Origin of the sequence: Parasphingomonas puruogangriensis (assembly GCF_036663635.1) — a bacterium.
Taxonomy (GTDB): Bacteria; Pseudomonadota; Alphaproteobacteria; order Sphingomonadales; family Sphingomonadaceae; genus Sphingomonas.
On record NZ_JAXOJI010000002.1, the window covers coordinates 57,672 to 114,697 of the forward strand.

The window sequence follows — 57,026 nt, forward strand, 5'->3', positions numbered from 1 at the left end:
ATCTCCTCGTCCTATTGCTTACTCATCAAGGGAAGATCGTCAGCAAGTCGGCAATCATGAAACACGTGTGGCCGACCACCACTGTCGATGAAAGCAATCTGCGGTTCCAGATAACCTGCCTCCGCAGAGCGCTCGGAGAGGAGCGCGATCGCATCAAGACGGTCACGGGCAGGGGTTATCTGTTCGATCCCCAAGATACCAAGACAGCGTTGGAAGGACCACACTACCGCGCAGCGCGCACTCCCAACATCGACTATCTGGACCGTATGCCAGCCATAGTGATAATCGATGAGGACCCGGACAATCGGGCGGCCCTGCACCGCCTGCTGCAACCGATCCACGCATACGTCCTGTCCTTCGGTTCGGTCGAAGCTTTCCATGACAGTCAAGCGGGCGGCGGGGGCGGACCAACCTCACACTAGCGCCGCTTTTGAGCCGACGCCCAGTCGCCCCATAAACCGGCCCTCCAGGAGCGAAGTTGCCAATCGTCAGGCCGGTCGGGGTAGACCGATCCGCATGCGCCGTCCGCCCGAACCCCCGCCAGCCCTTTTCGCTGCTTCGGCTCGTCGCCCGAAGTGATCCGCCTGGTGGCGATGTCGTACGTGCGGTTTCGCCATCGCAGCATCATCGAGCCGCTGTTGGCTGTATCGACATTCGCCGTGAGACGGTTCGGATGTGATGGAACAACTCGCCCGACGTTCGCCAGTGACATCCTCCGGCAACGTATCTCGCCATACGCGGCTTCGCCACCAGCGCTGCCACCTCGGCGAGATGTCCGTGAAACCCAACGGCGAGACGGTCTCCCGTTGGCCAGCGGTGGGTCCCGAGGCGACTTACCGAACGGCTACATCATCCGGCCCACGACCATGAGCCTGCGCACGCGAAGGCCGGCGCGATCACGGTACAGTGACCGGCGGCACACGCGATATCGCTAAGGCAGCTTGGATTGGCTCGCTAACAATGGACACGAACAGCGTCCTTGCCGCTAGCCTCGACAAGGCTAGCGGCGCTGGCACATCGCCGTCGCCTGCTACTGCGCGTAAACAAGCGAGGGGGGCGGCACGTACGGATCACTATGCCACGCTGAAGCGTGCTTGAAGGCGCGTAACACCGCTTAACAACGCATAACTTTGGGAACGGGGCCGTCGGCCGCAGAGTAGGGCCGCCGTGATCCAGATTGGTAGCTGCAACCGCAGCAGGTGAACCCCTTCCGAACTGGGCCAAGGATACGATAACTCGTAGGAGGTCGACATGTACAATGGCACGTTTCAGCCTATGAAATTCCACCTCAGCCCAACCCCGCCGGAAAGCGAGCTCCCTGATGGCGGGGCTTCGATGGCGTTCGGTGGATACCTCGCCCTTCCCAGCGCTCGGACGCTGCTTCTCAACGGAAATGCCGTAAACCTCGGAGCGCGTGCCTTCGACCTTCTCATCCTCCTTCTAGCATCGAAAGGGACGATCGTCAGCAAAGAGGCGATCATGCAATACGTCTGGCCGACCACCACGGTGGACGAGAGCAATCTGCGCTTCCAGATCACAAGCCTGCGCCGCGCGCTCGGCGAGGAACGCGACCGGATCAAGACCATAACAGGCAGGGGCTACCTTTTCGTTCCCGACGACGCCCAAGTTGAGGCGGCGGCAGGACCTTCCGAGCGGACCGGTCACATGCTCGACATCCCTTGCGCCACCCGGAAGCCCGCCATCGTCATCATCGACGAGAATCCAGAGAACCGGGAGGCGCTTCGTCGTCTGCTAAAGCCATTCAACGCCGACGTCACGTCCTTCGTCTCGATAGAGGCGTTCCGCAACAGCCGGTCGTGCTCCGGGCCTCGCGGGGTGACCCGATCCTCGAAAGATCGATGATCGGCGCCAACTGGCGCAAGCCTACCAGCGGCGACATGAACGCGGGAGCCTGCGGTCGCTTAGAACCAGATCCTCACGCCAGCGGCGAAGCTGAAACCGCCAGTGTCGCCGCCACGTGACCTCGTGAAGCGAGCGGTGTCGCCGAATTGCCGCTCCCATGAAACGCCGATGTAAGGCGCAAACTCGCGGGACCTCTCATATCGCAGCCTCAGCCCGAGTTCGAGGTCGGTGAGACCCGACCCGATGCCGTCCCGTCGCACGTCCTGGGCGGCGAAATTGGCTTCCACCCTAGGCTGGAGCACGAAGAACTGCGTCACCCGTTCGTCGTACCAAGCCTCGGCTCGACCGAGAACGTCACCTTGGTCGGAGAGGAACACCGCACCTTCGACATCGAACCAATAGGGAGCGAGGCCCTCGATCCCGATCGTCGCGTAGGTGCGCGACGGGTTCGGCTTGAAATCGTAGCGGACACCCGCCTGAAGATTCCAGTACGGGTCGATCGCTCGGCTATAGAGTGCCTGCACCTCGGCTGCCTCGAGCGGCTCGCCGAATGTGCCTTCGCCCTCGCTCTTCAGGGTGAGGCGGTTGACGTCGCCCCCGATCCAGGCCTCGCCATCCCACCGATAGCCATCCCCGCCGCTACGCGCCTGATATTCCGCGAGGTTGAAGAGGATTTGGTAGTAGGTCATTCCGCCATGCTCGCGGCGCAGGTTCCGGTTGGCTTCGTTCGTGGCCGCTTCGCCATAATAGCGGGACGCGGCGAGCGCTGTGGAAGGGGCAGGCGCGGGAGCGTCGCCCGGCTGCAGGTCGGTGCCGGCAGGCGCCGTCGCCATCCCCGGCATCGACGACATGTCATGCTGCACGCCCTGGCCGGGTGCCATCTCCATGCCGGGCATCGCCGACATGTCATTCCCGGCGCGCTCGCCTGTTGCGGTAGCGGGAGTGGAGGCGGAGTTCATGTCCGGCATTTGCGGCATGTCGTCGCCGGCGTGAGGATCGAGCGCGTTCGCACCGCTCATGTCCATGCCGGGCACCGCGTTTCCGGCGTGCGCATCGGCGGCAGGCCCGGTGACTCGCTCCGCTGGCGCTTTTCCGGGAACCGCCTTCGGGACCGACGCCTTCTTGGTAGCGGGTCTCGATCTCGCGACCGGTTTCTTCGCCGGCATCTTCATGCTCGGCATGCTCATTCCCGGCATCATCGAATGGTCCATCTGGGCCGTCGCCGGCGCCGCGGAGACCAGAGCGCCGATCCCGGCGAGAAGCAGCGCCTTCATGCCGCGTTTCCCTTCGCCGAACGAACCTGGACGACCTGCATCATGCCGGCATGCATGTGATAGAGCAGGTGGCAGTGGAACGCCCAGTCGCCCTCGTTGGCGGTCACGTCCCAACTGACCTTGCCGCCCGGCTGCACCATGACGGTGTGCTTCCTCGGGCTGTAAGCGCCATGCCCCGTAACCAAATCGAAGAAATGGCCGTGCAGGTGGATGGGGTGACCCATCATCGTATCGTTGACCAGCGTGACGCGGACGCGTTCTCCAGCGATGAACGGGATCGGTGCCTTCACCTCGGACAGCTTCTCGCCGTCGAGCGCCCACATGTAGCGTTCCATGTTGCCGGTGAGGTGGATCTCCACCTCGCGCGACGGCGCTCGCAGATCGGGATTGGGATCGACCGCGACCAGATCGCGGTAGGTCAGCACGCGGTGCCCGACGTTTTCCAACCCTTGGCCGGGCTCGCCCGTGCGATCCATCGGCATCGGCGAGATGGTCTGGACCCCTGGCCCCCTCTTCACGCCCGGCGCATGTGAGAAGTCGCGCATGTTCATGTCCATGCCGGCCATGCCGGCCGCCGCCATACCGCCTGCGGCATCCGAAGCCCCCGCCATTCCCGGCATGGCAGCCGCCGACTGCATCGCGCCGTGATCCATGCCGGCCATTGCGCCGGCACCGGCGGCACCATGAGCCATCTGCGAGTGATCCATCGCAGCGGCTGGCTTTCCGGCCGTAGCCATCGATCCATGATCCATCCCGGGCATGGTGCTGTGGTCCATGCCCTGCATCGTACCGCCGCCCGACATGTCCATCTCCATCCCCATGTCCTTCATGGTGGCGATGGGGCGCTTGCGCAGCGGGGGGACTTCCGCGGCCATGCCTGCGCGGGGGCTAAGCGTCGCGCGCGCCATGCCGGATCTGTCGACGCTCTCGCCGACCAGCGTGTACGCGCGCTCGTCCGCTGGGGCGACGATCACGTCGTAGGTCTCGGCCACGCCGATCTGGAACTCGTCGACCTCGACGGGGCGGACATTGACGCCGTCCGCCTGGACGACGCTGAGCTTCAAGCCCGGAATTCGGACGTTGAAGGTGGTCATCGCGGACGCGTTGATGACGCGCAGGCGCACCCGCTCGCCGGGGCTGAACAGCCCAGTCCAATTGTCTTGCGGACCGTGTCCGTTGACGAGATAGGTATAGGTCGACCCCGTCACGTCAGCGACGTCGGTCGGGTCCATGCGCATCTTGCCCCAATCGAGGCGATCCTCGAGCGGCTGATCCTCGCCCTTGACCAGCCCGGCAAGCGTCTGCTGCTGCCGGTTGAAGTAGCCGGCCTGCTTCTTGAGCTTCATGAAGATGCGGTGCGGGTTCAGTTGGCTGTGGTCGGACAGCACGATGACGTGCTCCCGATCCGCCTGGATGCGGTCGACGCCCTTGGGGTCGATCACGATCGGGCCGTAAAGCCCCGTCTGCTCCTGCAACCCGGAGTGGCTGTGATACCAATAGGTGCCGGCCTGCACGATCGGGAACTCATAGGTGAAGGTCGTGCGCTTCTCGATCCCGGGGAAGGAAACGCCGGGCACGCCGTCCATCTGGAACGGCACGATCAGGCCATGCCAGTGTAAGGACGTCTGCTCATCGAGACCGTTCTCGACATGCAACCGAACGGTCTGACCTTCACGCAGCCGGATCAGCGGGGCCGGCACGGTGCCGTTGATGCCGATGGCATGGCTCTGCCGCCCGTCGACCGTCATCATCTGGTGTGCGACGCGAAGCCGGATGTCCTCGCCCGACACGGTGGGGAGAGCCTTTCCGATACCGGCGGACACGGGCTGCGCCCATGCCGGCATATACGCCGACAGCGCGACGCCGCCTCCCGCAAGAGTGGCGCCGCGCAGCAATTGGCGGCGATCTAGAACCCGCGACATGGAAGCTCCTTGCGACTGGACCGCTGCCGGCCCATTTCACTCTTCACGCACCTATGCGATCCGGCGTCGTCATGTTCGTTAGACGTTGCGAGGTCCTGATTGCCGGCGTGACCACAAATGGCCACGCGATACTAAAAGAGACCGTCCTGCTCGTAAAATTCCACGACAGCCGGTCCGGCACGGGACGCAGAGCTGGCGGTGCTCCCCATCCCCGAAGGTCGACCTCGCCCCTCCCCACGCCGCACCGACCGGAAGCCACGATGAAGTCCGGAGCGGCACAAACGCCGCCGTTCGCCAATGGCGACCCGACAGCGGCGTCGGTGCGAAGATGCGCCCGAAGCGGGTCCGTGTTGCGAGAGCAACCGTCCGACCTTGTTGGTCGCGGGCACGATGCACGTGGGCAGACGCGAGACGCCTAGCTCTGCGGCGTCGAGACCGAGACCGAGACCGAGACCGAGACCGACGATGGAGCGCTCACGATCGACGCTCGCGACAACTAACGAACCCTCCGTCGTCCTCACAAGCCCGCTGCAGGAATCCCCGTATCCTGCCCAAGAAGGATCAGCGCTAGGACAGCGCGCCGACCGAAGGAGTGGCAAGATGACTGATACGATACTGATCACTGGTGCCTCTTCCGGCATTGGCCGGTCGGCGGCGCGCAAGTTCGAAAGCGAAGGCTGGAACGTCGTCGCGACGATGCCCGACCTTTCGGCGCCGCATGGCGTGTCCGAGTCCGAAAAGCTGATCATCTTGCCGCTCGACGTGCGCGACCCAGCGCAATGTGCGCAGGCCGTTTCCACCGCCGCCGCACGGTTCGGCCAAGTGGACGCACTGCTCTCAAATGCGGGATACGGCCAATATGGCGCGTTCGAAGCGATCACCCCTGAGCAGATACAGAACCAGTTCGACGTCAACGTGTTCGGGGCGATGAACATTCTGCGCGCGGTGCTCCCGGAGTTCCGATCGCGGCGGAAGGGACTGGTGCTGTCACCAGTTCCGCCGGCGCAAAGGCCGGCCTTCCTACATCCGAGCTCTATATCTCGAGCAAATTCGCGCTTGAGGGCTTCTTCGAATCCATATGGTATGAACTGCGGGCCGTCGGCGTGCAGGTGAAGCTGATCGAGCCCGGCGGCGTCGATACCGGCTTCCACGAAGTCGCCGACCAACGATCCGCCGCAGGAGGCGGCATCGACGCCTACGAGCAAATCTATCGAAAGATCGCCGCGAACCGTGATCGGATAATCGGGTCAGGCGAGCTCGTCAGTCCCGAGGAGGTCGCTGACGCCATCTTCGGGGCCGCCAGCGATGACACCCCCCGACTCCGCTATGTGGTGGGCAAGGACGCCGAAGCCCTCGTCGCCGCCGTTCGCGAAAAGCCGGAGGCCGAAGTCCTTGGAATGATAGCGAGCCAATATGGCCTTTCCGAACTCGCTCCCGCCCAAGCCGGAACTTAGGCTCCGGAACTCATCGACCACCAACTAACCGGTCCGACGAGCGCCTCGATGCCGATCCCGCACCAGAACGTATGCGGACGACTGCAATAGCGGTCGCGATCTGGCCGCGTCGCGAGTTTCTCCGATGCTCGAAAACGTCTTCCACGTCTCGGTCGTCGCACGGTCCTGAACCACTCACCCCCATCAACGCGAGAAGGTGACGATCGGTGGAAGTCTCCCAAGCGGCGCCCGGACACGTCGAGCGCGAACTCGCCCGCCCAGGCGCATGGGCTCTGATCTCGGCCTTTTCCTGCTTGGGCATGGGCCTCATTCTGACAGCGGCCGGAACTTCGCTCGTTACGCTCGGTGGATCGATCTATTACCTGATCACCGGCCTCGCGCTGGTGGTGAACGGCTTGCTGCTATGGAGCGGGCACCGCCTCGCTTATCCCGTTTATGCGGCGATCGTGCTCGGCACGATGGCGTGGGCGCTTTTCGAGGTTGGCCTCGACTTCTGGCTGCTGGCGCCACGTGGCGACATCCTCGTTCCGTTCGGCTTCTGGCTCCTGTCACCGTGGGTGGTCAGATCGTTCCCAGACCGGGAGCGGCCATGGCGGACGCCGCTCGTCGGCGTCCTCGTCGCCTCGCTGGCGGTCGTCGGCATAGCGGTCGCCAACACGACCGACGACCTCGCCGGAAGCCTGCCCACCACCATCGTAGGCGCACCGCCCCAGACCGACGCCGTCGTGGTGCCGGACGACGAATGGCATGCCTACGGCCGGACGGGCGCCGGCGATCACTTCTCGCCGTTGAAACAGATCACGCCGGCGAACGTCGCGAAGCTCCGGGTCGCCTGGACGTTCCGGACGGGCGACACCAGGGGCCCGAACGACTCCATCGAGACCACGGATGAGGTTACGCCGCTGAAGGTTGGCGACAGCGTCTATCTGTGTTCGCCTCATCAGAAGGTGTTCGCGCTGGATGCTGCGACGGGCAAACCCAAGTGGGTGTTCGACCCACAGGTGAAGGACGACCCGACCTTCCAGCACCTCACCTGCCGAGGCGTCTCCTATCATGCGACGATGGCGGGCGCCCGAACCACGGAGGGCACGCCCGCGCCGGCCGAATGCCCGCGGCGGATCATCCTGCCGACGAACGACGGGCGGATGTTCGCGTTGGATGCCGCGACCGGCAAGCCGTGCGAAGCCTTCGGCCAACGTGGTCAGATCGACCTGAAGGACGGCATGACCGTCAAGCACAAAGGCTTCTACGAAGGGACTTCGCCCCCGGTCGTCACCCGGTCGATGGTCATCATGGCCGGCGCCGTGGTCGACAACTACTCGACCAACGAGCCTTCGGGCGTGGTTCGGGGCTTCGACGTCCACACAGGCAAGCTGGTCTGGGCCTGGGACTCCGGCGCGGAGGACGAGAACGCCTTGCCGTCGCCCACCCATCAATACACGCCGAATTCGCCGAACAGCTGGTCCATAGCCGCCGCCGACGAGAAGCTGGGTCTCGTATATCTGCCGATGGCGAACCAGACGCCCGACATCTGGGGCGGCAACCGAACGCCGGTGATGGAGCGCTATTCGAGCTCCTTGGTCGCGCTCGACATAGCGACCGGGAAGCGTGTCTGGTCGTATCAGACCGTCCACCACGACCTATGGGACATGGACCTGCCGTCGCAGCCCAGTCTGCTCGATCTGCGCACGCCGAAGGGCATCATCCCGGCGATCTACGTGCCGACCAAATCGGGAAACATCTTCGTCCTCGACCGGCGCACGGGAAAGCTGATCGTCCCCGCCCCTGAGCGACCTGTGCCGCAGGGCCCTGCCCCCGGCGATCGCCTGTCTCGCACGCAACCCTTCTCCGACTTGACCTTCCAGCCGCAGAAGAAGTTGACCGACGCCGACATGTGGGGCGCTACGATGTTCGACCAGCTCGTCTGTCGCATCCAGTTCAAACGCCTACGCTACGAGGGCCCGTTCACCCCGCCGAGCCTGCAGGGGACGCTGGTCTTTCCGGGCGACGTCGGCATGTTCGAATGGGGCGGAATAGCGGTGGACCCGAACCGCCAGGTGGCCATCGCCAACCCGATCGTCTTTCCGTTCGTCTCCAAACTGATCCCGCGGGGACCGAACAATCCCGCCGCACCCAACGCCACCCATCCCCCCGGCAGCGAAACCGGCGTCCAGCCGATGTATGGAGCGCCCTTCGGCGTGCAGCTCCACCCCTTCCTGTCGCCGCTTGGCTTCCCCTGCATGGCGCCACCCTGGGGCTACATGGCTGGGATCGATCTCAACACCAACAAGATCATCTGGAAGCACAAGGTCGGCACGACACGCGATTCAGTCGTGCCCTTGCCGCTCAAACTCGGCATGCCGATGCTCGGCGGAACGATGGCCACCGCAGGAGGCGTCACGTTCCTCACCGCGACGATGGACAACTACATCCGCGCCTTCGACGTCACCACCGGCAGGATGCTCTGGCAGTCACGCCTGCCGGCGGGAGGACAGTCGACGCCCATGAGCTACGCGCACGACGGCAGGCAGTACGTGGTCACGGCAGCCGGCGGCCACGGCTCGTTCGGAACCAAACTCGGTGACTACGTGATCGCCTACGCCCTGCCCTGAGTGGCCGTACTTTCGAGGAGGCGATGAATGCCGCACGGAACAATGCGCGCTCTCACCGTGATATGGATCTCGGCTTTGGAGCCGTCGCTCGTGCTCCCGGCTTTCGCACAGAGCGGACCTGCTGCCCGGATGGAGGAAAGACCCATCCATCACCAGCACGGCATGGATGCATCCGGGAACCTCTTGGGCGAGTTGGGCGGGCTGCGGCCCCGCCTGCGCGAAGAGGGCGTCGACCTCGCCGCGGGATACGTCTCGGAGTCGGCGTGGAACGTGCGGGGCGGCGAGCGTGAACGCGTTCGGGAGACGGGGCAGTTCGCGGTCTCGGCCACCATCGACACGGAGAAGATCGCCGGGCTCGCCGGCGGCACGTTTCGGGCGACGGTCACATATCGCCGCGGCGTGGACCTCGGGGCCGCCGCGGGGCTGAAGGTCCTTCAGCAGGTGCAGGAGGTCTACGGACGCGGTCAAACCTGGCGGCTGACCCAGTTCTGGTATCAGCATCGCTTCGCCGGGGGACATGCCGACCTCAAGGTTGGGAGGCTCACCCAAGGGGAGGACTTCGCCGCCTTCTCCTGTGATCTCCAAAACCTGAGCTTCTGCGGGTCCCCGCCGGGCAACGTGGCTGGAGACTATTGGTACAACTGGCCCGTAAGCCAGTGGGGCGCGCGCCTTCGGGTGAGGAACGATCGCTTCTACGCGATGGCGGGCGCCTACGAGGTGAACCCGCGCAACCTCGATAACACGTTCACGATCGGGTACCTTCACGGCGCCAAGGGCGTTCTCGTGCCCCTGGAGGTCGGCCATACGCCACGGCATGGCCCAAAGGGCCTTCCCGGCAGCTACCGAATCGGAGCCTGGTATAACACAGCCACCGCCGACGACGTGGGACTGGACGTCAACGCCCAACCGCGCGGCGTCACCGGGCTCGCACCGTTGAGGCGGAAAGGTCGGTATGGAGTATACGCACAATTCCAGCAGCAGCTGACCGGCAGCGTGAACGATGGGACCGATGGGCCCAGGACGAAGCGCGGGCTCTCGGCGTTCCTCAACGTCACCCAGACCGACCGTCGGACGACAGTGACCGACAATCAGGTCGCCGCGGGGGCGACCTATAAAGGCGCCCTCGAGCTACGCCCCGATGATGAGGTCACGATCGCGATCGCGCGAACGAATGTGAACGCAAACGCGCTCGCGAGCCTCGCGCCCGGTTCGCCCAGACCAGACGCTGAATACGCTGCCGAGCTCGCCTATTGCCTACACCTCGTTGATTGGCTGACCGTGCGGCCAAACCTTCAATACGTCGCCAATCCGGGCGGATTCAAGGAGGCTCGGGATGTGGTGATCTTCGGACTAAAGGCGTCGCTGACGCTCTGATTGCAGATCGTCGGATGGCTTTACGGGATGGAAGGTCGCTGTGGGCGACGACGTTCGCCAACGCCGCCGCCCGGGGTTCGCCTCCAAGTGCAGGCAAGTAGCGTATCGGCCGTTTCGGAGCCTCGTGCAGTCGGTGGCCGCCGAACCGGAAGCAGCGCCCGACAGAGGCTCGGCGTCGGTCATCATTCCGAAATCTGTGTCTGCAGCCGTCGATGGCCGTTGCAGCTAAATGGCGAGATCGATCGCCCCCTCGGCACCTCCGATTCCATGCCGGGGCGCCGAAGGGCCGATCCCCCGAGCTCCGGCGGCACCGGCGAAATGCTCGATGTCCTTCTGCATGAGGATTGGAGATGTGCGGCCGCCGTTGCATCGATCTGGGTGCCGATCGCTCGCAGGATAGCTCGATCCGCGGCCGGCTCCGATCACATCCTGAAGCATCGGAAGGTCCATCCCGAGCTGGCTCGCGATATTTAAGACGTGGGTCTCGGGGGGCGGGGAATGTCGTGGGAACCGTTGCACTGCCGCTGGGTCGGCACATCGGCCAAAGCGCCGGGCGCTGCCGCCGCACTCGCGGTGGCCGCCCGCGCCGCCGCCCGGTATCCGGCCATTCCCGGGAGATAGCTTAAGTCGCCACGTTTCGTGACGACGCCGCCCCGCCCGCCTTCCCGCTCTATTTCCCCCGTCTGCCCGACATGTGAAACGGCCGGCCGGGCACCCGACCGGCCGTTTCAAACCGCAAATCGAGGTCTCAGGCGATCTGCTTGGCCGCCACTTCAGCGATGCGCTGGCCCTGGTAGCGGGCACCGTCCAATTCGCTCGCGCTCGGCTGCCGGCTGCCATCGCCATCGGCGATCGTGGTCGCGCCGTAAGGCGAGCCACCCTTGACCACATCGACGCCCATTTGCGCCTGAAAACCATAATCCAGCCCGACGATCGTCATGCCGAAATGCAGCAGGTTGGTGATGATCGAGAACAGCGTCGTCTCCTGACCACCATGCTGGCCAGCGGTCGAGGTGAACGCGCCGCCGACCTTGCCGTTGAGCGCGCCGCGGAACCACAGGCCGCCGGCCTGATCCAGGAACGACGCCATCTGGCTAGGCATGCGCCCGAAGCGGGTCGGCGCGCCGATGATGATAGCGTCATAATCGGCCAGCGCCTCGACGCTTTCGATCTCGGGATGCGCGGTATCCGTCTTGAACCCGGCAGCAGCGACGGCGGCGGCAGGCGCCGTCTCGGCCACGCGGCGGATATCGACCTCGGCGCCACCGGCGCGCGCACCTTCGGCAACCGCATCAGCCATCTGCTCGATATGGCCGTAAGACGAATAATAGAGAACGAGTACCTTGGTCATGAGATGTTCCTTTGTTGAATGACGCACGTCGCCCGGGTCATCGCGGGGTGCCCTCGCGGGGCGGGCCGTGTCGCCGAATGGGCGCTGCCCCGGCATGACCATGGAGGTCACGAGCGGCTCCGACATCTGTGTTTGCAAGCGTCTATGACCGTTCCAGCTTGGTGGCCAGATCGACCACCTCCCCGGCACCGCCGATCCCCCTGTCGCGAAGCTCCGACGGGTCTATCCCACGGCCTCGGACGGCATCGGCGAAATGCTCGATGTCCTTCCGCATGAGGGACTGGAGATGCGCGGCTGCCGTCGCGTCGATGTGAGTGCCGATCGCTTGCAGGATGGCGCTCGATCCGCTGCTCACGGCGATCACATCCTGAAGGAGACGAAGGTCGATGCCAAGCCGGCTCGCGACGCCAAAAACATCGGCCGCGTTCTTCAGGTTGGTCATCGTCAGCGCGTTGTTGAGCAGCTTCGTGAGCTGTCCGCTCCCGACCGGGCCCATGTGGGCGACCTTGCGGGAGAAACTGTCGAACACCGGCCGGCAGCGTTCGAACGCGCCATGGTCGCCGCCGACCATCGTCGTAAGCGTGCGTCCGATCGCACCGGGCCGCCCGCCGCTGACCGGAGCGTCGAGGAAGGTGACGTCCTGGACCGCGAACGCCACCGCGAAGCGCTCGTTCTCCGTAGGATCTCCCGTCCCGTGGTTCACGACGGTGCTGCCTCGCCGAAGCGCGTTGAGCAAGCCATGCTGATCCATGAGATCGTCGATGTCCTGATCGTCCCGCAAGCACAGCGCCAACAAGTCTACGCTCCCAGCAAGGGAAGCCAGATCGCCGTGCCGCTCGAACTTGACGCCGGACAGGGCCTCGTAGGACTGCGGCCGCCTCGCCCAGACATGAAGCGGGAAACCCGCTTCCGCAATCGCAACGGCCATCGGACCGCCCTGATCGCCCAATCCGACGAATCCGACGCGTTGGGTATGGTCGGGGCTCATCTGCCCGCAGCCTCGATGAGCCGCAGCGAAACGTCCCACAGCCGGGCGGCATTGTCGGGATCGAGCGCGTAGGCGGCATAGCCACCCGTGAAGTCCGTAGGACGCCTGGCGACCTGTTCCGCTTCGTTGCAGTCCTCGAAATAGCGGCCGCTCACGCCTTCCAGCAGAGGTGACGCCGCAAGCAGGACGGTCGTCGCAGCGCCCTGCTCTGGCGTCTTCCTGCGCTCAACGGGGGTCTTCAGGCCGCCGGTGTGCTTCTGGAGCCCCGTCGCGATCGCGCCCGGATTGAGCGCGTTGGACAGGATGCCATCGTCGGCCCATCGTTGGGTGATGCCAACTGAAAGCAGCGCGGTCGCGGACTTCGATTGCCCATAGGCACCGATGGGCGTGTAGGGAATGAAGTCGAACCCCAGGTCGTCGAAGATGACGGGAGAGAAGAAGTGCCCGCTTGAGCTGACCGATACGACGCGGGCGCCGTTCGCCGCGGCGAGGGAGCGGTGCAGCCCCAGCGCCAGGGCGAAGTGACCGAGGTAATTGGTGCCGAATTGAAGCTCGCACCCCTGCGGCGTCCGCTCGAGTTCCGGCACGGCCATGACGCCGGCGTTGTTGATCAGGACGTGGAGCGGACCGGACCAGGAGTCCACGAACGATTGAACCGAACGCAGGTCCGCCACGTCAAGCGGCCGCACCTCGATCCCCTCGTTGCCGGTGGAACTGCGGAGCTCCTCGACCACCGGACGCACCGCTTCCGGACGCCGAACGGCCAGGGTGATCTCGGCGCCCGCACCGGCCAGAACGCGTGCGGTCTCCAAACCGATACCGGCCGCGCCGCCGGTGACGACGATCCGCTTGCCAGTGAGATCAATGCCGCCCGCGACTTCCGCGGCCGTAGAATGGAATCCGAAGGGGGTGATCAGACGCTGCATGATTTCCTCGTGCGTAGATATGCGGTGGGGCAGGATCCCGAGGGGCATCCCATTCACGGAGCCGCGGCGGCCCGTTCGATCATGGCGGCGACCTCATCGGGGTGGGAGATCATGACCACGTGCGAGGCGCCTTTGACCTCGACCGCCTCCTTTGCCCCGGCGCGTTTCGCCATGAAGGCGTGAAGCGTGTGCGGGATGTTCCGGTCCGCCGATCCCCAGATGAACCAGGATGGGAGCTTCTTCCAGGCGCCCGGTCCAGCGGGCTCGCCCAAGGCGCCCACGGTGATCGGCCGCTGCGTCGCCGCCATCTGGACCGCGTTCGCCGCCGGAACGTCCGCCGCGAACTGCTTCCAATACTTCTCCTGCGCGATGTAGACGTCCTTGGAGCCGTCAGCCTGGGGGATCGGCGGGGTGAGCGTCTGCCCCAGCGTCCCGGTCGGGAATTGGTTGCCGAGCGATACGGCGCTTTCGCCGGCCTCCGGCGCGAATCCAGCGACGAAGACGAGGCCCTTCACGTTGTCGCTGCCCTCGGCGGCCATCGAGATCACCCCGCCACCGTAGGAATGCCCGACGAGGAGCACTCGTCCACGCACGTCGCGCACGATGCGCGCGACGTAGTCGGCGTCGGTCTTGAGCCCGCGGAGCGGATTGGCGGCCGCGATCACCGGATATCCGTCCCGCGCAAGCTTGGCGATGACCGAATTCCAGCTCGACGAGCCGGCGAAGGCGCCATGAACCAGGACGATGGTGGTCGACTTCCGGGCGCTCGAGGCGTCTCCCGGTGGGGCCGCGCCTGCCGTGCCAACGATGCTGATCGCCGCGATGATAGTCATCAATCCGCGCATCTCCAATTCCTTCTTTCCACGAGGTTGCCAAGGCGCCCGCACGGCGGAGCCAAACGGCCCATCCTCGGCGGTGCGGCCAACATGCAGCTCCCGCCCGCCGCCGTCGCGTTAGACGTTGCGAGATTCCGATTGCCTGACCGGGCGCCGATAAACGTGCGATTCTGAAAGCGGTCGATCGTGCGCCGGTGTCAAAACGCCTCTTATGAACGGAGAGCGTCGATGGACACTGGAACTGAGGAAGAGCCCAACTTCGCGGGCATCGTCCTGGCGGACGGGGAAGCACCGATCTTCGGGCCGGGCGACCGGGTGCGGGTCCTCGATCGGCGCCCCGTCGGCCATTACCGTGTTCCGACCTACCTGCGGGGCAAGACGGCGTCGGTCGAATCAGTGATTGAGCCCCCCGGCCTGAACAACGAGGAGGAGGGGTTCGGCCGGAACGCCGGACGGAAGCGTCACTATTACCGCCTCTCGCTGCCCATGGTGGAGGTCTGGCCGGCATATGCGGCGTCACCCCACGACACGCTGAAGATCGAGGTCTTCGAGACCTGGCTGGAAGGGATCCGCAAATGAACCCACACGACCATCCGCACGAACATCCGACCGACGAGGACGATCAGCCTCCCGGCTATTACGAGATCATGGAAATCGCCGTCCGCGAACTGCTGGCGGAGAAGGGCCTCATCCAACCCGCGGAGATCCGCCGGCAGATCGAGGTCCTGGACTCGCGCACCCCGGCGCTTGGCGCCAAGGTCGTCGCACGCGCCTGGGTCGACGACGCCTTCCGCGAAAGGCTGCTCGCCGACGGCCGTGCCGCCTGCGAGGAGCTGGGCATCAGCTTCTACGACGACACCGGGCTGATCGTGCTCGAGAACACGGCGGAGGTGCACAACCTGATCGTCTGCACCCTGTGCTCCTGCTATCCCCGGCCGGTCCTCGGTCTACCGCCCGACTGGTATAAGCAGAAGCCGTATCGGGCTCGAGCCATCTCCGAACCGCGCGCCGTGCTCGCCGAGTTCGGCACCATCATCTCCGATGACGTCGAAGTCCGGGTCAGCGATTCGACGTCCATGGTCCGCTTCCTCGTGCTGCCCCGCCGACCACCCGGCACCGAGGAGTTGAGCGAGGAGCGCCTCGCCGCACTCGTCACCCGCGACGCGATGATCGGCGTCGTTCCTGTCTATGCCGAACTCGAAAAGGTGCTGTCATGAGTGAGGAGTTGCTGACCCGTCTCCCCAACGACGTCGGCGGAAGCCCCGCCGGTGCCGTCGACCGACGCGACCACGAGCTGGCGCCTTGGGAGAAGCGGTGCCACGCCCTGGCCGACGTGCTCGACTTCCACAAGATCATCAACACCGAGGAGAAGCGGCGCGGCGTCGAGTCCCTCGGCAGCGAGATGATCGGCAAGCTGAGCTATTACGAGCGGTGGATCGCAGCGTTCGCCAACATCCTCTTCCAGAAGTGCGTGTTGTCGCCGGAGGAGCTGGCCTTGCGGATGCAGGAGGTCGAGCGGCGCTCGGTCGGGTCGACGCCGGACGCACGGCGATGATCGAAGGTCTGAACACGCGCGCAAGTGGTCACGGATGGGTGGAAACGGTCCGGCGCGTCCTGCTGGCGCTCGACAGGAGAGGGCTGCACGTCTTCGCGCGCATCGATCATCGAGCCGCCGCTGAGGCGGCCGGCTTGACGCTTCCGCCAACTGAGGTGGTGGTCTTCGGGGATCCCCGCGCCGGGACCCCGCTGATGGGCCTCGCCCGCACGATGGCGATCGACCTGCCGCTGCGCATTTTGGTGTGGGAGGACCACGAAGGAGCCACGTGGCTCTCCTGCGACGAGCCGAGCTGGCTCGGACGGCGCCATGGTCTGGAAGTGGACGCCGCCGAGGTGTTGGAGCGTATGGATCAATCCGTCGCGGCCATCGTCGCTGAGGCGGCCGAAACCGGTCCGCGGTGAGGAGGTGTTTGAAGCTACAAGTCCTTCGGGCGGCGGCGCCGTTCCCGAGACGCACCCCCGCGGGGCAGGATTGCGGCAGCGGCTGCTGACGATCTACGCGGTCCTCGCCATCGTCAACGGTGGCGCCTGGATCTGGGCGTTCCTCGCTTTCGCAGAGAAGCCGTTGATGATGGGCGTCGCCGTCGTGGCCTACGGGCTTGGGCTCCGACATGCTATGGATGCCGACCACATCGCCGCGATCGACAACGTCACCCGGAAACTCATGCGGGACGGGCGGCGGCCGGTGTCGGTCGGCTTCTTCTTCGCGCTCGGCCATTCGAGCGTCGTCGGCCTGATGACCATCCTGGTGGCCAGCCTGGCAGTCGCACTCGGAAGTTTCGAACAGTATGGGAAAGTGGGCGGAAGGCTGAGCGCCGCGACGTCGATGGTGTTCTTCGTATTCGTGGTGGCCATGAACCTCGGCATACTCAGAGCGCTTCATGCCGATTACCGGCGCGTCCGCGCAGGCCGTGTCGCCGGGCACGGCTCCGGCGACGTGCTCGCCCACCAAGGACTGCTGGCGCGCCTGCTCCGACCGGCTTTCCGTCTGATCACACGCAGTTGGCACATGTTCCCGCTCGGCGCGCTCTTCGGACTGGGATTCGAGACCGCCACCGAAGTCACCATCTTCGGAGTGTCCGCGGCCCAGGCGGCGAACGGTCTACCCCTCAGCGCCGTCCTCGTCCTCCCCGCCCTGTTCGCAGCCGGCATGATGCTGATGGACACCACGGACGGGGTTCTGATGCTTGGGGTCTATGACTGGGCGTCCCAGAAGCCGATGCGCAGGATCTACTACAACATGACCATCACGCTGGTCTCGGTGGCCGTCGCCCTGCTGATCGGGGCCGTTCAGCTCGCTAACCTCCTACGTGACAGGATGGACGGAGATGGCGCCGCATCGCATCTGGCCCAACTATTGGAGGGCAACATGAACACCCTGGGAATCGCGGTCGTCGTGATCCTGCTGGCGAGCTGGCTGCTTTCCTGGACGGTCCATCGCTTTCGAAAGCCCGGCTGAGCACTCCACGCGACGCGGCGGTGGCACGATCAGGGCCTATAGCCAGGGACTTCAGCGGGGAGGCGGATGATGATGAGTGTTCCGCGCCCAGGCCGGCTCTGCACCTCGACGGAACCGCCCACCGAGCGCACGAACTCCCGCACCATCATGAGGCCGAGGCCCGTCCCGGATCCGGTCGATCTCGTCGTGACGAAGGGATCGAACACGCGCGATGCGACTTCCGGCGACATGCCGCATCCAGTGTCTGCGATGCGCAGGACAGCGCAGGGCAAACCGTCGTCGGTCAGCCCCGCCTCCTGCGACACCGCGATCCGCAGACGGCCGCCGGCCGGCATCGCGTGCCGGGCGTTGACGACCAAATTGAGGACTGCGTTCTCCAACGCGCAGGGATCGCACAGGACGGGCGGAACACCGTCGTCGAGCAGGAACTCGACCGTGATGGCTGGCCCCGCTGCGAGGATGATCACGTCCTGGACCTCCGCAAGCCTCTGACAGATCGATGTCGGGGTAGTGGCGGCCGCCCTCGATCCACGGACATCGAAGATCTCGCGACTGAGATCGCAGGCGCGCTCGACCGACACGTGCGCCGCCCGGATGATCGGGCTGAGCGTATCCCGCAGTTCCGCGTCCAACGCCCGATCTATCAGCCTCACGGCGCTGCCGAGCACCTGCAGCAGATTCGAAAGGTCGTGCGCCGAGCCTGCGGACATGAGGCCGAGCTTCACGAGTCGGATGAGTTCCGGATCCTGCAAGCCCCCTAGCGTCTCGGTCTCGGGCATTCCCGAAGCCCTGTGTAGGACGTCACCAACCTGCGATCGATGGACGTGCCTGGTGCGGTCTCCAGGTGGTTGCATGTGTTCGGTCCTCATTGAATGCCCGACGGGGCGCAATGGAGCGATGCGATGCTCGCTCTGCGCACCGGAAATCACCGAAACCGAGGGATCGGTCTTTTCAAATCAAACGATATACCCGCACCATCGCCGGGCGGAGGCGCAAACGATTGAATTTTAATGCCTTTCTGGGCCGCCCTCACGTCATCTCACGCCGCCCGCCATCTCCTTACGCTCCTATCCCGCCCCGCCGCGCTAGGCCCTTGGACCACAGCGACCCGCTTGAAGCGCAAGCCGGGCGCCTGAATCCAGGAGGACGGAATGCAGCCCGTGACACATGATCCGCACGGCCCCCCGCTGCCGACGACGCGTTCCCCCCAGGCGATCGAGCCCGGACCGTCCAGGATCAAACCGCTGCCCAAATGGCGGTTGCGGCGGGTTGAGGAGTTCGTCGACAGCAGGATCGACGAGCCTTTGACCCTCAGCCAGCTGGCTGCCGCAGCGGGCCTGTCGCGGATGCATTTCGCCGCACAGTTCCGCGCGGCGATCGGTGCCAGACCGCACGACTATCTGCTCCGCCGACGCGTGGAGCGATCGATCTCCCTGATGTCCGACCCCAAGGTGTCGCTCGCCGAAGTGGCCCTATCGTCCGGATTCCAAAGCCAGAGCCACTTCTCGACCGTGTTCCGACGTTTCCAGGGCACCTCCCCTGCGGTTTGGCGGGGGCAGCGCAGTTGCGGAGTGCGCCGGTAGCGGACGCGGCTCGTGTGATCGAAGTCCAGATGATCGCGCCAGCCGGAAGGAGAGCGAAATGAGGAAAAGGACGGCCATCCCGGGGGCAGCGGCGATCGCGCTATCGACTGCCGCATATGCCCAGCCCGAAGGTTTCGCGTCGGCGATGGATACGGCGATGGCGCGAATGCATGGCGCGATGATGATCTCCCATAGCGGTGATCCCGACCGCGACTTCGCCCGCATGATGATCCCGCACCATCAGGGCGCGATCGACATGGCCGTGATCGAACTTCGATACGGCAAAGACGAACGCCTGCGGCGTCTTGCGCAGGGCATAGTCGTCGAACAACGACAGGAGATTGCTGTGATGCGGGAAACCCTGACCGATCGGCCAGCGTCACCGTCGAGGAACAAGCCGGACCCGTTCCCCAAGCGCGGTGTTCACGGAGACCACCAATGAGACGGGTCCTACTGACCGTCGTCGCGTCAATCGCCATCGCCACCCCCGCGAGCGCGCAGCAGGTTCCCTACGCTGCGACCGACATTCCGGTCAGCGCGCAGGATCGGTTCTACACGTCCGATCAGTTCTCGAATACGGTGTCGGTCATCGACCCGTCCACCAATACGCTGCTCGGCGTCATCAAGCTCGGCGACGACACTCCCGCGAACCTGAGCCCCCTGTATAGGGGGCAGATGCTGGTTCACGGCATGGGCTTCTCTCCCGACCGTAAGACCCTGGCCGTCGTGTCGGTAGGCTCTAACTCGATCACCTTCATAGACACCGCCACGAACGCGGTGAGGCACACGACCTATGTCGGCCGGTCGCCGCACGAAGCCTTCTTCCGACCGGACGGGCGTGAGGTCTGGGTGACGGTGCGAGGCGAAGACTATGTCCAAGTGCTCGACGGCAGGACGTTCGAGCCGACGATGAGGATAGCGGTCCCGAACGGGCCGGGCATGACGATCTTCTCGCCGAACGGCAGATACGCATACGTCTGTTCCAGCTTCACGCCGGAGACGGTCGTCATCGACACGTCCACCAAACGGATAGTTGGACGGGTGAAGCAGGAGAGCCCGTTCTGCCCCGACATCTCTGCGACGCCGGACGGCAAACAGGTCTGGCTGACGCTCAAGGACGTCGGCAAGGTCATGGTCTTCGGCGCAACGCCGCCGTTCGGGGTGCTCAAGACCATCGACACCGGTGCGATCACCAACCACGTCAACATCGTCCGCAACGCGGGCGGGCAGTTCGCCTATGTGACGGTGGGCACCGAGAACGTCGTCAAGGTCTTCCGCACGACGGACTTCGTGCAGGTCGCCACGATCCAGGTCGGGGCGCTTCCGCATGGCCTTTGGCCATCGGGTGACGGGAAGCGCATCTATGTCGGCCTCGAGAACGCCGATGCGGTCGCCGCGATAGACACGCTGACCAACAACGTCATCGCCACGATCCCCATCGGCCAAGGTCCACAGGGCGTCGCCTATGTTCCAGGCGCCGTCCCCACCGGTGACGGCCGGGCGAACCTGGCTCCCCTCGCACAAGCCGGGATGAAGGTGCAGCTGACGCTCGCCGGAATGGGACGGAGCCAAGTGACGTTATTCGATCAGGGGCAGGTGCAGATCCTCCAGGCCGCGGTCGCCGGCTTGGCCCCAAACATGCCCTATGTCCTCGGCCTCTCCCCTCGCGCCGATGGCCGCGGCGCGATCCAGGCTCTCGCCGAGTTCACGACGAACCCGGCGGGCGCCGCGATCGTGATCACGGTGGGACCTCTCCGCGAAATCGTCAACGAAGCGAAGACCGACGACCGCCGGTATCTCGTCATCGCGCATGGTGGCGGCATGACGGACGGCTCGATAGTTCAGGTCCAGCAGTGACGTGGAGCTGCGCAGCATCCTGTCAGCAACGCGGAAAATGACGGCTTGCCCGACGGTGAAGCTAGCGTCCCCGCTGTGGGCCTCGAGCATCCGGCGCCATGCGCCTGCCCGCTCGTCCCACGACGGCGTCGCCACCGATCATAAGCGCCACAACGCTCGCTGACAGATCCGCGATGTCGCATCCTCGCTCTTCCGGCCATCGGTGAACGCCTGCTCAGTGCGCCAGCTCGGGTCAGGCGGGGCAGCCGCAGATCCTTGCGCAGGTCTCGCGGACGCACGACCGCCGCAATCCCAGCGGCGATTGACGTTCGGATGCCCGAATGGTCATCAGCCGGCGCGCCAACTCGTCCCTACGGCCACGATGGGTGGTCAGGACGCGAGCGACTTCTCATCGAACACCTAAAACAATGGCTTGCCATCGGCGCTCGGCAGCGAAACGCCAAGCAGCTTCGCGATGGTCGGCGCGATGTCGCGCTGGTCGATGCTGCCGATCGAGCCCCGGCGGGGCACGCCGGGTCCAGCGATGAAAAAGCTGGCCCACATCTCGGGATGGGTCGGAAAGTATCCGTGAGTTCCCTTCAGCGAGTATGGCTGGATCAATGGCCCGCGCGTGCTGCCGCTGTTGCTGAAGCCGAGCTTGAAATCCATCCAGAAGCTTGCCGCCGCCGTCCCGCCCATCGCCACCACCTCGTTGTGGTCGATGATCTTGCCGATCCCATTGGCGGGATCGGCTGCCAGCCGATCCAGCAGCGCGCGCGTCTTCCGGGCCGTGGCCGCGTCGCCCGGATCAGCGAGCGTGACCGCCGCCGACCCGCGGCCCCACGGAACGGCCTTCCAGTTCAGCACTTTGCCGGTCGCCGGATCAAGCGTCAGCAGCCCCGCCTCGGCGAAGGCGCGCGTGAGATTGACAGCCGTGTGGACCGGCGCGAAGCCGTGATCCGATACGACCGCGACGATCAGATCGGGCTCGACGGCTCGCGCCTTCGCGATGAGTTCGCCGATCGCCGCATCGATCGCCTGGAGCGCATCGATCGCCTCGGCCGACCCGGGGCCGTGGTCGTGCTCGGCTTCATCGAGGCTGATGAAGTGAAGCGTGAAGAAGTATGGCCGCTTCAAGGCGTATATGGTCTCCGCCAGCCTTGCCCGGGCTTGGTCGGAAGCGACATCTCCGCCAATGGCAGGCGCCAACGGCGCTCCGTTCTTCTCTAGCGCGGTCAGCAGCCCCGGCGTGGACAGCGCCCGCACCAGCTTCACGTCCTCCGGCGTGCGCGCACGCCAGTAATCGGGAATGTTGTAGTCGATCGCCGCCATGCCCACCGTCGCCGGCCAGCTGATCGACGCCGTCGAGCGGCTCGCGGCGTGCGCCGCGTCCCACAAGGTGGGCACCTTGATGTCCTCGGCATACCAATGCCAGCCGTCCAGGTTCGCACCGGTAGGGTCGAAGACCTGGTTGTTTTCGATTCCGTGCCTCACCGGCCAAACGCCGGTGACCATGCTCGTGTGATTAGGATAGGTGGCGGTTGGAAGGCTGTTCCGCACGCCGCTGGCGTGAGTGCCGCTCGCCATCAGCCGCCGAAGGTTGGGGACTCGAAAGCCACGCTTGTCAGCCGCGATCACATCGAGCGGCTGCATGCCATCCACGGAGATCAGCAGCACCGGAGCCGCCTGCGCCAGGGGTGTGATGAATAGCATGCCCAGAAGGGCTACGATCGCACGTGTCGATATCATATGAATACCTTCTGCGGCCGCACCCGGTGGCGATACCGGTCCGAAGTGAGAGGGGAAGCGGGGAAGCAACTTAGAAACGGTATTTCGCATCGATGAAAAAACGTCGCCCGTATATGTCGAAGCGGCCGCGGTATTCGTTTCTGACTTCGGGCAGTTTATCGAAGACGTTCTTGACGCCCAAACCTATATTGACTGAACTGTTGATAGGGGCAGTCAGATACGTATCGTGGTAGACTAGCGATGAAACCACGTATGCCTCTGCATAATCGTCAGCCGAGGTGTTCGACAACTTGGTGCCGTCGATATACCTCGCCGTCCAGTTCGCTTCGGTCGCCCCGAGCTTACCTGACAGCGTGACGTTCGCCACGATCTGCGGAATGTCGAACTGGCCGAGCAACTTGGTGACCTGCTCGGGCTTCGACGGGTCCGATACGAGCTCGTTCTTCGTCGTGTAGGATCCCTGGGCGACCAAGCCCACGGCGAAGCGCCTACCCCACAACGATCCAGCTTCGGTCCGATAGCGCAGAGTGACGTCGACACCCTCAGCCGCAAGCTGGCTGAAGTTGACGGGCTGGACGTAGACGCTGTCGATCGAACCGCCGGATTGGCGCTGGATCTGACTGCACAGGAGCGCGTCGAGCGAAGCCTTGTCCACGCAACCGTTCAAGATGTTGACCAGCGACAGACTCGCCACCGCCCCATCGATCTTGATGTCGTAATAATCGACCGAGAGGCTGAGGTTGGGTATCGCCCTCGGCTGGACGACCACGCCGAGGGTGAGACTGTTCGACGTCTCAGGCCGCAGTTGATCGTTTCCGGTGGTGATGATGGTGCGGTTGACGGAGTATAGCGGATCGTTCCAACCGGCGGGGATGCCGAGCGCTGCGCAGTTCTTCGCGCGGTTCGGGTTCGCGTTGACATACAGGCTGTGGCACGGGTCGAAGATATAGGCGTTGCCTCGCGATCCGGGGCTGAACAACTCGATGAGATTGGGCGCCCTCACGCTCCTGGAACGGGTGACCCTGAACCGGACGTCAGGGATCGGAGCGTAGACCGCGCCGGCCTTCCAAGTCACCGTGCCCCCGGACGTGGAATAGTGCGAGTAGCGCGCGGCTCCATTCAACTCCAGATAATCCGCGAACGGTTGGTCCTTCAGCAGTGGAACGGAAACCTCGCCGAATGCTTCGGAGGCTGAGATCGAGCCATCGCGCTTCGTCCCGGAGTATAGATAGAGCTGATTCGCCGCTGCAAGGGCGTCGGGCCGCGACTCGATCGTGTCTTCTCGATACTCGACGCCCGTTGCGAAGTTCAGTGGCCCTGCCGGCAGATCGATGAGACTGCCGGTCAGTTGCGCGCCGGCGACCTTCTGCTCGTTGATCGTCACCCAGGTTGCGTCGTGGCTGAAATAGCCGACCGCGCCCGGAGTGGCTGCGTATGGACCGAACAGGTTGAGCGGCTGGCAGCCGGCCGCGCGCGCAGCCGCGCTGGCGCATTGCGGACCGTCGGGACCGGCCACAACGTCGATCGCCTCTCTGAACCGGGAGGTTATCTGGGTGTTGCTGATGGTGTCCTCGGCGCGGAACCGACCATATTGGCCGAACACGCGCCAGTTGAGTTTTGGCCCGATAGCCCCGTCGAGGCTGAGGATGCCGGTGTAGCTGGTCCTCGTCACGTCCCGCGTGACGGGACCGCTGTCCTTGTTCGAACGAGTGACCGAGAGGGTGGTCAGACCTTTGGCGTCCATCAGCGCGCGCACGTCGGCTGGGATGAGCGGGTTGTCATGGCCGGGCTGGTGAAAGATCGTATAGGAGCCAGCGCCGCTGTTGCTCGGCGGCAAGCCGTCCTTCGTAGTGGTTTCAGAAAAGTCGAACTGGGATGAGAGTTTGATGCTGTCCGTGACGTCGTAGCTGGCCGTGGCGAGTAAAGCGCCGGTCGTGATTTCGGGGATCAGGTAACCGAACTCAGCGTTGTTCAGCCCGTCGCCACCGCCATAACCATACACCCCGTCATAGGCGAGGCCGCCGTTGACAGCGGGCCGCAAGGACTGGTCATAGGTATATCGCGTGCCGGCTACCGTGAACGTTCCGCCGTATGACAAGAGGGGCTGGCGGTAACCAGGCAATGAGAAGAAGTCATAGATCCCGTCATTGGGACCGGTGTTCGCCGGGTTCGGAACCGAAAGGTAGGCCGACCGGGAAAACGGCCTGTCGGCCTTCTTGAGCGGCTGGTCGTGATTGAACGATCCGCCGATCGTGAAGCGGCCCCTTTCGCCCAAGGCGCCACCGACGAGGGCGCCGATGGACGACGACGCGGCGTCGCCGCGACTGCTCAGGCCTTGCCGGACGTCGAGCTCCACTCCGCTCACCTGCTTCTTGAGCAGAATGTTGACCACGCCGCTCACGGCATCTGCACCGTAGACCGCAGCCGCGCCGCCCGTGACGATCTCGACCCGTTCGACCAGGTTGGAGGGAATGGTCGAGAGGTCCAGGGCCGATGACGTCGTCGAGCCGGAGACGCGGCGATGGCCGTCCACCAGAACGAGCGTTCGGCCCACACCAAGTCCGCGCAGGTTGACGAACTGACCACCGAGATCGCCCTGCGCCCTATTGGTGTTGATCGGCCCCTGACCGATTCCGAGCTGCGGCAGCTCATTGAGGACGTCGTATATCCGGCTCTCCCCGGTCCGCCTGATATCGGCTTCCCGGGTCACCGCCGTCGGTGCGGAAGCCTCGAACTCCCTCCGCCCGATCCTGGATCCGGTCACCACGATCTCATCCTTCTTGGCGTCCCCCGACTTGTCGTCCTGGATGCCCAAGCCTCCGATCTCCGCCGGAACTCCCGCTGCCGCCTTGCGAAGGATGATTATGTTTCCCTGGTCAGACGCGATCTCCAGCCCCGTGCCCGCGATCATCGAACGCAGTGCGGCTCGCGCGTTCAGAGGGCCTGACACCGCTTGGCTGATCACCGAAGCCGGCAGGTCTGCCGGCGCGATGACCTGAAGACCCGACTGCTGGGCGAACGCGGCCACGGCGGCGGGGACGCTTTGGGCCGGGATGTCGAATTGCGCGTTCTGGGCATTTGCGGGCGCTGAAATAGCCGCAGCGCCGCCGAGCATTCCACAGACAAGAGCCGTTCTCGAAAACATAAATTCCCCCGCACCGTTACCAAGGCTCTCAAGCCATTGGCCTTAGGATGCAGATGGGAGACCTTCCCGCCATTCGGCCTGAAAAAAAATTCAGCTTTTGTAGATGATGACCTCGTTGCCCCTTCGAACGCTCTTGAGCCCCAGGCTCAACGCAACGTTCCTGGCGAATCCCGCGGGATCGTTCGTCGCATAGACACCCGTAATGTGGAGATGGACGATCGACGGATCCTCCACTCTGATTTTGAGATCGGAATAGCGGCCGAATTCCTCTGCGGCCTGCGCCAGAGTGAGGCCCTGCAGATCGAGCCGGCCATGTCGCCACGCAAGGGCATTGCTGAGCCGGGCAGCGTCCAAGGTGGTGATGTCGGGGGTCGCCGCCGGGTCCACCGCGAATTGGATGCCGGCGTGGACCTGACCAAGCACCTCCCTTCCCCGACCTACCTCGACGACACCCTCTGAAACGAGCAACCGGATCGCGTCCGGACCGATCAGTCGCACCGAGAAGCTCGTACCGATCGCACGGACGCTGAGATCGCCCGCATAGACGACAAACGGGCGCGCGGGATCCTTCGCGACCTGGAACAGCGCTTCACCGTAGACGAGATCGATCCGGCGCAACCCGCTCGTCAGCACGGGCCTGATCTGCGTCAGCGTGTTGAGCGTGATATGAGAGCCTTCATGAAGCGCGACTAAGCGAACCGCCCCTTTGGCGGTCTCGATCGATCGTGCGCCGAGGCCCGGATTGCGACGGGAGAAGGTGAAAATTCCGCCGCTGACCGCAGTTGCAGCCACCACGCTGGCGGCCATCGCCATCACCCGACGGCGCGCCACCGGCTCAGATGGCTCCACGGGCTGGGCGGGAAAACCTTCCCCCAATGCGACCGCTCGATCAAGGTGGACGTTGATCGCCATGGCACGCGCGTAGGCCCCTGCCCGCCTTGGGTCAGCGGCAGCCCATCGCTCGAGCTCTTCTCCATCTTCAGCGGAAAGTCGACCGCGATCGCCAAGCGCGACCCACGCTGCGGCGGCCTGATCGATCTCAGCGGCTGTCTCTCGTGGCCCATTCTGTTTGTTCGACGGCGGGTGGCTCATACCTGTTAGATGCCGATTTGCGATGACTTCCGCCATGTCCAATTATGCTGCCGAGCAATCCGAGCGCTTTTCCGATGTGCTTCTCGATGGTGTTCTCGGAAACGCCCATGGCGATGGCGACCTCACGTTGGCTGAGGCCGCGCACCTTCCGCAGCACGAACGCCTCCCGGCATTTCGGGGGCAATTCGTCGATCAATCTGGCCAGAAGCCCCAACTCCTGCCGACCTGCGGCGACCATTTCCGGGGACGGGGTGTCGTCGGGAATGAGGAGGGCGTCGAAATCGGCCAAAGCGCTGAATGCAATGACCCGCGACTGTCGGAATGATCGAAGGATGACGGACTTCGCCACCTCGAAAAAGTAGATACGTGGACGATAAATGTGGTCAACCGCCTCTAGGCCGGCAAGGATCGCGTAGCTCTCCTGAACGATGTCGTCGACATCGAGGCCTGGCACGCTTCGGCGGTTGAGCCACGAGCGCAGCTCCGGCTCATGCACCAGAATGTGCTGTGTGAGCCATAAGGCTCTTTCGGGCGTCGCGACTGGCACCGGACGCCTATCCAAGCTGGACGTTACAATCCGGCGACACCGAACCCTTTAATTAACCGTATTCGAAACGGTCGGTGCACCGACGAGACCGCTCGTCCGCTGTCATGCGGGCGAATCTCCTCGGCGTTCTCATCCACAGGAATCGGAGCATTGGCCTTTGTCGCTGCGACACGCATCCCCGGCGGGGAACAATCGTGTCGACAGAGTAACTCGAAGTGATTGGCATGGTGCGACCGGCCAAACCTCACTGCACCGCCAGCCCGCCCCTTCCCAGCTTCTCACGTCGACTAACGGCAACTGGCTGGGCCCGCCGCCGGTAGGGGTCCACAACATCATGCATCTGATCCGACCGCGCTGGCCGGAGATAGGAAGGAACATGCTGGTGACACGACTGGTCCCGTCCGCAAGCCGCCGGTCGGTCGTCGCGGCCGCCACGTTTGGTCTCACCCTGTCCGCCCTTGGATTGCCAGCGCTGGCCGGAGGAAGACGGCAACATCAACCTCGCAAGACCGAACCGAAGGGCATGAACATGGGCACGATCAAGACCGCCGACGGCGCCGACATCTTCTTCAAGGATTGGGGCGAGGGTCCCGTCGTCATGTTCTCGCACGGGTGGCCGCTCAACGCCGACGCCTGGGAGGACCAGATGTTCGTGCTCGCCTCCAACGGCTACCGCGCCATCGCGCACGACAGGCGTGGTCATGGCCGCTCCAGCCAGACCTGGGGCGGCAACGACATGGACACCTATGCGGACGATCTCGCGGCCGTCGTCCGCGCGCTCGACCTCAAGGACGTCACCCACGTCGGTCATTCGACCGGCGGCGGCGAAGTCGCCCGCTACATCGGCCGGCACGGAACGTCCCGGGTAAAGGCGGCGGTGCTGGTGGCGGCGATCCCGCCCACGATGCTTAAGACGGCCGACAATCCCGATGGCTCCCCGATGGAGGTGTTCGACGCCATCCGCGAGGGCGTCGCGAAGGATCGGGCGCAGTTCTATCGTGATCTCGCCGAGCCGTTCTACGGTGCGAACCGCGCGGGATCGAAGGTCTCGCAGGGCATCAAGGATGCGTTCTGGAGCCAGTCGATGATGGCCGGCCTGAAGGGCGCATACGACTGCATCGCGCAGTTCTCCGAACAAGTATTCGTCGACGACCTGAAGAAGTTCGACGTACCGACCCTGATCATCCACGGCGATGATGATCAGATCGTCCCGTTTGCCGACGCTGCCCCGAAGACGGCACGGCTCGTGAACGGCGCCACGCTCAAGGTCTACCCCGGAGCTCCCCACGGACTACCCGTGACGCATCGGGAGGAGTTCAACGGCGATCTGCTCGCCTTCCTGAAGACCTGACGCGGCGCCGGCGCCGCACCGGAGCTCCCCCGCCCCCCCGCCCGGTGCGGCGCCACCCATCTCCACCCCATCGGCGAACTCCCCCTCCATCAGGATGAGCAAGATGCCTTCTTCCAATCGACTGATGCACATCGCTGTGGGCCTCGGCGTGGCGCTTGCCGCCGCACCGCTGCTCGCCAGCCCCTATTCCGACATCAACAAGGCCGCGGCAGCGGGGCCGATCAAAGTGGATCGCCTGCGCGGCGGGGTGCGTATGCTTTCGGGGTCCGGTGGCAACATCGGGGTCCTGCCGGGACCAAACGGCCTGTTGATGGTCGATGCGGGCATCGCCGTCTCGCAGAAGATGATCCAGGCGGCGCTGCGAAAGATAAGCCCGGGTCGGATCCGTCTCCTGATCAACACCCATTGGCACTGGGACCACACTGACGGCAACGGGTGGGTCCGACGCACCGGCGCGACGATCGTCGCCGACCGGCTGGCGCTGCGCCGGCTGACCCAGACGAACCGCGTCGTCGAGTGGGAGCACACCTTCACGCCGATCAACAAACCCTATCTGCCGAACTCGGTGCTGACGGGCGACAAGACCATCGGCTTTGCCGGCGAGACGCTGCGGATACGCCATTACGGGGCGGGACACACCGATGGCGACATGTCGGTCTACTTCAAGAAAGCCGACATCCTGCAGACCGGCGACACGTTCTGGAACGGGCAGTATCCGTTCATCGACTACGTGACGGGCGGCAGCATCGACGGCGCGATACGGGCGGCGAACGCAAACCTGGCCATGGCCGGTCCCAACACGCAGATCATCCCCGGGCACGGACCGGTCGGCAATCGGGTCCAACTGCTCGCCTTCCGCAACATGCTGGTCGCGATCCGCGCGAGGGTCGCCGCGCTCAAGGTGGAGGGCAAGTCGATCGACCAGGCGGTCGCCGCCAGACCGACGGCCAACTTCGACGCGAAATGGGGACGTTCGGTCATCAGCGGCGCCCTGTTCACGCGCCTCGTCTACCGCGGGGTCTAGGAGGACGACATGGGCGACTACATCACCATATCCACCGATGCTGGCGAATTCCAAGCCTACCGGGCCCGTCCCGACCTGCCCGTAGCCCCCGCAGTCGTGGTCCTCCACGAGGTCTTCGGCGTGAACGCGGACCTTCGCCAGACCTGCGACGAGTTGGCGCGGCAGGGCTTCATCGCGGTATGTCCCGACCTGTTCTGGAGACAGCAGCCGGGCACCGACCTCAGCGTCACGTCGGAGCAGGACTGGAACAAGGGTCTCGCACTCTACGGCGCGTACGACCGGGATCTTGGCGTGCGCGACGTCGTGGAGACGATCCGACACTCAGCCTCACTCGAAGGCGCTTCAGGCAAGGTCGCCGTGCTCGGCTACTGCCTGGGTGCCCTGATGGTCTTCCTCACCGCCGCCAGATCGGACGTCGACGCGGCCGTCGCCTTCCATGGAGCGGACACGGAGAAGTATCTGGACGAGGCGAAGTCGATCACGGCGCCGATGCTGATGCACCTAGGCGAAGCCGACGAGTTCGTCTCGCCGGCCGCACAGAGCGCGATCAAGGCCGCCTGCGCCGATCGACCGAACATCCGGATCTTCAGCTACCCGGGTTGCCATCACGCCTTCTCCCGCCACGGCGGCGCGCACTACGATGCTGGGGCGGCGGCGAAGGCCAACACGCGCACCTGGGCCTTCCTCCACGGCGAGCTCGCCTGAACGATCTACCAAGGAACGTAAGCCATGACGAACAGGCCGCCGCTGCCACCTTTCACCTTCGCCTCAGCAACCGAAAAGGTCCGTCTCGCGGAGGATGCCTGGAACAGCCGAGATCCAGGAAAGGTCGTCCTCGGTTATTCGCTGAACACGCAATGGCGCAACCGCGCCGAGTTCGCCCGCTCCCGCGTCGACGCCGAGCGGCTGTTGCAACGAAAGTGGGCGAGGGAACTCGACTATAGGCTGATCAAGGAGTTGTGGGCCTTCGGGGGAGCGCGGATCGCAGTGCGCTTCGCCTACGAATACCGTGACGACAGCGGCAACTGGTATCGGGCCTACGGAAACGAGAACTGGCAGTACGACGACGCCGGACTGATGACGCACCGCCACGCCAGCATCAACGAACACCCGATCCAGGAGGCGGACCGCATGTTCCTCTGGCTGCTTGGACGCCGCCCCGACGACTACCCCCCGCTCAGCCATTTCGGCTTCTGATCCCATCCCGCGGAAAACATCCGCCTACTGGAGAACGACGATGCACATGCTCGATTGGAATGGATACCGTCAGCAGATCTCCGCTGGCGTGTCGACGCTCGGAAAGCTCAGCCCGGACACGGTCAGGGGCTACGTCACCATGAACGCAGCCGGACAGAAGACCGGCCACTTCGACGAGAAGATGCGCGAGCTGATCGCTGTCGCGGTCGCTATCAGCCTCCGTTGCGACGGCTGCATCACCGTCCACACCGAGGCGGCCCGTAGGCTCGGCGCGAGCAAAGGGGAGATCGCGGAGGCGATGGGCGTCGCGATCGGCGTGAACGCCGGCGCGGCGATCATCTACGCAACCCGGACGCTCGATGCTTTCGACGCCGCGGAGGAGGCTGCCGAATAGGACGGCAAGCCGTCACGCGACTTTCGAATTCGACCAACAAATGCCACCCTTGAAGGACCAATAGATGACGAGCGAAAAGAACCGGGCGATCGCCGAGGAGCTGCTGACGGCGATCGGGACGGGTTGCTCCCCGGAAGCCATCTCAGAGCTGTTCCACCCGGACGTGGATTTCGAGATACCCGGCGACGTGGGTGCGCTGCCCTGGATCGGGCGAAAGACCGGCCGCGGCGCGGTCGTCGACTTCATCGAGGCGAACCGCCGCCTGTTGCAGCCGGTCGGCTTCGACGTTCAGGGGATCCTCGCCAGCGATGACACCGCAGTGGTCGTCGGCAAGCTCGCCAGTCTCGTCACCGCCACGGACCGCCTGATCGGCACCAGCTTCGCAATGGTTCTGACTATCAAGGATGGCAGCATCGTGCGCTTTCTGATGCTCGAGGACAGCTTCCACGTCTCGACCGCGGCGAGGCCCTGACATTAGCAGCCATCGGTGCGCGTCGCACACGCGGCGCTCGTTTCGAATTCAGGATTCCCACGAAAGTGACGCCGTAGACCCGTCGGCTCCACACACGCTAATCTCCAGGCAGAGCCATGACGAGCCTCAGCGCCGCCAGCGCCCCCGCGACGTCGCCTTGACTGGAGGGGACCGCCTTCCGGAGCGTCGCGAAAGCATGGATGTTGCCGGCCGCTTCGCGGAAGACCGTCGGCACGCCGGCCGCGATGAGAGCGGCAGCGTACGCGCGCCCCTGGTCCCGGATGGGATCGAGGCTCGACGTCACGATCACAGCGGGCGGCATCCCCGTAAGCTCGCCCAACATCGGGGAAGCCCGCACGTGGGTGACATCGGCGCCATACGCGTCAGCGCCCCACTCCAGGCCAGCCCGCGTCAACAGGAAGCCATCGCTAAAGCTTTCGAGCGAAGGGTAGATCCGGCCCATGTCCGCCAAGGGATAAAAGCAGAGCTGCGCCAACACCGGAACGACGGCAGGCGAGTCACGCAAGGCCATCGCCGTCACGATTGCCAATGCGCCGCCGGCACTATCGCCCGCCACAACGAGACCGGTCACCTGGCGTCCAAGCGCGTCTCCGCTGGCCGCAATCCAGCGAGCCGCCGCCTCGCAGTCGTCCGGAGCCGCCGGCCAGCGGTGTTCTGGCGCAAGTCGATAGCCGACCGAAACGACCGGAACGTCGAGGGTCTGCGCCATTTCAACGCACAATGCCGCGTGGGTGTCGTGGTCCCCAATCACGAAGTTACCACCGTGAAGGAATACGAGCACGGGGCCCGGTGGTCGGCTGGACCTCGCATCGAACAGCCGCAGGGACAGGCGGCCGGAAGGGCCGGGAATTTCAATATCCGCCACCACCGCGAGCTCGTTAGGCGGCACGTCGACGATACCCTTCGTGACGTCGTACTGCGCCCTCGCATCCGGCGCCGTCAGCTCCGTCGAGTTGGGCCGCGAAGCGTTGTTGACGGAGGCGAGGAAGGCACGGACATCCGCTCGCATGAATGGTTCGGTCATGCTGCACTCCTCCTGCCGTCAAATGCCCCGCCGGGCGCCGGCCCCAAACTCATTACATCGCAAAAAGATGATCACGCTATCCCGCAGATCGAGGTGGCAGGATTGGTAGAGCCCTCATTGCCAGTTCTCGGTCTCCATGTTTCGGGATTGCCATCCGTTTGCCTTTTGAGTCCACGACGTTTCTGCAATTTGCTCTATGTAAGAGAGCGTCCAGTTTGACTGCGGTATTGTCGCTTGGGGCAAAGCGGGGAGGCGGGCGTGATTACGGAGCATCATCGTAGACTTCTGACCGCCAGCGGCCTGGTGGGTGGGGCATTCTACGCCCTGCCAGCGGCAGCGCAGTCCCCGGTGCAGCAGCTCACGCCAGCCATCTCAGACAGCAGGCCACCCCGTGCGGACGCAGCACCCGCCGAGGCGCGACGTGCCCGACCCTCCGTGACCGACGAGGACAGCTGGTCTGAAACCGACATCATCGTCACCGCACAGAAGCGTGACGAACGCATCCAGGACGTCCCCATAGCGATAAGCGTCGTGGGCGCGCATGCGCTTACCCGCAGCGGGGCTAAGAATCTGATCGAACTCCAGGGGGCGGTGCCCGGAGTCTTCTTCTCGGGGAACGCGATCGGCGGAAGCGCGCCGATCGCCATACGCGGGGTGTCTGGCGTCAACACCTATCTGCTTGACGATCCCGTAGCGCTCTACGTCAACGGCGTGTATCAGTCATCGGGACAATTCGGCAGTTCGGGCTTCCTCGACATTGGATCGATCGAGGTGGTGCGGGGTCCACAGGGAACGCTGCAAGGGCGAAACGCGACCGCGGGCGCCGTCCTCATCAAGACCGCCGACACGACGTCCAAATTAAGCGGCTACGCCAGGGCGTCCATAGCGGATCCGCTCGAATACCGTGGAGAAGGAGCGATAAGCGGACCGCTGGGGCCGACCCTCCAGCTGCGTCTCGCCGCCAACTTCTATCGCGAGCGTGGATGGGGCGACAACGTCTTCGACGGTAGCCACATCGGCGGCGGTCACGGCTACTCGTTCCGAGGAACCCTACGGTGGCAGCCGGCCGAGGCGGTGGTGGTCCGCCTGATCGCGGGAAGGAACCACACCTACTCGGAGCCGGCTTTGGCTCGATACGCCGCTACAAGCGAACCCACCTCGTCCGATGGGCCGTTGCAACCCCCTGGAACGCTGACGCCGACCACTCCGCTGAGCAAAGCACAGCGAGGAGTGATCGAGGACGACCTTCAATTCGCGTTGAACCGGCATACCTTCTCGCGGATCGTGAACGACAGCCTGGCGCTGGACGCGACCTATGACCTCGGCGGTGCGGAGCTGGCATCAGTCACGGGATACGACCGCATCGAGAACACGAGTTTCACCGACATCGACTCCTTCGCTCGCACCGACCGGGAGGGCTTCGTCATAGGCGACGTGCCCACGCGCAACTTCAGCGAGGAATTGCGCCTGCAGTCAACCGGCTCACCCCGGCTCTCATACATTATTGGGCTGTACTACGCCCATTCCGATCAGGACCTGGATTCCACCAGTTTCAATCTACGGCTCACGAGCTCGGTGCCAACGGCCGCTCGCTTCATCGCAAGTCAGAGGGTTGCATCCTACGCCGGCTTTGCAGACGCGACGCTTCGCCTCACCGACACGGTCTCGGCGACGGCAGGCATCCGCCACACCCGCGAAACGAAATCCTTCGACCTCCTCAGGATCTTGTCGAACGCCGAAACCGGGCAACCGCTCGCCAGCCCCGCCGACTACCGTCCCCCAAGAGCCGAATTTGCTAACACGTCGATCCGCGCGAAGCTAATCTACAGGCCGACCAGTCACCTGCTGGCGTATGCGAGCTTCAGCACGGGCTTCAAGTCGGGGGGATTCAACGCATTCGGCACCGATCCGGCGTTCCGTCCGGAGACGCTCAAGTCGCTCGAAGGCGGGGTCAAGGCGTCCCTATTAAAGCAACGCGTTACCTTTGCGTTCGCCGCCTACGCCAACCACTTCGACGACATGCAGGTTCGCTACGGGTTGCCCATAGCCGGATTGGGCATCGCCAACGCGGCCAATTCCAAGATCAAGGGGTTCGAGCTTGAAGGCACCGCACATGTCCTCCGCGACCTAACCCTTGCGGGATCGCTAGCCTACACGAACGGCCGGTTCAGGAGATTCGACAACGCCCTGGACCTCCTCAGCCGCCCCGTCGACGCATCGGGCAATCGATTACCAAGAACTCCTTCGTGGCAGTATTCCCTCCATGGAAGTTACGCGCCACGCCTCGCAGCGGACATGCTCGGCGTCATCGACGTCTCCTGGAAGCATCGCGGCTTGGTCTATCTCTACCAGACGGACCAAAACTCTCCGACCGTTCAGGGCCAGGCGGTTGGCGAGCTCGGCATGCGCGCTGGCATCACGTTCGAGCGAGAACAGCTCTCCGCCACCATCTTCGCCAACAACCTGAACAACGGCCGATCGGCAAACGGCCTCAACGTCGCATTTTCCTATCCTAGCGTGACCTTCAACAAGCCGCGAAGCGTTGGGCTTCAGTTCGAGAAGAAGTTCTGATCCATGCCATACGCTAGAGACGCGCAATATATTCAGGATATGAAATAAGTCGGCAGAGTCCTCAGCACATCCTACGATACGCATTCACAACTTCGGCGACCTCAACGAAAATAAGGGTGTTGGTTGGCGTAGGTAGGTGCAGCAGCTTACGTATCGTGCTGAACTTCGAAGGGCAGATCATGGAATCCACACGAGAAGGCAAGGCCCAGCCGCAAGTCGCCCTGGATGAGGCGGAAGAGGTGCTCTTATTCGACGCCTTTCGGATGTTTCCGGCGCGGAGGCTGCTCCTCGTTGGGGATGAGCCGGTGCTGTTGGGGGGGCGGGCGTTCGACATCCTAGTGACGCTCGTCCGTGCCGCTGGGAGCGTGGTCAGCAAGGAAGACCTTCTTGCCCGGGCATGGCCGGGGGTTTTCGTCCAAGACGGCAGCCTACGGGTGCAGATCGCCGGACTCCGCAAGTTGCTGCGCGACGGACAGGACGGACGCCGTCTGATCCTCAACAACGCCGGACGCGGCTACAGTTTCGCTGCGCCCGTCTCATTGCAGGTCCAGAGCGGCAAGCAGATCAGCGGCGGGTCGCAGCACGCCCCGGTCTACGAACTGCCTATCGTCCTCACGAAGGTCTTCGGCCGTGAGACGTCCATCGACCATCTGACCGCTGCGCTGCCCGCGCATAGGTTCGTCACGATCGTCGGTCCCGGCGGGATCGGAAAGACGACCGTAGCTCTGATGGCAGCCGCAGCGGTGCAAGGAGCCTGCCGGGCCGGAGCCATATTCGTGGATTTCGCGCCGATCAACGACCCTGCGCTGGTGCCCAGTGCTCTAGCCTCGGCACTCGGTCTGCCCGTCAAATCGGGGAATCCCGTCCCGGACCTCGTCGCCGCGTTGAGGGACAAGCAGCTACTGGTTCTTATGGACAACTGCGAGCACGTTATCGAAGCCGCCGCAGCCCTTGCGGAGGAGATACTGTCGCGGGCCTCGCAGATCCAGATCCTCGCTACGAGCAGGGAACCCCTCAGGGCGAAAGGAGAACGCGTCCATCGGCTCGGCACACTGGAAAGTCCTCCGGCCAACTCGAACCTCACCGCGGAGGAAGCGATGGTATTCCCAGCGGTCCAGCTTTTCGTAGAGCGCACCAACGCTGCCCTCGGGGGCTTCCAGTTGCGCGATGCGGACGCTTCCGAAGTGGGGGAGATCTGTCGCCGTCTGGACGGCATCGCTTTGGCGATCGAACTCGCCACGGCCCAGGTCGGAACACTCGGCATATCCGGCGTCGCGGCTGCGCTTCATGACCGCTTCGCGCTTCTCAACAAGGGCCTGCGCACCGCAACGCCGCGCCACCGCACGCTCAGCGCCGCGTTCGATTGGAGCTACGACATGCTTTCGCCAGAGACGCAGGGAGCTTTCAGACGTCTGAGCGTCTTTAAAGGCGGCTTCACACAGGAGGCCGCACATGCCGTGGCGGCGGACGGCGCCAAGTCGGAGACCGAAACCGCCAGATTGATAGGTGCGCTGATAGCGACCTCGCTAGTGACAGCTGAGGTGACAGGTGCCTCCCCTTCCTATCGGCTACTGGAGTCCGCCCGCGCATACGGCAGCGAGCGACTGCGTGATGAGGGCGAGCAAGAGGAGGTTGCCCGGCGGCACGCGGAATTCTTCCTCGATTACTTTCAAAGCGCGAGCGTCCGATCGACTGGCTGGTCGAGCATGCAATGGGTCGGCGCCTACAAGGCGCAGCTCGACAATCTCCGCGCGGCCCTGGACTGGTCCTCCTCCGCGAGCGAATGGCGACTTCGAGACGCGCTCACAGCCGCCGCCGTCCCACTCCTGACGCACCTGTCCCTGACTGAAGAGTGTCGGATCCGGGTCGAGGCTGCGCTGACGGATCGTCCCGACGGGTTTGCACCGGAGGAGCATTGCGAGATGCAGCTTCTTGCCGGTCTTGGAATGTCCCTCCTGTATACACGGGGCGCCGGTCCCGACGCGAACAACGCTTGGCTCGCCTGCCTCGCGGCCGCAGAACGGAACGGCGACACCGACTATCAGCTGCGCGCACTTGCGGGGCTCTGGAGCGCCTCTTTCAACGAAGGAAAGATGGAAGCCGTCCGGCGGCTGCGTAGCCGCTTCGAGAATGTAGTCGGCGATCCCCCCTCGATCGAAAACGCTTTGCACGGCCAGCGTATGCGCGGCATGGAAATGTTCTACCAAGGGCGTTTCGTCGAGGCAGGCGTAGACCTTCAGAGGGTCTACGAAGGATACTCGAACGAGGTCGGCAGCATGGACGTCCTCCGCTTTCGGACAGATCAGATGGTGCTAGCCTGCGTCAACTATTCGAAGACTTTGTGGCTGCAGGGATTTCCAGACAAATCCAGAAATATTGCTGCGCAAAGCGTAGAGGCGGCGAAGGTCATAAACCACGACATCTCCCTCACTTATGCCCTTGCTCTGGCAGCTTGCCGGATATCGATCATCACCGGCGATTACATAAATGCCGAAAATTACATCGATCAACTGTTCCGACGCGCGACAATGGATCGGACGGGGCCGTGGAAGTATTTCGCGCAGTGCTGGAAGGGCACGCTGCTGAGCCGGCAAGGGAGCGCACCAGAGGCCGTGGAAATGCTTTCCGACGCGTTGCTCGGAGTTCCGGAAGGGTCGTTCGGGATGCACCAGACGAGGTTCTTGGGTGAGCTGGCATACGCGACGGCGCAGGTCGGGGAGGTAAACTGCGGATTGGCGAAAATAAGACGGGCGATCGAGATCTGCGACCGGCTGGAAGAACGGTGGTTCCTGGCCGAGCTGCTACGCCTGGAGGGTGAGATCCTGCTGATCCAAGGCACCCCTTCCTACGCCCTCGCCGAAAAGTGCTTCAGCAACGCGATGGAATTGGCAAAACGGCAGGGCGCGCTGTCGTTCGAACTTCGCATCGCGTCGAGCCTCGTCCGCCTCGGGATCGCGGACGGCAGTGGGAAAGGCCGTGATGTCCTGACCCAGGTCCATGGACGTTTCGTCGAAGGCTTCGGAACAATCGACCTCGTCGAGGCTAAACGCCTGCTCGACGGCTTTCGATGATTGGTGTCCCGTTCGGATATCCATCGGGGTGGACGACGGCGTCCCCATTCCTAACGTGCGGCCACGGCCCGGGCGAGACGGCTCCGGAGATCCTCGATCTCGTCGCGGAGCGGCGCGATGCGCGCCTCCAACTGCGCTGACGAATAGCGCGGCTCTATGTGTTGTGGGCAGTTCCAGTCGAACGCCTCTACCTCGACCATGATAGCGTGCTCGATCCGAGCGCCGTAACCGGCGATCTCAAGCTCCGCCCTGAGATCCGGTCGATCACCGATCTCGGTCGTCGTCATGCGTCCGAGCAACTTCAGTCGTCGTCGGCGCGGGTAATCCATGAGGAACAGCGCGACCCGGTCGTTGCCGACGCCGTTGCCGATCGAAACATACTGCCGATTGCCGGAAAAGTCGGCCCAGCCGATCGTCTTGGCGCCCAATACCCGCACGAAACCCGGCGGACCGCCGCGATGCTGGACGTGCGGCCAGCCGGTCTCGGACACTGTTCCCAGATAGAAGCTGTCGCGAGACGTGATGAAATCGACCTCGTCCGGCCCAAGTGCCTCGTCGGACTCGGCCCGCCCCCCTGCCGCGACCATTGCGGCATAAGCCCCGCGCGAACCGTGCCGTTCCTGTTCGGCCTGGACCCCGTCTGTGAATGCCAAGTCGAAAAAGCGCTTGCGCATGCTGACCTCTCGCCTCTCCAGGCGCAGATGCGCCCCGCCCAGATGTTATATCTGCGCCGCGCCGCCGTCCACGAACAGCTCGCTGCCGTTCACGTAGCTGCTCTCGTCGGACGCGAGGAAGAGGGCCGCGGCCGCGATCTCGGTCGAGTCCGCGAGCCGACCCAGCGGCGTCGCCTCCCTCGTAAGGCGCTGCATCAGCGCATCCTCCTCCTCTGATGCGGCGAGGGCATGCCAACCTTCCGTCGAGGTCGATCCGGGCACCAGCACGTTGACGCGGATCGAGCGCGGTGCGAGCTCGAGGATCCAGTTTCGAGCGAAGCTGCGGATGGCCGCCTTGCTCGCACCGTAGACGCTGAACGCCGGCGTCCCGGTGGTTGCGGCGGTCGATCCCGTCAGGATGACCGACGCGCCGTCCCGCAGCAGAGGCAACGCCTTCTGAACAGTGAATAGCGTGCCCTTCACGTTCGCAGCGAAGGTCCGGTCGAAATGCTCCTCGGTGACGTCCGCCAGCGGGCGGAACTCACCGCCGCCGGCGTTCGCAAAGAGCACGTCGATCACGCCGGCCTTTTCCCTCACCACATCGTAGAGATGGTCGAGGTCGGCGGCCTTGGCGATGTCGCCGCGGACGCCGACGGCGCCACGGCCCACCGAGCGCACCGCATCGTCGAGTTGGGCCTGCCGGCGCCCCGTCATGAAGACCTTCGCGCCCTCGTTCGCGAAGCGCAGGGCGCTCGCGAGCCCTATGCCGCTGTTTGCCCCCGTTATGACCGCCACTTTCCCCTGAAGCTTACCCATTATCGCGCTCCCGATGACGAAAAAGCGAACTCACTTCCGACCGATGGTTCGGTCCAGAAAGTCATGGATCAGCGGCTCCGCGATCTCGAACTGGTCCTCGAGCACGAAGTGGCCGCTGTCGAGCAGATGGAACTCCGCCTTCGGCAGATCGCGCTTGTATGGATAGGCGCCGTCGGCCGGGAAGATCTTGTCGTTCTTGCCCCAAACGATGATCGTGGGCGGCTGGTATTTACGGAAGAAATCCTGGAAGGCCGGATAGAGCGGGACATTGGTCCCGTAGTCTAGGAACAGGTCGAGCTGGATGTCGCGGTTCCCCGGGCGGTCGAGCAACGGTTGATCGTGGCCGACATTGTCCGGATCGATACGACTGACGTCCGAGACGCCATCGGTGTATTGGAAGTTCGTCGTCTTGCGAGTGACCAAAGAGCCGATGGCCTCCCGGTTAGCGTCGGTCGGGTTAGCCCAATAGGCCTTGATCGGGTCCCAGAACGCCTTGAGGCCCTCCTCGTAGGCGTTGCCGTTCTGGATGATGAGCGCCGACACCCGTTGCGGGTGCTTGAGCGCGAGCCGGTAGCCCACCGGTGCGCCGTAATCCATGAGGTAGAGCGCGTAGCGGTCGGCCCGCAACTTGACCATCAGCGCGTCCATCAGGTCCGCGTAATGTCCGAAACCGTATTTGAAGCTCTTGTGGTCGGGCGCCGCGCTCTCACCGAAGCCGGGATAATCCGGAGCGATCACCCGGTAGCGATCGGCGAGCGCTGGGAGGAGGCGGCGGAACATGTGCGACGACGTCGGAAATCCGTGGAGCAGGAGCACCACCGGCCCATCGGCGGGACCCGCTTCACGATAGAAGATGTCCACGCCGTCGATGTTGACGGTGCGATGATGGATGACAGGCGGCTTCGCCTGCATGCCATGGGCGACCGGCGCGGCGGCGGTGGCCTGTCCGGGTATTGTCGTCGTCAGGATTCCTGCCCCGAGAAGCAGGGCGGCGCGAAGCATCGGATTGTAGGACATGACGTTCTCCCCAGGCTGTTGCGGGTAATGCCGGCCGGGGCGTATGCCTTCAGCCTACCTCGCCATCACAATGCCTCAAGCCCGCGCTGCGCCGTAGTGAGTTGACGTGAGCGGGCGCGAGCCCGTGTTTGCATACTACGGGCGTGTCGAGTTGAGAAAGCGTGCCGTCCTGGCCGCTGCCGGGTCGTCTACGAGCTACCGACATCAGAACGCGGGCCTACTATCCCAGCACCGCGCATCTTCGTGCCAGCCAAGCGATGCATGGAGGCCTGGATGCTGTCAGACGCCGCGTCCATCAGCGAAGGGTGCCCGCCAGCATCCCGCCGGCGGCGAAGATCCCGACGTGAGCTGCAAATGCAGGCACCCCGTCCTTCGGACTCCGCGCCGCCACCCCCTGCCCGGCTCGGCGAGGTCGCCGGCAAAGGCGGCAGCGCTCGAAACCTGCCCGCAGTCTGCTGCCGCAACGCCGAAGTTCAGAACGACGGACATGGTCGCGGCCGGGGGATTTTCGCGAACGGATCGCACGGACCGCGCACATCCCTATGGCGCGGCCGCGGCCATCGAAAGGTCTTCCGGGCGGGCGTCAAGCGCTCAGCCGGCCGCCGACCCACCTCCCAATCGCCCGCCACCCAATCCGGGCTTCAGATCGGACGCCTGAAGATCAAGCTGTCCCGGTCAGGAAACTGGTAATCCCGCGGAAGCGTGCTCCGCGAGCACTCCACGAAGCCGACGCGTCGGTAGAACGCGTGCGACCGGCTCGCCACTGATGGCGTATCCAGGAACAAGTCGTGATGACCGCGGGCGCGCGCCGCGTTCAACACCGCGGTGAATAGCTGCATGGCGGGGCCGCCCGGCCCTCGGTGTTCGGGCGCAACGAAGAACTTCTTCAATGCTCCCCGCCCGCCATGGTTCAGAAGCCCGATGGTGCCGACGATACTCCCGTCATGCTGCGCGATCCAAAACCCGCCATCGCGGTACGAAGCGGCGACATCCAGCAGGTCGGGTTGATCCGCGACGGTCAGGTTTAGTCCCGCCTCGTCGTTCTGGATGGACAGTATCAGTGCCGCGACCTCATCGTCGCGTCCCCCGTGATATCGATCGACTTCATAGTCCATGGCAAGCCTCGTCTCCGCAACAGTTCCGCGTTGAAACAACCCCTCGTTGGCCGGCGGTCTGGCCCCTGAGGTGAGAACTTGCTCAGCTAGTTGCATACTGGTTGGCGGAGGCAATCTGCCATCACAAGATATCACGATAATTCACTTCCGCAGCCAGCGCGATCGGAGACAGTATGCCTACCCCAACGCCCCGGAGGATGTGAACTTCCCAGCTGAACGCTGAAGGACCGTGCCGAGGACTCATGACCAAAGATCACGATAGCCGCAGAACCCATCCCAACGCTTTCTCGGCACATCTGCCGCCGGAGCGTGACCCACAACTCGTGATGGCGGCCAATCGGACGATGCTCGCCATCGAGCGAACGTATGCGGCCTGGGTCCGGACCGGCCTTGCCGCCCTGGCGTCCGGGGTCGCCACTTGCGAGTTCGTCGACGAGGCGGTGCCCGCCTCCATCGCCGACGCGATGGCTTCGCTCCTCATAGTGTTCAGCGCGTTCTGCTTCATCGCCGCCGTCTGGCGGGAGCTCGGCGGGTTCGGTGGCACCGCATGGACCGACTTGAGAGGCGTTGCTCCCGCAGTCCTCATCGCCGCGAACTCGGTGATGCTGCTCATCAGCGTGACGGCGCTCGTAGGCATCTGGATCGCTGACAATTGAGTGGTGACACCGATCGCACACGGGAAGGCGCCCGGCGGGCGCGAGGCCGCTTGCGCCATTAAGGCAGCGGCCCGTCTGCCGGAGCTCGTGACCCGAGCGGGAGGACTGCAGTCTCTCGAAACACAAGCAAATCTCACCACTTTCCGACTGCCCGGCACATTCGGTATCCGTCAGCGCTCGCAGGCAGGTAAACGCCGTTCCCGCCGCTGCCTGGCCTACTTGCCGACCCTTGAGCCATCGCTGGCCCCCTCGCCCTCCGCGTGCTGGCGAAGAGCACGGCGGGTTCGGACAGTTTGATGACAGCCGGCGGTCACTCAGAATTACGGACGACGACACACGTCTTCGCCTTGGATCTAGCTGTCAGGTCACAGGCGGAATGGGATCGAGGAATGTGTATAGGGCCGCTATCCTGTCGGCGCTCACGACGACGACATCCAGCCCAGTGATCCTACGCGGGTCGCCGTCCGGTCCGAACGCCCATGCGAGGCGACCGCTGTCCTCAAGGACGTCCGCAGCTCCGATCGTCGAGAATACATAATCCGGAAACTGGGACTGCAGATCGCCGATGGCCCGATCCAGTTGGCGACGCCCAACGTGTCGACCGCGAGGATCGGAAAAGATGCAATCGGGATGGAACAGCTCCTCGATGACAGCGGTGCGCCGTTCCGCATCGTGCTCCGCGAAGACATCGCGGAGGTTGCGAATGAGCAATGACTCGACGGTATTGGACATAAACGACTTTCCGATTCAGTCGGGCTATCCCGATGGAGTCAGGCCTTCAGGGCTCAGGTCGTTCAAGGAGTCGCCTGGCCAGGACCGCAGCGACTGGATGGTCGACGATTAGCCAGTCGTGCTCGCACGAAACTGCTCCCGACGGCTCCGTTCAGCGAACGAGTTTGCGTGAGCGAATATGAGACTTTGTGGGCCGGCGCGAAGCTGTGCGAGCAACCGGGCAGACGCTTGACCAACCCATCCGGGGAGTTGCGTCCACGCTAATTCGCCCTGATCAGCCAACGGGAGCGAGAGCCTGGCCCGGACTAACAGCGGACACGCACGGCATCTCTCGACCTCTCACGCGGACTTACTCGCGCACGGGACGCGTCCCCTCCACAATCCCCAGATCGTTCACCAGTCCAGCCGATTGGTGGATCGTGGCCCGTCCCCGTCGGAGAACCATAATGCGCGCGCAGCTGCTGATGACGATCGCCACCGCATGGGTTCTTGCGGGGCTGGGCGTTCGTGGCGCGGACGCGCGACCGCAGTCGGGCGGCGAAGCCTATGAGAACATGCCGGCGATCGCGCCGATCGGCGTCCGGCCGGGCAGATACCTCGACGTCCCCGATGGGGCGAAGGGGCCACCGATCGATCCCGCCAAGGGATACCGCGTCCAGGATCTCGGGCAAGGTCTCCATATGATCACCGACAACGCCTACCAGTCGATGTTCCTCGTCTACGAGGATGGGGTCGTGGTGGTGGACGCGCCGCCCACCTACGCACCGCACATCATGCAGGCGATCAGGGAGATCACCGGAAAGCCGATGACCCATCTGATCTACAGCCACGCGCACGCCGATCACATCGGCGGCGCCGCCGCCCTCGGGAGCCATCCGATCATCATCGCGCACGAGGAGACGAAGCGGCTTCTCGCGCGGACGAACGACCCACATCGGCCTCTGCCGTCGGTGACGTTCAAGGATCGATACACCCTGAAGGTCGGAAGCAAGGTGCTCGAACTGAGCTACCGCGGCGTCGCGCATGAGCCGGGCAACATCTTCATTTACGCGCCTGCGCAGCGGACCTTGATGGTGGTCGACGTCGTCCTGCCCGGATGGATGCCATTCAAACGGTTCTCCTACGCCCAGGACATACCCGGCTACTTCGCCCAGGTCGCGGAGATCGAGGCGCTACCTTGGACCACGCTGGTCGGCGGGCACGTGGCGCGGACGGGCACGCACGCCGATGTCCAGACCCAGCTCGAATTCATGAGCGACCTGAAGGCCGAGGTGCAAAAGGCGCTGGCCAGCATCAAGCCCGCAGGCCAGCTCGACCCGCTGGATGCCGGAAACCCGTGGGCATACGCAGGCAACTACATAGACCGGATCGCGATCCAGTGCGTCAACGGCCTGCAGGACAAGTGGTCGAAGCGGCTTGGCGGCTACGACGCCTTCATCTGGGATCAGTGCTACGCGATGGAGCAAAGCCTGACGATGGACTAGGCCCATCCGAAGCCCCGGCCGGTCGAAAGCGACGACGTGCGTCGCCCGACGAACGAGATCACACACAACAGGCGCGGCCCGTGCGCCGGCAGCTCTCACTGGTCGAAGTCGCTGCCCTCCGGGTCCGTTCCGTGCAGCTGGGCCCAAAGGGCCTTCGTTCCCGCCTCCTGCGCCCTGTTCACGAACTGGGAGGCGACGAGCCACCCCTTGATCGGCCGCAATGGCAGCAAGGTGCCGAGCGCCATGATCGGAAAGGATGTCACGAGGTGCACCCAATAGGGAGGGTCGAAGGTCACCTGCAGCCACACGACGAAGAATATCAGCGGCAGGGCGATGATGCATAGCGAGAAGAAGGCTGGGCCATCGTCGGGAGCCGCGAAGCGGTAGTTCAGTCCGCAATGCTCGCAGCGATCCGTTATCTTTAGCCAAGATCGGAACATGCGGCCGATGCCGCACCTGGGACACAGGCCCTTCCACCCGCACCTCAGTATCCAACGGAACTCCTCTCCTTCGGCAAAGGCCCTCGGCGGCGCGGCTTCGTGCTCGTTTCGCATGACTTGCCTATGAGGCCACCGGCAACGCGACGCGATCGGACCGCATGTCCGGGACGCGCGGCCGCGCATCTGACCCGCCGTGCAGATCTGCGGGCTGCCCGCCCGCCCCGGAGGGGCTCACTTGAGGATCCCGGACTGGGGACCGCCGAAGGAATTCGTGGATCGCGGCCGTCACCGTCGCCCCTTCGCCGATCGCCGCCCCTACGCGCTTGGTCGAGCCCGCCCGCACGTCGCCGATGGCGAACACCCCGGGAACACTCGTCTCGAGGGTCGAACGCGCCGGGTCGCCGCCCGTCACAACGAAGCCGTGGTGATCGACCTCGACCCCCGACTGCTCGAGCCACGTCGTATTGGGATCGGCGCCCGTGAACAGGAACAGGTGGTGGATCGGTGTCATCCATGATTCCCCGGGCGCGCGGTTGACGACCGCTCCCGTCAGACGCCCGTCCGCGTCGCCTTGCAGGGAGGTCAATGTGCATCGGCGGTGAAGCTCGACGTTCCGCAAGCTGGCAATGCGCTCGACGAGGTATTGGGACATCGAGGCTCCCAATCCCTCCCCCCTGACGAGAAGATGCAGGCGATCGACCTTGGCCGCGAGGAAGACCACCGCCTGTCCGGCCGAATTCCCGCCGCCGACCAGGGCGACCGGCCGCCCCTCGCACAGCTTCGCCTCCAGGGGGGTCGCCCAGTAGCTCACCCCGGAGGCTTCGAATGCGTCCAAGTTGGCGATCGGGGGCCGGCGATAGCGTGCTCCGGACGAGATGACGACGGTTCGGGCGTTGGCGACGCCCCCGCTGGAGAGCTTGAGTTCCAACAGCCGGGCCGACGACCCATCCGCCATCGCGCAGCGCAGGCTTTCCACCGACACCGGAGCGGCCACCTCCGCACCGAACTTCTGCGCCTGGACGAACGCCCGCGCCATCAGGGCCAGTCCCGTGATCCCGGTCGGGAAGCCGAGATAGTTCTCGATCCGGGCCGACGCGCCCGCCTGGCCGCCATATGCGCGGCTCTCCAGCACGAGGACCGATAGACCCTCCGACGCCGCATAGGTCGCAGCGGCCAAACCGGCAGGCCCCGCGCCCACGATCACAACGTCATAGACCCGATCCAAATCCAGATCGGGCATGATGCCGATCGCCGCCGCGAGCGAGCTCTCGCTCGGTTGGCGCAGCACATCGCCTCCCGGCGTGATCACCACGGGCAGCTCGTCGTTTCGGATACCGAGCCGCGTAGCGACATCGCTCCCCACCGCATCGACGACGGTGTAAGGGTGGCTGTTCCGGCCGAGGAAGCCTTCGAGCGCCGTGAGAGCCGGGCTGCCCGGGAGCCCGATCAGCACCGAACCCGCCCCGCCCTCGGTGAGCAGCAGGGTCCGCCGAAGGATGAACGCCCTCATCAGGATCTCGCCAACCTCGGCCGAACCGATCAGGAGCGCGCGCAGGTGGGAGGCATCGAACGGGAGCACCTCCGCCCCCTGGCATCCGGCGACGCCGCCGGATATCGCCACCCGGCCAGAGAGCTGACCGATCTCACCGCTCACCTGTCCAGGACCGTGCCGCGTGATCTCCGCACCTTCCGCGCCGCCGGAAACGATGACTTCGCCCGCTAGGATAAGAAAGGACGGCGCGTTCCTGTCGCCTCTGCGCCAGACCGGCCGCCCTGGTGGGAACGTCTCGGGAGGCCCCGAGGCGAAACGGCGCGCGCCTTCGATCTGCTGCGGCGTGAGCGTCGGGAAGATCTGGTCGCGGCGTGCGTCTATCATGCTCATGTGATGTGACCTCGATTGCGAGCGCCGATCGCGCGTTCCGGATATGGCTCGGCCTTCATCCCAGCTGTCGCGGCCATCGCGTCAGTCTACATCGCCCGGTCGGATCCCGACGTTAGTTCTCGTGAGTCGAGAGCGGTTGTCGGGAGCGTGAGGCTCGCGCCATCTCACAACCGCTCTCGTCAACTGGCTGCGGCGGGGCGCGGGGCTGGTCTAGTATGCGACCCGATGACGCAGCCACTTGGTAGCGCGGCTTCGCCATACTGGAGGATAGCGCGATGATAGTCGGGACGCAGGCGGTCACCCCGAATGCACGCACGAGGATCATAATCGGCGTCGCGGGACTGATCGGCACGACGTTGCTCGGAGCGTCCTGGGACGCCCCGCCAGGCTCATCATCGAACCGGCTGGAGGGGGCGAGCTGCAACTCGGGAACTCCCGGAGGTTTCCATGGCATGTGCGCGACTGAAGGCAGCGAAGCCGTCGGGCCGCTCGGAGACCGCGAAGTCACCGGCATCGTCTCCGTCGCATACCCAGGGACGTTGCGAACCGGACCTGAGCGGTCCGCGGTGCTTTGGGCGCATGAGAGCGACCAACGCGGTCCTGTCAGCAGCCAAATCGGACAGCCAGACGTCGGACGTCGGGTCTTTAAAGGAGTGCCCCAATGACGTTGAAGAAAGGGCTGGCGATAATGGCCGCTTCCTCCCTGCTCTCGTCCCCCGTCGCGGCGCAGACCGCCCGCGCGATCAAAGGCCCGTCGCCGCTGGTGGCTCTGAGCAACGAACCGGCCCCGCGGCTGATCGTCGATCCGCCGCTCGTCGAGCCGCTGTCGCGCGGGCTGGTGTTCATCCAATATCGCACCGAGAACCTGCGGGTGGTGCCGGTGTTCGGCGCGGGCGCGCTGGACGTGTCGCCACGCATCGGCCACGTCCACATCACCGTCGACAAGGCGCCCTGGCACTTCGTCGACGCCAGCGGGGAGACGATCATCGTAGTCGGCCTGCCGGCGGGCGAGCACGAGGTCCTCGTCGAACTGGCCGATCCGACACATCACGTGATCGACCGCCAAACGGTGCGCTTCAAGGTGCCCGAGCGCCCCCCAGCCGGTGCGGCCCATCCCTGATGGCGCATGGAATGGACGGGTCACGCCACACGACGGGCATTAGGCGGGCGGTTGCTTCAAACCCGAGGTTCCCCCTGCTCGTCAAACGCTTCGATGATAGGGCATGGTCCTGCCGTCCCTTCCGCGCATCGACTGGCAAGGCGCTGCAGGGCGGAGCGGGCAGCGGCCAGATCGGCGATGCGCGCGTCGAGGACCTTGAGTTGCGTCGCGGCAAGGTCACGCGCCCGCGCGCGGTCTTCAGTCGCGTCGAGCGCCAACAGCTCCACGATCTGCTCCAGTGTGAAGCCGGCAGCCTGCGCCGAGCGGATGAAGCGGAGACGTCTGCTGTCCCGTTCCCCGTATCTGCGGATGCCCTTGCGCAGTCCGGCCCCCCCCGTCGGCTCCGGTGTGTGGAGGAGCCCCCGCCGCTGGTAGTAGCGAATCGTCTCAACGCCGACGCCGCCGTCCCGTGCCAACCCTGCGATCGTCATAGAACCCACGTCTTGACTCCGTACCATGGTACGGCCGCCATATGGTCCTGCATCGAGTGGACGCAAGGAGAATTACGATGACCGGCGCAACGGATAGGAACGCGAGCTTGTATCGGATGGCGACGGACCAGCACCTTTGCCCGTGGGGGCTCAAGGCGAAGGACCTTCTCCGCCGCGAGGGCTACTCAGTAGACGACCACCTGCTTACGAGCCGTGACGAGGTCGACGCCTTCAAGGCCGAGCATAAGGTCGCGACGACCCCGCTAGTGTTCATCGGCGGTCGACCGATCGGCGGTTATGACGATCTGCGCCGGCATCTCGGTAAAGCGGTCAAGGACCCGAAGGCCGTGAGCTACCGGCCGGTGCTCGCCGTCTTCGCCATGGCCGGGATGATGGCTTTGGCGGCAAGCGCTGCCGCATACGGGACGCCGTTCACCATGCGCGCCGGCGAGTGGTTCATCGCCTTCAGCATGTGCATCCTAGCGATGCTCAAACTGCAGGATGTGGGCGGGTTCGCCACCATGTTCCTCGGCTACGACCTGCTCGCTCAGCGGTGGGTCCCCTACGGCTACGTCTATCCGTTCGCGGAGGGACTCGCCGGCCTGCTGATGATCACGGGCCGTGTGAACTGGCTGGCGGTGCCCATCGCGCTCTTCGTCGGTGGCATAGGCGCGGTGTCGGTCTTCAAGGCCGTCTACGTCGATAAGCGCGAACTCAAGTGCGCCTGCGTCGGCGGGGGAAGCAACGTCCCGCTCGGCTTCGTATCGCTGACCGAGAACCTGATGATGGTGGCGATGGCGCTCTGGATGATCGGAGGCATGCGGTGAGTTCGCCGGCATTCCGGCAGGCTGACGGCATTGTCCCCAAGACGGCGAGCCGAGGAAAGTGATCGGTTTGGGTCGCCGTCTTGGAGGCCGGGAGGCGGCTCGCGCTCCTTTATGCGGTTGGGCGGAAGGATCGGTCCGAGCGGAGGTGCGGAGCGGTGCCCGGCCGCCGCTCCGCCAGCAACCGGCGCGCCGTATCAACGATCACCAGCCAGGAGCCCGCCAGCAGAGCGACGTCCTTGAGGACCAGGCGCCCCGCCCCAGAGAGATAGGGAAAACCGTGCTGCGCATCGCCCAACGCCGGCACCCAGGCTTCCGGCGTCGTCACCAGGAACGACAGCGTGACGAACGGCGTCGCAAAGGCGAGCAGGGCGCCCACCATCCCCAACCGCCGCGACACGAGACCCGCCAGCGTCAATCCGCCGATCACGATCTCGAGCAATCCGAGGCCGGTCGAGAAGGCATAGGTGTGATTGGCGAGCTGCCAGGCGCGCTGCATCGGTACGAGCGCGCCCTCCTTCGTCAGGTGTGCCGCGTAATCCACGGGATGCAGGTAGAAGAAGCGGAGGAACGGGCTGTTCGCGACGAACGGCGTGATGCTGTCTGCCTCGTATGGCTGGAACTTCAGCCAGCCGATCCAAAGGAAGATGATCGCGATGGCGATCTTCATCGCGGCGATGCCGAGCGCGTCGGAGCGGCGTCCCGCTACGGCCAGCAGGACTCGATCCAGATGCTTTGTCATGGTTCCCTCCTCAGGCTTCAGCGGGCGCGTGCGACGCGTTCCGGCTACAGTGGGTGTCGGTGCTCCAGACGATCTTTGGCATTGCGAATCTCCGTTTCAGTCGTTGGTGAAATGGAGGCTGGGCGCCCGTCGTTCGATGCCACGGCGGGACTCATTGATGACCCCACGGATCAAAGAGCACGCCGCATCCGTGGTTGAGCTTCACGATCCCCTCACCGCCATCGCCCCGATGCTGCGCGTCCGGCCGGAGCTGCAGGACTTCTGCCGCTTCGGCGGCTCATGGCGCACCGCCCACAAGCAGGAGGAGGCGGGCTGGGCGTCGTTCCACATCGTCACGAGCGGCGCCTGCCTGATCGAGCGGGAGGGGGAGCCGCCCGACCGGCTCGAAGCGGGCGACGTCCTGCTCTTCCCGCACGGCGATGGCCACGTCGTCTACGGCGGCGGTGGGCGCCACGAACTTCGGGACGTGGCGACCACCTACAGGCACCACATACGCGTGAAGGAGACACTTGGGCCTGCAATCGAGACGGAGCTCGTCTGCGGGCGCCTCCATCTTGAAGGAGTCAGCGAGAACCTCATGCTGCGCGCGCTGCCGAGCGTCATCGTGCTCCGGCTGGGCGGGGAACTGCGCTACCTGACGCTGGTGGCGATGATCCGGGAGGAGCTGGACGCCGGCCGAGCGGGGGCGGCCGAGATCGCCTCCGATCTCTCCAGCGCCCTGTTCGTGATGCTGCTCCGCCAACACCTGGAGAGCGCACCGCTGCCGCGGGGGCTCCTGGCGGCGCTCGCCGGCCGCGAGACCGCGCGGGCCGCTGCCGCGATGCTCAAGGATCCGGCGAGGGACTGGGAGCTCGACGACCTGGCCAAGATAGCGGCGACCTCGCGTGCGACGCTGGTGCGGGCATTCCGCCGGTTCAGCGGCATGCCCCCAAAGGCCTTGCTGACGGAACTTCGGCTCGGCCTGGCGCGGAATCAGATCCTCCATACCTCCGATTCCCTCGGGACCATCGCCGCGAGGGTAGGATACCGATCGGAAGCGGCGTTGAGCCGGGCGCTTCACAATCGCTTCGGGACACGTCCGGGAGCCATGCGACGGACGATGTCGGAAAACGGCCAACGGGTTCCTACTAGGGCATCCGCAATGGCGGTGGCCGTCGAGCCGGCCGTCTAGGACCATCGCCCTCCACGCGGCACAGCTCGAGCGGCGAGAGACACCGGCGCGCAGACCTGTAGCGACGTCGTCACCTGGCAACCGCGATGATCGCGTCCGCGAACGCCCGAGGGGCCTCCTGCGGCAAGTTGTGTCCCACGCCGCCGCCGATCAGACGGTGCGAGTATCTGCCGGTGAACTTGCGACGATACGTCTCCGGTTCGGGATGCGGTGCGCCGTTCATGTCGCCTTCCATCGAAATCGACGGCACAGTGATCGGCGGTGCTGCCGCCAGCTGCCCTTCAAGCCTTTCGTAGCGCGGATCGCCCTCCGCCAGCCCAATCCTCCAACGGTAGTTGTGGATCACGATCGCCACATGATCGGGGTTGTCGAAGGACGGCGCCGTCGCGTCGAAGGTGGCATCGTCGAAACGCCAGTCCGGAGACGCCATCCGCCAGATCAGTTTCGCGAACTCACATCTATTGGCGGCATAGCCGGCACGACCTCGTTCGGTGGCGAAGTAGAACTGATACCACCAGGCGAGCTCGGCCTTGGGCGGCAGCGGCATGGTTCCGGCGCGCTGACTGCCGATGAGGTAGCCGCTCACCGAGACCAACCCGTCGCAGCGCTGCGGCCACAGGGCGGCCACGATGCATGCGGTCCGCGCGCCCCAGTCGAAACCCGCCACCAACGCCTTCTCCAGCTTCAGCGCGTCCATGAGCGCGATGACGTCGACGGCGAGGACCGATTGCTGCCCGTTGCGCAGAGCGTCCGGCGAGCGGAAGCGCGTGGTCCCGAAGCCGCGGAGATGGGGCACGATCACGCGATGCCCAGCCGAGGCCAGCAGCGGAGCGGCCTCGGCGAACGCATGGACGTCATAGGGCCAGCCGTGGAGCAGGATCACGGGCCTGCCCGCGGGCGGCCCGAGCTCGAGGTAACTGACGTCCAGCTCGCCCGCGGCGATCGTCTTGGCCAGTCCGAACGCCATGGGTCCAGGCGGGGCGGGATCCTGGACGGTGCCCAGCGCTTTCGCTCCCCCAGGCGCGATAAGCCCGATCGGCCCCATGCACGCCGTCATCGCGGCCGCGCCGAGCAGACGCCTCCGCTCCACATCGATCGCGTCGGTCGTCCTGCGCATTTCCCAACTCCCATGATACGCGAGCGCGGCGTCAACCGCTCAACTGCCGCATTTCGCCACGAAGGATGCCGACGACCGTCCGGACTAGCAGACCGGCGATGACGACCGACGCCAAGCCCAAGGTCGCGACGGCGATGACGTCCTGCAGCACCCCCGGTCTCGCCTGCGCGAAAGTGATCGACGCACCGGCGCAGGCGGCGAGAGGGAAGCTCACCGCCCACCATGCGACCCGGAACGGACAACACTGGGGCAGGTACCGCAACCTCTCGAGGAGGATGGTCAGTATGAAAAGCATCAGACCGTAGAGTCCCTCCGCGAACAGATCGACCCGCCCGGTCACGGCCACGTAGGCGGAAAGCCCCACGGCGAACGGGGCCACCAGGATCAGCAACGACGACTGCGACGCCGGCGCCATCGGCTCCTCGAACAGCAGTCGTGAGAAGATCATCGTGAACAGGGGGATCGCGAAGAACAGGCCGACCGCAAGGCATGCCACCATCAGGCCATGGCTCTGGGGCAGCCCGAGATGGGGAACGGCCAACGGAACGTCGAGCACGCCGACGACTGGCACGATCCAAGCGGGGGTCGCATGTTCCACATGCTGCCTGACCGTCATCCAGCGACGGACGATGAGCCAGGCGAAACCGAGCATTCCTGCGGCGCCGAAGGCCCATAGCGCCCGCGCGACCCACAACGCCTCGGACGGTAGGAGCATAGGAAGCAGCAGGAGGCTGATCGGGATCGTTCCGAACAGGTTCCCGGCGAGAGGGTGCTGGAATTCGGCGCGGACGGCGTCAGGCGCCGAGGAGGCCTTCGCCAGATATGCGATGGCGAGGAGGATGAAAGCGGCCGCCGCGACCACCGCCGTGGCAACAGCTATCCATGAAGGCGCTCCGTACACGGCGGCGGCCATCTTCCACGCGATGCTCAGTCCGCACAGGCCCATGACGCCGGCGAACAGACCAACCGGAAGATAATCGAAGTATCGCGGCGACATCATGATGGCAGGTGGCTTCGACGGCCAGCAGGCAGCCAAAGCCGCCCTCGTGGATCTCGCCGGTCGAGTGCCAAGCGGTCTCACGAAGCGGAGCCCGCGCGCCGGCTCCGTAGCAGCTGGCAGGCGCGCAATTCGACGGTCGGGAAGGTCCGAAGACGTCCGCCCCGCCGCGAAAGCGCTGTGGACCGGCCGGCACATGCGGCGGCCCTCCGGATTTTCCAAACGGGATGATCGGCCACGATCCACTCCACCGCTACGAGACGAGACCGCGATCGCCGCTCGTCGGACATCGTCGAGACGAACCTGGACACGCCGATCGCACCGACCGTCATAGGCCATGGGCCCCGGGTCAGCGTGCGAGTTCCCGTTATAAACCGTGAGACCGCATGAACGTCGATGGGACCAGCGTGCCCCCTCGACATCCACGGAGGGGGCCGGGCGGTCCGTCGACGGGACTGTCGGCGGACCCGCCCCCGCCCGCACGTGTGGCGCCGCCGACGATCGACACGAGCGGGTTCGTGCATCAGCCCGCCCCAGCCTCGGCATCCGACCCCGCTTTGGCCACGGCCGCGGTGCAGGAGTCGTGTCCCAACTTGGTGCTCGGCAGCGTCCCCCTTGCGCGGCGGCCACCCGTGGGTAGGCGATTTGCCACCTTTCGGAGCGCGTAGTACGGGGCTGCACCACGTCCGAGTCGAGACTCCGTTCCTCGTGGTTGGCCTTTGTTCATTTGGTAGATGATGACGACTTCCGGCCTTGAGGCCGTCTTCCTTGAAAATCGTGACAAGCTGGTCCGATCCCTGGCTTCGCTCGGGGCCAACGATGCCGAGGATCTGCTGCAGGAGCTATGGCTGCGGATCCAATCGTCGCGGCACGGGCCGGTCGCCGCTCCCCTGCCCTATCTCTACCGCGCGGCGCACAACCTCATGCTCGATCGATACCGCAGCGCGCGAAAGTCTGCGGCTCGCGAATCGGCGTGGAGCGCAGTGACGGGCGCGGGCGATGGAGACCTTTCGCACGAACCCAGCGCGGAACGCCTGTTGATCGCACGCGAGCAGGCGAATAGCGTCGACGAAGCGCTGCAGGCGATCGGCGAGCGGGCAGCACGCGTCTTCCGCCGGCACCGCCTCGATGGCGTCGAGCAGCGCGTAGTGGCAGCCGAGTTGGGCGTTAGCCTGAGCACGGTGGAGGCCGACCTCCGCAAGGCGTATTCGAAGATGATCGAACTGAAGAGGCGCTTCGATGAGGCTTGAGCGCGACGTCTCCGTCCTGGTTCTCGGGAGGCCATGATGGCGAAGCAGACGAATGACATCGAAGCGCTCGACTGGGTGGTGCGCGTGGGCGACCCGGCGTTCGACGACTGGGGCGCCTTCCAGGCTTGGTTGGAAGCCGATCCCGACCGTGCGGCTCGATACCATGCGCTGTCGGCCGACGTCGACGACATGGTCGGCCTGGTCCCGCCCGACGCCAATCCCGCCCCCATAGGGTTCGCGGCGTCCAACGGTCGCCGTCGCCGTGGCAGATGGCTCAGCGGGGCGCTCGCCGCTTCGTTGGCGCTCACCATCGGCTATGCGGCGCTGCGTCAGGATGCCGACCCGTACGTGGTGGAGACCGCCACCGGCTCGATCCGCACCATCGCCTTGGCTGACGGCAGCTCGGTCACGCTCGGCGGCGCGACGCGCCTGACGCTCGATCGCGCCGATCCGCGCGTCGCCACGCTCGATCGCGGACAGGCGATGTTCGAGATCCGCCACGATGCGCGCGATCCTTTCGAAGTCTCCGTTGGTGATCGTAAGCTCATCGACGTGGGCACCGCGTTCGACGTCAAGCGGACCGGCGACGTGACCCGCGTCGTCGTGTCGGAGGGCGCCGTGGACGTCGGCGCCGGTTCCAGGCTCATCCGGCTCGTTGCGGGACAGGGTCTGGTCGCGCGCGACGGCGTCGCAGCGCCTGCGTCGTCGAAGATCGACGTCTCGTCCGTCGGCGCGTGGCGATCCGGCACGCTCGCCTATGCTGGGGCGCCGATCGGGGAGGTGGCGGGCGACCTCTCGCGCAGCCTCGGGTTGCGCGTGACGGCGAACCGTTCAGTCGCCACCCGCCCCTTCTACGGTGCCATCGTCGTGGCGGACATCCGGCGAGATCCGTCACGGATGGCCGTGCTCCTCGACCTCGACGCGAAACGGCACGGCGACGCGTGGATGCTGACCGCGAAGCCGTGACCAGACACCTCCTACTATTCGCCGCTGGGTTGTTCGGGCTGACCGGGCCGGCACATGCCGAAAAACAGGCGATCGACCTTCCCGCGGGACGGCTAGGCGAAGCCGTGCTGGCGCTCGGGCGGCAGTCCGGCACGACGATCGTGGTCGCCGATCCCGCGCTTTGGACCCGCCCCGTGCCAGCGATCCGAGGGAGCCTGTCCGTCACCCAGGCGATCGACAGACTCGCACGCGCGGCCGACGCCGAGCCGAGGCGGATCGGCTTCGGGTGGCGGCTGGTCGCGCGTCGTGCCCGAACCGCGCGCCGTGCCCTGCCGCATGCGACACCACAGCCACGACCGACACGTTCGCCGCCGATGGCCGAAGCCGCACCAGGAGCGGACATCGTCGTCACCGCGAGCAAGCGCGACGTGAGGGCCCGCGAGTTCGCCGGCCAGGCGGCGATCCTCGACGGCGGGGATCTGGAATTCGGACAGGCGGGCGGAACGGACGCTGTCGTCGCGCGGCTGGCATCCGTGTCCTCGACGCACTTGGGTGCCGGGCGGAACAAGCTGTTCATCCGGGGCATCGCCGATTCGAGCTTCACCGGACCCACCCAAACGACGGTGGGACAATATCTGGGGGATCTCCGGCTCAGCTACAACGCGCCAGACCCCGATCTCCGCCTCTACGATGTAGCGTGCGTAGAGGTGCTCGAGGGCCCGCAAGGGACGCTGTACGGCGCCGGATCGCTGGGCGGGATCATCCGGACCGTTCCCAACGCGCCGGTCATGGGCGCCAGCAGCGGCTCGGTCGCGTTTGGCGCCTCCGCGACGCAACACGGCGATCCCGGAGTCGATCTCGGCGCCACCTTGAACCTGCCGCTGGCCGGCGACCGGGTCGCC

The 57,026-nt window shown here is 64.9% G+C and carries 52 protein-coding genes and 2 pseudogenes (2 of these 54 cut by a window edge); 30 read left to right on the forward strand and 24 right to left on the reverse strand.

The features are described 5' to 3' along the window. Positions 1 to 422: the 3' portion of a winged helix-turn-helix domain-containing protein gene (locus U1739_RS05860; RefSeq protein ID WP_332705015.1), read on the forward strand. Its footprint begins 181 nt before the window's first position; the window shows 422 of its 603 coding nt (coding positions 182–603); the start codon falls outside the window, past its left edge; it ends in the stop codon at positions 420 to 422. An 829-nt stretch (positions 423 to 1,251) separates the two neighbouring features. Next, on the forward strand, positions 1,252 to 1,863 hold the full coding sequence (locus tag U1739_RS05865; protein WP_332705017.1) for a winged helix-turn-helix domain-containing protein: 612 nt from the start codon (positions 1,252 to 1,254) through the stop codon (positions 1,861 to 1,863). Positions 1,864 to 1,922: 59 nt separating this feature from the next. Here U1739_RS05865 and U1739_RS05870 read toward each other — a convergent pair whose 3' ends face one another. Further along, a complete protein-coding gene (locus U1739_RS05870; RefSeq protein WP_332705020.1) occupies positions 1,923 to 3,137 on the reverse strand; it encodes a copper resistance protein B in 1,215 nt (404 codons plus the stop codon). Then, positions 3,134 to 5,059: a copper resistance system multicopper oxidase gene (locus tag U1739_RS05875; RefSeq protein ID WP_332705023.1), complete on the reverse strand. Its 1,926-nt coding sequence runs from the start codon at positions 5,057 to 5,059 to the stop codon at positions 3,134 to 3,136. The genes U1739_RS05870 and U1739_RS05875 overlap by 4 nt, the downstream gene beginning before the upstream one ends. A gap of 600 nt (positions 5,060 to 5,659) precedes the next feature. Between U1739_RS05875 and U1739_RS05880 the strand changes: the two are divergent. The 4 genes and pseudogenes from U1739_RS05880 to U1739_RS05895 all read left to right on the forward strand — a co-directional run. Further along, positions 5,660 to 6,031: pseudogene (locus tag U1739_RS05880) on the forward strand (SDR family NAD(P)-dependent oxidoreductase); the annotation flags it as partial. Next, positions 6,022 to 6,513 (forward strand): SDR family NAD(P)-dependent oxidoreductase, encoded by a 492-nt coding sequence (locus U1739_RS05885; RefSeq protein WP_332706551.1) that lies wholly within the window; start codon positions 6,022 to 6,024, stop codon positions 6,511 to 6,513. The pseudogene U1739_RS05880 and the gene U1739_RS05885, both read left to right, overlap by 10 nt. Before the next feature lie 206 nt (positions 6,514 to 6,719). Further along, positions 6,720 to 9,125, forward strand: a complete 2,406-nt coding sequence (locus U1739_RS05890; protein WP_332705026.1) for a glucose/quinate/shikimate family membrane-bound PQQ-dependent dehydrogenase — start codon at positions 6,720 to 6,722, stop codon at positions 9,123 to 9,125. Positions 9,126 to 9,152: 27 nt separating this feature from the next. Then, on the forward strand, positions 9,153 to 10,499 hold the full coding sequence (locus U1739_RS05895; RefSeq protein WP_332705030.1) for a carbohydrate porin: 1,347 nt from the start codon (positions 9,153 to 9,155) through the stop codon (positions 10,497 to 10,499). A 748-nt stretch (positions 10,500 to 11,247) separates the two neighbouring features. Here the strand turns inward: U1739_RS05895 and wrbA are convergent. The 4 genes from wrbA to U1739_RS05915 form a co-directional block, all read right to left on the reverse strand. Beyond that, on the reverse strand, positions 11,248 to 11,850 hold the full coding sequence (wrbA, locus tag U1739_RS05900) for an NAD(P)H:quinone oxidoreductase (RefSeq protein ID WP_332705033.1): 603 nt from the start codon (positions 11,848 to 11,850) through the stop codon (positions 11,248 to 11,250). Between the two features lie 142 nt (positions 11,851 to 11,992). Then, positions 11,993 to 12,838, reverse strand: coding sequence for an NAD(P)-dependent oxidoreductase (locus tag U1739_RS05905; RefSeq protein ID WP_332705036.1), 846 nt, complete (start codon positions 12,836 to 12,838; stop codon positions 11,993 to 11,995). Beyond that, positions 12,835 to 13,764 carry an SDR family NAD(P)-dependent oxidoreductase gene (locus U1739_RS05910; RefSeq protein ID WP_332705039.1) on the reverse strand — a complete coding sequence of 310 codons (930 nt, stop codon included), beginning with the start codon at positions 13,762 to 13,764 and terminating at the stop codon, positions 12,835 to 12,837. Before U1739_RS05910 ends, U1739_RS05905 begins: the two co-directional genes overlap by 4 nt. 53 nt (positions 13,765 to 13,817) lie before the next feature. Further along, positions 13,818 to 14,597 (reverse strand): alpha/beta fold hydrolase, encoded by a 780-nt coding sequence (locus U1739_RS05915; protein WP_332705042.1) that lies wholly within the window; start codon positions 14,595 to 14,597, stop codon positions 13,818 to 13,820. A gap of 231 nt (positions 14,598 to 14,828) precedes the next feature. Here U1739_RS05915 and U1739_RS05920 point away from each other — a divergent pair, with 231 nt between their 5' ends. From U1739_RS05920 to U1739_RS05940, 5 genes are all read left to right on the forward strand, one after another. Further along, positions 14,829 to 15,179, forward strand: coding sequence for an SH3-like domain-containing protein (locus tag U1739_RS05920; protein WP_332705045.1), 351 nt, complete (start codon positions 14,829 to 14,831; stop codon positions 15,177 to 15,179). Beyond that, positions 15,176 to 15,817 (forward strand): nitrile hydratase subunit alpha, encoded by a 642-nt coding sequence (locus U1739_RS05925; RefSeq protein ID WP_332705048.1) that lies wholly within the window; start codon positions 15,176 to 15,178, stop codon positions 15,815 to 15,817. Before U1739_RS05920 ends, U1739_RS05925 begins: the two co-directional genes overlap by 4 nt. Next, a complete protein-coding gene (locus U1739_RS05930; protein ID WP_332705051.1) occupies positions 15,814 to 16,155 on the forward strand; it encodes a hypothetical protein in 342 nt (113 codons plus the stop codon). The genes U1739_RS05925 and U1739_RS05930 overlap by 4 nt, the downstream gene beginning before the upstream one ends. After that, positions 16,152 to 16,559: a DUF302 domain-containing protein gene (locus U1739_RS05935; protein ID WP_332705054.1), complete on the forward strand. Its 408-nt coding sequence runs from the start codon at positions 16,152 to 16,154 to the stop codon at positions 16,557 to 16,559. The genes U1739_RS05930 and U1739_RS05935 overlap by 4 nt, the downstream gene beginning before the upstream one ends. A 70-nt stretch (positions 16,560 to 16,629) precedes the next feature. Continuing rightward, entirely contained in the window at positions 16,630 to 17,616 is a 987-nt protein-coding gene (locus U1739_RS05940) for a HoxN/HupN/NixA family nickel/cobalt transporter (protein WP_332705057.1), read from the forward strand. A gap of 29 nt (positions 17,617 to 17,645) precedes the next feature. Here the strand turns inward: U1739_RS05940 and U1739_RS05945 are convergent, their stop codons facing one another. After that, positions 17,646 to 18,395, reverse strand: coding sequence for a two-component system sensor histidine kinase NtrB (locus U1739_RS05945; RefSeq protein ID WP_332705060.1), 750 nt, complete (start codon positions 18,393 to 18,395; stop codon positions 17,646 to 17,648). Positions 18,396 to 18,767: 372 nt separating this feature from the next. On the opposite strand from U1739_RS05945, the gene U1739_RS05950 reads away from it, so the two are divergent. The 3 genes from U1739_RS05950 (at position 18,768) to U1739_RS05960 (ending at position 21,056) form a co-directional block, all read left to right on the forward strand. Continuing rightward, the gene (locus U1739_RS05950; protein WP_332705063.1) at positions 18,768 to 19,199 is read left to right on the forward strand and encodes a helix-turn-helix domain-containing protein; all 432 of its coding nucleotides are present in this window, start codon (positions 18,768 to 18,770) and stop codon (positions 19,197 to 19,199) included. Positions 19,200 to 19,344: 145 nt separating this feature from the next. Next, on the forward strand, positions 19,345 to 19,641 hold the full coding sequence (gene copM, locus U1739_RS05955; RefSeq protein ID WP_443025508.1) for a CopM family metallochaperone: 297 nt from the start codon (positions 19,345 to 19,347) through the stop codon (positions 19,639 to 19,641). After that, positions 19,638 to 21,056 (forward strand): YncE family protein, encoded by a 1,419-nt coding sequence (locus U1739_RS05960; RefSeq protein ID WP_332705069.1) that lies wholly within the window; start codon positions 19,638 to 19,640, stop codon positions 21,054 to 21,056. The genes copM and U1739_RS05960 overlap by 4 nt, the downstream gene beginning before the upstream one ends. A gap of 399 nt (positions 21,057 to 21,455) precedes the next feature. Here U1739_RS05960 and U1739_RS05965 read toward each other — a convergent pair whose 3' ends face one another. The 5 genes and pseudogenes from U1739_RS05965 to U1739_RS05980 form a co-directional block, all read right to left on the reverse strand. Continuing rightward, a complete protein-coding gene (locus tag U1739_RS05965) occupies positions 21,456 to 22,712 on the reverse strand; it encodes an alkaline phosphatase family protein (protein WP_332705072.1) in 1,257 nt (418 codons plus the stop codon). Positions 22,713 to 22,854: 142 nt separating this feature from the next. After that, a complete protein-coding gene (locus U1739_RS05970) occupies positions 22,855 to 25,929 on the reverse strand; it encodes a TonB-dependent receptor domain-containing protein (protein WP_332705075.1) in 3,075 nt (1,024 codons plus the stop codon). Positions 25,930 to 26,019: 90 nt separating this feature from the next. Next, positions 26,020 to 26,841: a FecR family protein gene (locus tag U1739_RS05975; protein WP_332705078.1), complete on the reverse strand. Its 822-nt coding sequence runs from the start codon at positions 26,839 to 26,841 to the stop codon at positions 26,020 to 26,022. A gap of 9 nt (positions 26,842 to 26,850) precedes the next feature. Next, positions 26,851 to 27,057 (reverse strand): annotated as a pseudogene (locus tag U1739_RS21135) (DUF4880 domain-containing protein); the annotation flags it as partial. Continuing rightward, positions 26,969 to 27,568, reverse strand: coding sequence for a sigma-70 family RNA polymerase sigma factor (locus U1739_RS05980; RefSeq protein WP_332705081.1), 600 nt, complete (start codon positions 27,566 to 27,568; stop codon positions 26,969 to 26,971). The pseudogene U1739_RS21135 and the gene U1739_RS05980, both read right to left, overlap by 89 nt. 529 nt (positions 27,569 to 28,097) lie before the next feature. Between U1739_RS05980 and U1739_RS05985 the strand changes: the two genes are divergently transcribed. The 6 genes from U1739_RS05985 (at position 28,098) to U1739_RS06010 (ending at position 32,006) form a co-directional block, all read left to right on the forward strand. Continuing rightward, positions 28,098 to 28,919, forward strand: a complete 822-nt coding sequence (locus tag U1739_RS05985; protein WP_332706554.1) for an alpha/beta fold hydrolase — start codon at positions 28,098 to 28,100, stop codon at positions 28,917 to 28,919. A 103-nt stretch (positions 28,920 to 29,022) separates the two neighbouring features. Continuing rightward, positions 29,023 to 29,943 (forward strand): MBL fold metallo-hydrolase, encoded by a 921-nt coding sequence (locus tag U1739_RS05990; protein ID WP_332705084.1) that lies wholly within the window; start codon positions 29,023 to 29,025, stop codon positions 29,941 to 29,943. A 9-nt stretch (positions 29,944 to 29,952) separates the two neighbouring features. Further along, entirely contained in the window at positions 29,953 to 30,648 is a 696-nt protein-coding gene (locus U1739_RS05995; RefSeq protein ID WP_332705087.1) for a dienelactone hydrolase family protein, read from the forward strand. 24 nt (positions 30,649 to 30,672) lie between these two features. Continuing rightward, on the forward strand, positions 30,673 to 31,140 hold the full coding sequence (locus U1739_RS06000) for a nuclear transport factor 2 family protein (RefSeq protein ID WP_332705090.1): 468 nt from the start codon (positions 30,673 to 30,675) through the stop codon (positions 31,138 to 31,140). Between the two features lie 40 nt (positions 31,141 to 31,180). Beyond that, the gene (locus U1739_RS06005) at positions 31,181 to 31,534 is read left to right on the forward strand and encodes a carboxymuconolactone decarboxylase family protein (RefSeq protein ID WP_443025509.1); all 354 of its coding nucleotides are present in this window, start codon (positions 31,181 to 31,183) and stop codon (positions 31,532 to 31,534) included. 64 nt (positions 31,535 to 31,598) lie between these two features. Beyond that, on the forward strand, positions 31,599 to 32,006 hold the full coding sequence (locus U1739_RS06010; RefSeq protein ID WP_332705093.1) for a nuclear transport factor 2 family protein: 408 nt from the start codon (positions 31,599 to 31,601) through the stop codon (positions 32,004 to 32,006). A gap of 97 nt (positions 32,007 to 32,103) precedes the next feature. Here the strand turns inward: U1739_RS06010 and U1739_RS06015 are convergent, their stop codons facing one another. Continuing rightward, on the reverse strand, positions 32,104 to 33,051 hold the full coding sequence (locus tag U1739_RS06015; RefSeq protein WP_332705096.1) for an alpha/beta hydrolase: 948 nt from the start codon (positions 33,049 to 33,051) through the stop codon (positions 32,104 to 32,106). 435 nt (positions 33,052 to 33,486) lie between these two features. Between U1739_RS06015 and U1739_RS06020 the strand changes: the two genes are divergently transcribed. Then, positions 33,487 to 35,622: a TonB-dependent receptor gene (locus tag U1739_RS06020; protein ID WP_332705099.1), complete on the forward strand. Its 2,136-nt coding sequence runs from the start codon at positions 33,487 to 33,489 to the stop codon at positions 35,620 to 35,622. Between the two features lie 155 nt (positions 35,623 to 35,777). Next, entirely contained in the window at positions 35,778 to 38,693 is a 2,916-nt protein-coding gene (locus tag U1739_RS06025) for an ATP-binding protein (protein ID WP_332705102.1), read from the forward strand. A gap of 50 nt (positions 38,694 to 38,743) precedes the next feature. On the opposite strand, the gene U1739_RS06030 is transcribed toward U1739_RS06025, so the two are convergent. The 4 genes from U1739_RS06030 to U1739_RS06045 form a co-directional block, all read right to left on the reverse strand. Beyond that, the gene (locus U1739_RS06030) at positions 38,744 to 39,367 is read right to left on the reverse strand and encodes a pyridoxamine 5'-phosphate oxidase family protein (RefSeq protein WP_332705105.1); all 624 of its coding nucleotides are present in this window, start codon (positions 39,365 to 39,367) and stop codon (positions 38,744 to 38,746) included. Positions 39,368 to 39,412: 45 nt separating this feature from the next. Beyond that, a complete protein-coding gene (locus U1739_RS06035) occupies positions 39,413 to 40,162 on the reverse strand; it encodes an SDR family NAD(P)-dependent oxidoreductase (protein ID WP_332705108.1) in 750 nt (249 codons plus the stop codon). 30 nt (positions 40,163 to 40,192) lie between these two features. Further along, positions 40,193 to 41,179 carry an alpha/beta fold hydrolase gene (locus U1739_RS06040; protein ID WP_443025510.1) on the reverse strand — a complete coding sequence of 329 codons (987 nt, stop codon included), beginning with the start codon at positions 41,177 to 41,179 and terminating at the stop codon, positions 40,193 to 40,195. Positions 41,180 to 41,820: 641 nt separating this feature from the next. Continuing rightward, positions 41,821 to 42,294, reverse strand: a complete 474-nt coding sequence (locus tag U1739_RS06045; protein ID WP_332705111.1) for a GNAT family N-acetyltransferase — start codon at positions 42,292 to 42,294, stop codon at positions 41,821 to 41,823. A gap of 242 nt (positions 42,295 to 42,536) precedes the next feature. Between U1739_RS06045 and U1739_RS06050 the strand changes: the two genes are divergently transcribed. Continuing rightward, a complete protein-coding gene (locus U1739_RS06050; RefSeq protein WP_332705115.1) occupies positions 42,537 to 42,950 on the forward strand; it encodes a DUF202 domain-containing protein in 414 nt (137 codons plus the stop codon). 360 nt (positions 42,951 to 43,310) lie between these two features. Here the strand turns inward: U1739_RS06050 and U1739_RS06055 are convergent, their stop codons facing one another. Further along, on the reverse strand, positions 43,311 to 43,682 hold the full coding sequence (locus U1739_RS06055; RefSeq protein ID WP_332705118.1) for a nuclear transport factor 2 family protein: 372 nt from the start codon (positions 43,680 to 43,682) through the stop codon (positions 43,311 to 43,313). Positions 43,683 to 44,128: 446 nt separating this feature from the next. Between U1739_RS06055 and U1739_RS06060 the strand changes: the two genes are divergently transcribed. After that, positions 44,129 to 45,166 carry an MBL fold metallo-hydrolase gene (locus U1739_RS06060; RefSeq protein WP_332705121.1) on the forward strand — a complete coding sequence of 346 codons (1,038 nt, stop codon included), beginning with the start codon at positions 44,129 to 44,131 and terminating at the stop codon, positions 45,164 to 45,166. A gap of 95 nt (positions 45,167 to 45,261) precedes the next feature. Here the strand turns inward: U1739_RS06060 and U1739_RS06065 are convergent, their stop codons facing one another. Together U1739_RS06065 and U1739_RS06070 are read right to left on the reverse strand one after the other, a co-directional pair. Continuing rightward, positions 45,262 to 45,720 carry a DUF983 domain-containing protein gene (locus U1739_RS06065; RefSeq protein WP_332705124.1) on the reverse strand — a complete coding sequence of 153 codons (459 nt, stop codon included), beginning with the start codon at positions 45,718 to 45,720 and terminating at the stop codon, positions 45,262 to 45,264. 7 nt (positions 45,721 to 45,727) lie between these two features. Beyond that, positions 45,728 to 47,488, reverse strand: a complete 1,761-nt coding sequence (locus U1739_RS06070; RefSeq protein WP_332705127.1) for an FAD-dependent oxidoreductase — start codon at positions 47,486 to 47,488, stop codon at positions 45,728 to 45,730. A 661-nt stretch (positions 47,489 to 48,149) separates the two neighbouring features. Between U1739_RS06070 and U1739_RS06075 the strand changes: the two genes are divergently transcribed. Continuing rightward, a complete protein-coding gene (locus U1739_RS06075; RefSeq protein WP_332705131.1) occupies positions 48,150 to 48,608 on the forward strand; it encodes a DUF6130 family protein in 459 nt (152 codons plus the stop codon). Positions 48,609 to 48,664: 56 nt separating this feature from the next. Here the strand turns inward: U1739_RS06075 and U1739_RS06080 are convergent, their stop codons facing one another. Then, positions 48,665 to 49,078: a MerR family transcriptional regulator gene (locus U1739_RS06080; protein WP_332705134.1), complete on the reverse strand. Its 414-nt coding sequence runs from the start codon at positions 49,076 to 49,078 to the stop codon at positions 48,665 to 48,667. Positions 49,079 to 49,155: 77 nt separating this feature from the next. Between U1739_RS06080 and U1739_RS06085 the strand changes: the two genes are divergently transcribed. After that, entirely contained in the window at positions 49,156 to 49,905 is a 750-nt protein-coding gene (locus U1739_RS06085) for a MauE/DoxX family redox-associated membrane protein (RefSeq protein ID WP_332705137.1), read from the forward strand. 109 nt (positions 49,906 to 50,014) lie between these two features. Here the strand turns inward: U1739_RS06085 and rclC are convergent, their stop codons facing one another. Next, entirely contained in the window at positions 50,015 to 50,644 is a 630-nt protein-coding gene (gene rclC, locus U1739_RS06090; protein ID WP_332705140.1) for a reactive chlorine resistance membrane protein RclC, read from the reverse strand. A gap of 157 nt (positions 50,645 to 50,801) precedes the next feature. Between rclC and U1739_RS06095 the strand changes: the two genes are divergently transcribed. Beyond that, complete coding sequence (locus U1739_RS06095) at positions 50,802 to 51,815, forward strand: AraC family transcriptional regulator (RefSeq protein ID WP_332705143.1); 1,014 nt, start codon at positions 50,802 to 50,804, stop codon at positions 51,813 to 51,815. Between the two features lie 70 nt (positions 51,816 to 51,885). Here U1739_RS06095 and U1739_RS06100 read toward each other — a convergent pair whose 3' ends face one another. Next, positions 51,886 to 52,932, reverse strand: a complete 1,047-nt coding sequence (locus U1739_RS06100) for an alpha/beta fold hydrolase (protein WP_443025511.1) — start codon at positions 52,930 to 52,932, stop codon at positions 51,886 to 51,888. A gap of 31 nt (positions 52,933 to 52,963) precedes the next feature. Beyond that, a complete protein-coding gene (locus U1739_RS06105; protein ID WP_332705145.1) occupies positions 52,964 to 53,968 on the reverse strand; it encodes an SLAC1 anion channel family protein in 1,005 nt (334 codons plus the stop codon). Positions 53,969 to 54,666: 698 nt separating this feature from the next. Here U1739_RS06105 and U1739_RS06110 point away from each other — a divergent pair. The 3 genes in view from U1739_RS06110 to U1739_RS06120 are tightly spaced (at most 36 nt apart) and all read left to right on the forward strand, a layout consistent with a single transcriptional unit that may run on beyond the window. Beyond that, entirely contained in the window at positions 54,667 to 55,179 is a 513-nt protein-coding gene (locus U1739_RS06110) for an RNA polymerase sigma factor (protein WP_332705148.1), read from the forward strand. A gap of 36 nt (positions 55,180 to 55,215) precedes the next feature. Beyond that, positions 55,216 to 56,145, forward strand: coding sequence for a FecR family protein (locus U1739_RS06115; protein ID WP_332705151.1), 930 nt, complete (start codon positions 55,216 to 55,218; stop codon positions 56,143 to 56,145). Continuing rightward, a protein-coding gene (locus U1739_RS06120; RefSeq protein ID WP_332705155.1) for a TonB-dependent receptor crosses the window boundary here: on the forward strand, positions 56,142 to 57,026 show its beginning. It continues 1,491 nt past the right edge of the window; only the first 885 of its 2,376 coding nucleotides appear in the window; its start codon is at positions 56,142 to 56,144; its stop codon lies off the right edge, out of view. Before U1739_RS06115 ends, U1739_RS06120 begins: the two co-directional genes overlap by 4 nt.

Excerpts from the sequence above, each read along its gene's own strand:
- U1739_RS05865 (WP_332705017.1), top strand. The coding sequence starts at position 1,252 with ATGTACAATGGCACGTTTCAGCCTATGAAATTCCACCTCAGCCCAACC.
- U1739_RS05870 (WP_332705020.1), bottom strand. The coding sequence starts at position 3,137 with ATGAAGGCGCTGCTTCTCGCCGGGATCGGCGCTCTGGTCTCCGCGGCG.
- U1739_RS05875 (WP_332705023.1), bottom strand. The coding sequence starts at position 5,059 with ATGTCGCGGGTTCTAGATCGCCGCCAATTGCTGCGCGGCGCCACTCTT.
- U1739_RS05895 (WP_332705030.1), top strand. The coding sequence starts at position 9,153 with ATGCCGCACGGAACAATGCGCGCTCTCACCGTGATATGGATCTCGGCT.
- wrbA (WP_332705033.1), bottom strand. The coding sequence starts at position 11,850 with ATGACCAAGGTACTCGTTCTCTATTATTCGTCTTACGGCCATATCGAG.
- U1739_RS05905 (WP_332705036.1), bottom strand. The coding sequence starts at position 12,838 with ATGAGCCCCGACCATACCCAACGCGTCGGATTCGTCGGATTGGGCGAT.
- U1739_RS05910 (WP_332705039.1), bottom strand. The coding sequence starts at position 13,764 with ATGCAGCGTCTGATCACCCCCTTCGGATTCCATTCTACGGCCGCGGAA.
- U1739_RS05915 (WP_332705042.1), bottom strand. The coding sequence starts at position 14,597 with ATGACTATCATCGCGGCGATCAGCATCGTTGGCACGGCAGGCGCGGCC.
- U1739_RS05920 (WP_332705045.1), top strand. The coding sequence starts at position 14,829 with ATGGACACTGGAACTGAGGAAGAGCCCAACTTCGCGGGCATCGTCCTG.
- U1739_RS05925 (WP_332705048.1), top strand. The coding sequence starts at position 15,176 with ATGAACCCACACGACCATCCGCACGAACATCCGACCGACGAGGACGAT.
- U1739_RS05930 (WP_332705051.1), top strand. The coding sequence starts at position 15,814 with ATGAGTGAGGAGTTGCTGACCCGTCTCCCCAACGACGTCGGCGGAAGC.
- U1739_RS05935 (WP_332705054.1), top strand. The coding sequence starts at position 16,152 with ATGATCGAAGGTCTGAACACGCGCGCAAGTGGTCACGGATGGGTGGAA.
- U1739_RS05945 (WP_332705060.1), bottom strand. The coding sequence starts at position 18,395 with ATGCCCGAGACCGAGACGCTAGGGGGCTTGCAGGATCCGGAACTCATC.
- U1739_RS05950 (WP_332705063.1), top strand. The coding sequence starts at position 18,768 with ATGCAGCCCGTGACACATGATCCGCACGGCCCCCCGCTGCCGACGACG.
- copM (WP_443025508.1), top strand. The coding sequence starts at position 19,345 with ATGGATACGGCGATGGCGCGAATGCATGGCGCGATGATGATCTCCCAT.
- U1739_RS05960 (WP_332705069.1), top strand. The coding sequence starts at position 19,638 with ATGAGACGGGTCCTACTGACCGTCGTCGCGTCAATCGCCATCGCCACC.
- U1739_RS05970 (WP_332705075.1), bottom strand. The coding sequence starts at position 25,929 with ATGTTTTCGAGAACGGCTCTTGTCTGTGGAATGCTCGGCGGCGCTGCG.
- U1739_RS05975 (WP_332705078.1), bottom strand. The coding sequence starts at position 26,841 with ATGGCGATCAACGTCCACCTTGATCGAGCGGTCGCATTGGGGGAAGGT.
- U1739_RS05985 (WP_332706554.1), top strand. The coding sequence starts at position 28,098 with ATGGGCACGATCAAGACCGCCGACGGCGCCGACATCTTCTTCAAGGAT.
- U1739_RS05990 (WP_332705084.1), top strand. The coding sequence starts at position 29,023 with ATGCCTTCTTCCAATCGACTGATGCACATCGCTGTGGGCCTCGGCGTG.
- U1739_RS05995 (WP_332705087.1), top strand. The coding sequence starts at position 29,953 with ATGGGCGACTACATCACCATATCCACCGATGCTGGCGAATTCCAAGCC.
- U1739_RS06000 (WP_332705090.1), top strand. The coding sequence starts at position 30,673 with ATGACGAACAGGCCGCCGCTGCCACCTTTCACCTTCGCCTCAGCAACC.
- U1739_RS06005 (WP_443025509.1), top strand. The coding sequence starts at position 31,181 with ATGCACATGCTCGATTGGAATGGATACCGTCAGCAGATCTCCGCTGGC.
- U1739_RS06010 (WP_332705093.1), top strand. The coding sequence starts at position 31,599 with ATGACGAGCGAAAAGAACCGGGCGATCGCCGAGGAGCTGCTGACGGCG.
- U1739_RS06015 (WP_332705096.1), bottom strand. The coding sequence starts at position 33,051 with ATGACCGAACCATTCATGCGAGCGGATGTCCGTGCCTTCCTCGCCTCC.
- U1739_RS06030 (WP_332705105.1), bottom strand. The coding sequence starts at position 39,367 with ATGCGCAAGCGCTTTTTCGACTTGGCATTCACAGACGGGGTCCAGGCC.
- U1739_RS06035 (WP_332705108.1), bottom strand. The coding sequence starts at position 40,162 with ATGGGTAAGCTTCAGGGGAAAGTGGCGGTCATAACGGGGGCAAACAGC.
- U1739_RS06040 (WP_443025510.1), bottom strand. The coding sequence starts at position 41,179 with ATGTCCTACAATCCGATGCTTCGCGCCGCCCTGCTTCTCGGGGCAGGA.
- U1739_RS06045 (WP_332705111.1), bottom strand. The coding sequence starts at position 42,294 with ATGGACTATGAAGTCGATCGATATCACGGGGGACGCGACGATGAGGTC.
- U1739_RS06050 (WP_332705115.1), top strand. The coding sequence starts at position 42,537 with ATGACCAAAGATCACGATAGCCGCAGAACCCATCCCAACGCTTTCTCG.
- U1739_RS06055 (WP_332705118.1), bottom strand. The coding sequence starts at position 43,682 with ATGTCCAATACCGTCGAGTCATTGCTCATTCGCAACCTCCGCGATGTC.
- U1739_RS06060 (WP_332705121.1), top strand. The coding sequence starts at position 44,129 with ATGCGCGCGCAGCTGCTGATGACGATCGCCACCGCATGGGTTCTTGCG.
- U1739_RS06065 (WP_332705124.1), bottom strand. The coding sequence starts at position 45,720 with ATGCGAAACGAGCACGAAGCCGCGCCGCCGAGGGCCTTTGCCGAAGGA.
- U1739_RS06070 (WP_332705127.1), bottom strand. The coding sequence starts at position 47,488 with ATGAGCATGATAGACGCACGCCGCGACCAGATCTTCCCGACGCTCACG.
- U1739_RS06075 (WP_332705131.1), top strand. The coding sequence starts at position 48,150 with ATGACGTTGAAGAAAGGGCTGGCGATAATGGCCGCTTCCTCCCTGCTC.
- U1739_RS06080 (WP_332705134.1), bottom strand. The coding sequence starts at position 49,078 with ATGACGATCGCAGGGTTGGCACGGGACGGCGGCGTCGGCGTTGAGACG.
- U1739_RS06085 (WP_332705137.1), top strand. The coding sequence starts at position 49,156 with ATGACCGGCGCAACGGATAGGAACGCGAGCTTGTATCGGATGGCGACG.
- rclC (WP_332705140.1), bottom strand. The coding sequence starts at position 50,644 with ATGACAAAGCATCTGGATCGAGTCCTGCTGGCCGTAGCGGGACGCCGC.
- U1739_RS06095 (WP_332705143.1), top strand. The coding sequence starts at position 50,802 with ATGACCCCACGGATCAAAGAGCACGCCGCATCCGTGGTTGAGCTTCAC.
- U1739_RS06100 (WP_443025511.1), bottom strand. The coding sequence starts at position 52,932 with ATGCGCAGGACGACCGACGCGATCGATGTGGAGCGGAGGCGTCTGCTC.
- U1739_RS06110 (WP_332705148.1), top strand. The coding sequence starts at position 54,667 with ATGACGACTTCCGGCCTTGAGGCCGTCTTCCTTGAAAATCGTGACAAG.
- U1739_RS06115 (WP_332705151.1), top strand. The coding sequence starts at position 55,216 with ATGGCGAAGCAGACGAATGACATCGAAGCGCTCGACTGGGTGGTGCGC.